This window comes from Terrabacter sp. 2RAF25, from assembly GCF_052115265.1.
Classification (GTDB): domain Bacteria; phylum Actinomycetota; class Actinomycetes; order Actinomycetales; family Dermatophilaceae; genus Terrabacter.
On the sequence record NZ_JBFRGJ010000003.1, the window covers coordinates 456,162 to 513,832 of the forward strand.

General features: G+C 71.1%; 50 protein-coding genes and 1 tRNA gene (2 of these 51 cut by a window edge). 14 read left to right on the forward strand and 37 right to left on the reverse strand.

The window, feature by feature from the left end; genetic code table 11:
- Positions 1 to 921, reverse strand: the 5' portion of a protein-coding gene (murA, locus tag AB4091_RS11080; protein ID WP_442291799.1) for a UDP-N-acetylglucosamine 1-carboxyvinyltransferase. It extends 363 nt beyond the left edge of the window; the window shows 921 of its 1,284 coding nt (coding positions 1–921); the start codon lies at positions 919 to 921; the stop codon falls past the left edge of the window.
- Positions 922 to 996: 75 nt separating this feature from the next.
- Here murA and AB4091_RS11085 point away from each other — a divergent pair, with 75 nt between their 5' ends.
- Positions 997 to 1,641: a cob(I)yrinic acid a,c-diamide adenosyltransferase gene (locus AB4091_RS11085; RefSeq protein ID WP_442291800.1), complete on the forward strand. Its 645-nt coding sequence runs from the start codon at positions 997 to 999 to the stop codon at positions 1,639 to 1,641.
- Between the two features lie 638 nt (positions 1,642 to 2,279).
- Positions 2,280 to 2,873, forward strand: a complete 594-nt coding sequence (locus AB4091_RS11090; protein ID WP_442291801.1) for a hypothetical protein — start codon at positions 2,280 to 2,282, stop codon at positions 2,871 to 2,873.
- 147 nt (positions 2,874 to 3,020) lie between these two features.
- On the opposite strand, the gene AB4091_RS11095 is transcribed toward AB4091_RS11090, so the two are convergent.
- Positions 3,021 to 3,458 (reverse strand): DUF2550 domain-containing protein, encoded by a 438-nt coding sequence (locus AB4091_RS11095; protein WP_442291802.1) that lies wholly within the window; start codon positions 3,456 to 3,458, stop codon positions 3,021 to 3,023.
- 9 nt (positions 3,459 to 3,467) lie between these two features.
- Positions 3,468 to 3,743 carry a F0F1 ATP synthase subunit epsilon gene (locus AB4091_RS11100; RefSeq protein WP_045188430.1) on the reverse strand — a complete coding sequence of 92 codons (276 nt, stop codon included), beginning with the start codon at positions 3,741 to 3,743 and terminating at the stop codon, positions 3,468 to 3,470.
- Positions 3,744 to 3,861: 118 nt separating this feature from the next.
- On the opposite strand from AB4091_RS11100, the gene AB4091_RS11105 reads away from it, so the two are divergent.
- Positions 3,862 to 4,299, forward strand: a complete 438-nt coding sequence (locus AB4091_RS11105; RefSeq protein WP_442291803.1) for a DUF6918 family protein — start codon at positions 3,862 to 3,864, stop codon at positions 4,297 to 4,299.
- An 85-nt stretch (positions 4,300 to 4,384) separates the two neighbouring features.
- On the opposite strand, the gene AB4091_RS11110 is transcribed toward AB4091_RS11105, so the two are convergent.
- From AB4091_RS11110 to AB4091_RS11235, 26 genes are all read right to left on the reverse strand, one after another.
- A complete protein-coding gene (locus AB4091_RS11110) occupies positions 4,385 to 5,782 on the reverse strand; it encodes an NAD(P)/FAD-dependent oxidoreductase (protein WP_442291804.1) in 1,398 nt (465 codons plus the stop codon).
- Between the two features lie 128 nt (positions 5,783 to 5,910).
- Positions 5,911 to 7,371: a F0F1 ATP synthase subunit beta gene (atpD, locus tag AB4091_RS11115; RefSeq protein ID WP_442291805.1), complete on the reverse strand. Its 1,461-nt coding sequence runs from the start codon at positions 7,369 to 7,371 to the stop codon at positions 5,911 to 5,913.
- 27 nt (positions 7,372 to 7,398) lie between these two features.
- Positions 7,399 to 8,337, reverse strand: coding sequence for a F0F1 ATP synthase subunit gamma (locus tag AB4091_RS11120; protein ID WP_442291806.1), 939 nt, complete (start codon positions 8,335 to 8,337; stop codon positions 7,399 to 7,401).
- A 105-nt stretch (positions 8,338 to 8,442) separates the two neighbouring features.
- Positions 8,443 to 10,074 (reverse strand): F0F1 ATP synthase subunit alpha, encoded by a 1,632-nt coding sequence (gene atpA, locus AB4091_RS11125; protein WP_442291807.1) that lies wholly within the window; start codon positions 10,072 to 10,074, stop codon positions 8,443 to 8,445.
- Between the two features lie 87 nt (positions 10,075 to 10,161).
- Entirely contained in the window at positions 10,162 to 10,974 is an 813-nt protein-coding gene (locus tag AB4091_RS11130) for a F0F1 ATP synthase subunit delta (protein ID WP_442291808.1), read from the reverse strand.
- On the reverse strand, positions 10,974 to 11,576 hold the full coding sequence (locus AB4091_RS11135) for a F0F1 ATP synthase subunit B (RefSeq protein WP_442291809.1): 603 nt from the start codon (positions 11,574 to 11,576) through the stop codon (positions 10,974 to 10,976). Before AB4091_RS11135 ends, AB4091_RS11130 begins: the two co-directional genes overlap by 1 nt.
- Positions 11,577 to 11,630: 54 nt before the next feature.
- Positions 11,631 to 11,840: an ATP synthase F0 subunit C gene (gene atpE / locus AB4091_RS11140; RefSeq protein WP_020142944.1), complete on the reverse strand. Its 210-nt coding sequence runs from the start codon at positions 11,838 to 11,840 to the stop codon at positions 11,631 to 11,633.
- 94 nt (positions 11,841 to 11,934) lie between these two features.
- Positions 11,935 to 12,714, reverse strand: coding sequence for a F0F1 ATP synthase subunit A (gene atpB, locus AB4091_RS11145; RefSeq protein ID WP_442291810.1), 780 nt, complete (start codon positions 12,712 to 12,714; stop codon positions 11,935 to 11,937).
- Positions 12,715 to 12,862: 148 nt separating this feature from the next.
- Entirely contained in the window at positions 12,863 to 13,114 is a 252-nt protein-coding gene (locus AB4091_RS11150; protein ID WP_442291811.1) for an AtpZ/AtpI family protein, read from the reverse strand.
- Between the two features lie 14 nt (positions 13,115 to 13,128).
- Complete coding sequence (locus AB4091_RS11155; protein ID WP_442291812.1) at positions 13,129 to 13,602, reverse strand: hypothetical protein; 474 nt, start codon at positions 13,600 to 13,602, stop codon at positions 13,129 to 13,131.
- A gap of 147 nt (positions 13,603 to 13,749) precedes the next feature.
- On the reverse strand, positions 13,750 to 14,847 hold the full coding sequence (locus AB4091_RS11160; RefSeq protein WP_442291813.1) for a glycosyltransferase family 4 protein: 1,098 nt from the start codon (positions 14,845 to 14,847) through the stop codon (positions 13,750 to 13,752).
- Between the two features lie 45 nt (positions 14,848 to 14,892).
- Entirely contained in the window at positions 14,893 to 16,170 is a 1,278-nt protein-coding gene (gene glyA, locus AB4091_RS11165; RefSeq protein ID WP_442291814.1) for a serine hydroxymethyltransferase, read from the reverse strand.
- A gap of 48 nt (positions 16,171 to 16,218) precedes the next feature.
- Complete coding sequence (locus AB4091_RS11170; protein WP_442291815.1) at positions 16,219 to 17,100, reverse strand: L-threonylcarbamoyladenylate synthase; 882 nt, start codon at positions 17,098 to 17,100, stop codon at positions 16,219 to 16,221.
- An 84-nt stretch (positions 17,101 to 17,184) separates the two neighbouring features.
- On the reverse strand, positions 17,185 to 18,051 hold the full coding sequence (prmC, locus tag AB4091_RS11175) for a peptide chain release factor N(5)-glutamine methyltransferase (protein ID WP_442291816.1): 867 nt from the start codon (positions 18,049 to 18,051) through the stop codon (positions 17,185 to 17,187).
- Entirely contained in the window at positions 18,048 to 19,139 is a 1,092-nt protein-coding gene (gene prfA / locus AB4091_RS11180; protein ID WP_442291817.1) for a peptide chain release factor 1, read from the reverse strand. The genes prmC and prfA overlap by 4 nt, the downstream gene beginning before the upstream one ends.
- Before the next feature lie 90 nt (positions 19,140 to 19,229).
- The gene (gene rpmE, locus AB4091_RS11185; protein WP_442291945.1) at positions 19,230 to 19,445 is read right to left on the reverse strand and encodes a 50S ribosomal protein L31; all 216 of its coding nucleotides are present in this window, start codon (positions 19,443 to 19,445) and stop codon (positions 19,230 to 19,232) included.
- Between the two features lie 216 nt (positions 19,446 to 19,661).
- Positions 19,662 to 21,764, reverse strand: a complete 2,103-nt coding sequence (locus tag AB4091_RS11190; protein WP_442291818.1) for a sensor histidine kinase — start codon at positions 21,762 to 21,764, stop codon at positions 19,662 to 19,664.
- On the reverse strand, positions 21,761 to 23,209 hold the full coding sequence (locus AB4091_RS11195; RefSeq protein WP_442291819.1) for a glycosyltransferase family 2 protein: 1,449 nt from the start codon (positions 23,207 to 23,209) through the stop codon (positions 21,761 to 21,763). Before AB4091_RS11195 ends, AB4091_RS11190 begins: the two co-directional genes overlap by 4 nt.
- Entirely contained in the window at positions 23,206 to 24,264 is a 1,059-nt protein-coding gene (locus AB4091_RS11200; RefSeq protein ID WP_442291820.1) for a HEAT repeat domain-containing protein, read from the reverse strand. The genes AB4091_RS11195 and AB4091_RS11200 overlap by 4 nt, the downstream gene beginning before the upstream one ends.
- A gap of 85 nt (positions 24,265 to 24,349) precedes the next feature.
- Positions 24,350 to 24,751, reverse strand: coding sequence for a response regulator transcription factor (locus AB4091_RS11205; RefSeq protein WP_442291821.1), 402 nt, complete (start codon positions 24,749 to 24,751; stop codon positions 24,350 to 24,352).
- A 134-nt stretch (positions 24,752 to 24,885) separates the two neighbouring features.
- Complete coding sequence (rho, locus tag AB4091_RS11210) at positions 24,886 to 27,123, reverse strand: transcription termination factor Rho (protein WP_442291822.1); 2,238 nt, start codon at positions 27,121 to 27,123, stop codon at positions 24,886 to 24,888.
- Positions 27,124 to 27,351: 228 nt separating this feature from the next.
- Positions 27,352 to 28,338 (reverse strand): homoserine kinase, encoded by a 987-nt coding sequence (locus AB4091_RS11215; protein WP_442291823.1) that lies wholly within the window; start codon positions 28,336 to 28,338, stop codon positions 27,352 to 27,354.
- A 4-nt stretch (positions 28,339 to 28,342) separates the two neighbouring features.
- Complete coding sequence (gene thrC, locus AB4091_RS11220) at positions 28,343 to 29,437, reverse strand: threonine synthase (protein ID WP_442291824.1); 1,095 nt, start codon at positions 29,435 to 29,437, stop codon at positions 28,343 to 28,345.
- On the reverse strand, positions 29,437 to 30,753 hold the full coding sequence (locus AB4091_RS11225; RefSeq protein WP_442291825.1) for a homoserine dehydrogenase: 1,317 nt from the start codon (positions 30,751 to 30,753) through the stop codon (positions 29,437 to 29,439). Before AB4091_RS11225 ends, thrC begins: the two co-directional genes overlap by 1 nt.
- Before the next feature lie 84 nt (positions 30,754 to 30,837).
- Complete coding sequence (gene lysA / locus AB4091_RS11230) at positions 30,838 to 32,256, reverse strand: diaminopimelate decarboxylase (RefSeq protein ID WP_442291826.1); 1,419 nt, start codon at positions 32,254 to 32,256, stop codon at positions 30,838 to 30,840.
- Between the two features lie 2 nt (positions 32,257 to 32,258).
- Positions 32,259 to 33,053 carry a DALR anticodon-binding domain-containing protein gene (locus tag AB4091_RS11235; RefSeq protein ID WP_442291827.1) on the reverse strand — a complete coding sequence of 265 codons (795 nt, stop codon included), beginning with the start codon at positions 33,051 to 33,053 and terminating at the stop codon, positions 32,259 to 32,261.
- A 191-nt stretch (positions 33,054 to 33,244) separates the two neighbouring features.
- Between AB4091_RS11235 and AB4091_RS11240 the strand changes: the two genes are divergently transcribed.
- Both AB4091_RS11240 and AB4091_RS11245 read left to right on the forward strand, forming a co-directional pair.
- Positions 33,245 to 33,316: transfer RNA gene (locus tag AB4091_RS11240), tRNA-Arg, on the forward strand.
- A gap of 96 nt (positions 33,317 to 33,412) precedes the next feature.
- Entirely contained in the window at positions 33,413 to 34,066 is a 654-nt protein-coding gene (locus AB4091_RS11245) for an ASCH domain-containing protein (protein WP_442291828.1), read from the forward strand.
- Here the strand turns inward: AB4091_RS11245 and AB4091_RS11250 are convergent.
- From AB4091_RS11250 to AB4091_RS11265, 4 genes are all read right to left on the reverse strand, one after another.
- Positions 33,963 to 35,441, reverse strand: a complete 1,479-nt coding sequence (locus tag AB4091_RS11250) for a sensor histidine kinase (RefSeq protein ID WP_442291829.1) — start codon at positions 35,439 to 35,441, stop codon at positions 33,963 to 33,965. The genes AB4091_RS11245 and AB4091_RS11250 overlap by 104 nt on opposite strands.
- A gap of 1 nt (position 35,442) precedes the next feature.
- On the reverse strand, positions 35,443 to 36,171 hold the full coding sequence (locus AB4091_RS11255) for a response regulator (protein ID WP_442291830.1): 729 nt from the start codon (positions 36,169 to 36,171) through the stop codon (positions 35,443 to 35,445).
- Between the two features lie 307 nt (positions 36,172 to 36,478).
- On the reverse strand, positions 36,479 to 37,516 hold the full coding sequence (locus tag AB4091_RS11260) for a hemolysin family protein (RefSeq protein ID WP_442291831.1): 1,038 nt from the start codon (positions 37,514 to 37,516) through the stop codon (positions 36,479 to 36,481).
- Positions 37,513 to 38,934 (reverse strand): hemolysin family protein, encoded by a 1,422-nt coding sequence (locus tag AB4091_RS11265; RefSeq protein ID WP_442291832.1) that lies wholly within the window; start codon positions 38,932 to 38,934, stop codon positions 37,513 to 37,515. Before AB4091_RS11265 ends, AB4091_RS11260 begins: the two co-directional genes overlap by 4 nt.
- Positions 38,935 to 39,163: 229 nt before the next feature.
- Here AB4091_RS11265 and AB4091_RS11270 point away from each other — a divergent pair, with 229 nt between their 5' ends.
- The 5 genes from AB4091_RS11270 to AB4091_RS11290 all read left to right on the forward strand — a co-directional run bounded on the left by AB4091_RS11270 (position 39,164) and on the right by AB4091_RS11290 (position 46,502).
- Positions 39,164 to 40,312: an ABC transporter ATP-binding protein gene (locus AB4091_RS11270; RefSeq protein WP_442291833.1), complete on the forward strand. Its 1,149-nt coding sequence runs from the start codon at positions 39,164 to 39,166 to the stop codon at positions 40,310 to 40,312.
- On the forward strand, positions 40,309 to 41,109 hold the full coding sequence (locus tag AB4091_RS11275) for an ABC transporter permease (protein ID WP_442291834.1): 801 nt from the start codon (positions 40,309 to 40,311) through the stop codon (positions 41,107 to 41,109). Before AB4091_RS11270 ends, AB4091_RS11275 begins: the two co-directional genes overlap by 4 nt.
- Positions 41,110 to 41,299: 190 nt before the next feature.
- Positions 41,300 to 45,235 (forward strand): multifunctional oxoglutarate decarboxylase/oxoglutarate dehydrogenase thiamine pyrophosphate-binding subunit/dihydrolipoyllysine-residue succinyltransferase subunit, encoded by a 3,936-nt coding sequence (locus tag AB4091_RS11280; RefSeq protein WP_442291835.1) that lies wholly within the window; start codon positions 41,300 to 41,302, stop codon positions 45,233 to 45,235.
- Positions 45,236 to 45,449: 214 nt separating this feature from the next.
- Positions 45,450 to 45,626 (forward strand): DUF6104 family protein, encoded by a 177-nt coding sequence (locus AB4091_RS11285; protein WP_442291836.1) that lies wholly within the window; start codon positions 45,450 to 45,452, stop codon positions 45,624 to 45,626.
- Between the two features lie 3 nt (positions 45,627 to 45,629).
- Positions 45,630 to 46,502 (forward strand): GDSL-type esterase/lipase family protein, encoded by an 873-nt coding sequence (locus AB4091_RS11290; protein WP_442291837.1) that lies wholly within the window; start codon positions 45,630 to 45,632, stop codon positions 46,500 to 46,502.
- Here AB4091_RS11290 and AB4091_RS11295 read toward each other — a convergent pair.
- The gene (locus AB4091_RS11295; protein ID WP_442291838.1) at positions 46,495 to 46,917 is read right to left on the reverse strand and encodes a hypothetical protein; all 423 of its coding nucleotides are present in this window, start codon (positions 46,915 to 46,917) and stop codon (positions 46,495 to 46,497) included. The two genes, AB4091_RS11290 and AB4091_RS11295, sit on opposite strands and share 8 nt — an antisense overlap.
- 355 nt (positions 46,918 to 47,272) lie before the next feature.
- Here AB4091_RS11295 and AB4091_RS11300 point away from each other — a divergent pair, with 355 nt between their 5' ends.
- The gene (locus tag AB4091_RS11300) at positions 47,273 to 47,521 is read left to right on the forward strand and encodes a WhiB family transcriptional regulator (RefSeq protein ID WP_045188353.1); all 249 of its coding nucleotides are present in this window, start codon (positions 47,273 to 47,275) and stop codon (positions 47,519 to 47,521) included.
- A 113-nt stretch (positions 47,522 to 47,634) separates the two neighbouring features.
- Here AB4091_RS11300 and AB4091_RS11305 read toward each other — a convergent pair whose 3' ends face one another.
- Both AB4091_RS11305 and AB4091_RS11310 read right to left on the reverse strand, forming a co-directional pair.
- Positions 47,635 to 49,122: a sensor histidine kinase gene (locus AB4091_RS11305; protein WP_442291839.1), complete on the reverse strand. Its 1,488-nt coding sequence runs from the start codon at positions 49,120 to 49,122 to the stop codon at positions 47,635 to 47,637.
- A gap of 197 nt (positions 49,123 to 49,319) precedes the next feature.
- Positions 49,320 to 54,485, reverse strand: a complete 5,166-nt coding sequence (locus tag AB4091_RS11310; RefSeq protein ID WP_442291840.1) for an NAD-glutamate dehydrogenase — start codon at positions 54,483 to 54,485, stop codon at positions 49,320 to 49,322.
- A 191-nt stretch (positions 54,486 to 54,676) separates the two neighbouring features.
- Here AB4091_RS11310 and AB4091_RS11315 point away from each other — a divergent pair, with 191 nt between their 5' ends.
- The 3 genes from AB4091_RS11315 (at position 54,677) to AB4091_RS11325 (ending at position 56,005) form a co-directional block, all read left to right on the forward strand.
- Positions 54,677 to 54,955 carry a hypothetical protein gene (locus tag AB4091_RS11315; RefSeq protein ID WP_442291841.1) on the forward strand — a complete coding sequence of 93 codons (279 nt, stop codon included), beginning with the start codon at positions 54,677 to 54,679 and terminating at the stop codon, positions 54,953 to 54,955.
- Positions 54,952 to 55,443: a hypothetical protein gene (locus AB4091_RS11320; RefSeq protein WP_442291842.1), complete on the forward strand. Its 492-nt coding sequence runs from the start codon at positions 54,952 to 54,954 to the stop codon at positions 55,441 to 55,443. The genes AB4091_RS11315 and AB4091_RS11320 overlap by 4 nt, the downstream gene beginning before the upstream one ends.
- 64 nt (positions 55,444 to 55,507) lie before the next feature.
- Positions 55,508 to 56,005, forward strand: coding sequence for a DUF2505 domain-containing protein (locus AB4091_RS11325; protein WP_442291843.1), 498 nt, complete (start codon positions 55,508 to 55,510; stop codon positions 56,003 to 56,005).
- Positions 56,006 to 56,090: 85 nt separating this feature from the next.
- On the opposite strand, the gene pruA is transcribed toward AB4091_RS11325, so the two are convergent.
- Positions 56,091 to 57,671, reverse strand: partial view of an L-glutamate gamma-semialdehyde dehydrogenase gene (pruA, locus tag AB4091_RS11330; protein ID WP_442291844.1) — the 3' portion only. Its footprint extends 48 nt past the window's final position; 1,581 of the gene's 1,629 nt are visible here — the last part of the coding sequence; the start codon falls outside the window, past its right edge — the gene reads right to left on this strand; the stop codon is at positions 56,091 to 56,093.

The window sequence follows — 57,671 nt, forward strand, 5'->3', positions numbered from 1 at the left end:
GGGGAAGCCCGGGTAGGGCAGGGTCGCCACGTCGAACGCCCGCACGCTGCGGCCCGTGGCCGAGACGCGGAACCCCCGGTCGGTGGACTCGACGTCGCAGCCGGCCCGCTCGAGGGCACCGAGTGGCGCCCGCAGGTGATCGGCGACGCCGCCGACCACCTCGATGTCGCCACGGGTCGTTGCCGCGGCGAAGGCCCACGTGCCGGCCGCGATGCGGTCGGGCACGACGGCGTGCTCGCACGGAGAGAGCGAGTCGACCCCGGAGACGGTGATGCGCGAGGTGCCCGCGCCCTCGAGCCGCGCGCCCATCGAGGTGAGCATCTCGGCGATGTCGACGATCTCGGGCTCCTTGGCGACGTTGTCGATCGTCGTCGTGCCGCGGGCCAGGACCGCGGCGGTGAGGATGTTCTCGGTGGCCCCGACGCTCGGGAAGTCCAGCCGGATCTCGGCGCCGTGCAAGCCGTTCGGGGCGGTCGCGACGAGGTAGCCGTGCGTGACGTGGACCTCGGCGCCGAGTGCCTCGAGACCTGCCGCGTGCAGGTCGAGGCCGCGAGAGCCGATGGCGTCGCCACCGGGCACGGCGACGTCGGCCTCGCCCACGCGCGCGACGAGAGGTCCCAGCACCGAGATCGATGCCCGCAGCGCGCGCACGAGCTCGTAGTCGGCGCGGTGGCCGATGCGCTCGGGCACGTCGAGCACGACGGTCCCGGCGGCCGCGTCGTAGTCGACACCCACGCCGAGCCGACGCAGCAGCTCGGCCATGATCGTCACGTCGGCGATGGCCGGGACGTTCGTGAGGGTGGTGCGGCCCACCGCGAGCAGGGCCACCGCCATGAGCTTCAGGGCGCTGTTCTTGGCCCCCACGACGGCCACCTCGCCGACGAGGTGCGCGCCGCCGACGACCCGGAATCGCTCTCTCACCCACCGAACCCTATCGGCCACCGGCCGCCGCCGACCGCCGCTCACCCGCGCTCCGGCGGGTGAGAGAGTGTGCCCATGGTCAACCTGACGCGGATCTACACGCGCACCGGCGACGACGGCACGACGAGCCTCGGCGACTTCTCGAGAGTCAGCAAGAACGACGCCCGGCTGCACGCGTACGCCGACTCGAACGAGGCCAACGCCGCCATCGGGATCGCGGTCGCCTGCGGCGAGCTGCCGGACGACGTCAAGGCGACCCTGCAGCGCGTGCAGAACGAGCTCTTCGACGTCGGGGCCGACCTGTCGACCCCCCTGCGCCAGACCTACGACTACCCGCCCCTGCGGGTGGAGCAGCCGTGGATCGACGACCTCGAGGCCGACTGCGACCACTACCTCGAGTCGGTCGAGAAGCTGCGGTCGTTCATCCTGCCCGGCGGCACCGCCGGATCGGCGCACCTGCACCTGGCGACCACGATCGTGCGCCGCGCAGAGCGCTCGGTGTGGGCGGCGGTCGACCAGCACGGCACCGAACCGGCTCCCGAGGGCACCGATGTGCGCGGGGTCGGCGGCGTCAACGTGCTGACGGCGAAGTACCTCAACCGGCTCTCCGACCTGCTCTTCATCCTCGCCAGGGTCGCCAACAAGCCCATCGGTGGCGACATCCTGTGGCAGCCGGGCGGCGGCCGCGTCGAGAAGCCCGAGCGCCACAAGAAGCACTGACCCAGCGACCCGGCATACGCCCGGGGCTGGCTCTACCCGGCGTCTGCTCGGGCGCGAGATCGCGCAGCCAGTGTCGCCAGAGCGCAGCAATGGCGCGATGACGCGCAGGACCAGGCCCCGAAACTGGCGTTCGTCCACATCCCCCGGCCACTCCCCTGCGTGGTCCACAACCGAAGCCGCGCGGCTCGCCGTGGCTGCTCATCACGCGCACCGTGGGCGGATGGACCGATCCCTCCCGCCCGACCTGCGCGACCTGGCGCAACACCAGCTCGGTGTCCTGACCCGGCGCCAGCTCCTCGACGGCGGGGTCACGCCGGCACGGCTTCGCACCCGCCTCGGCCGCGAGTGGCGGCTTGTGCTGCGGGGTGTCGTCCTGCTCTCCAACGCCCTGCCGAACGAGCAGCAGCGGCTGATGGCGGCGCAGCTGTTCGCCGGACCCCGCAGCTGGCTGGCAGGTCCCACCGCGGCAGCGCTCCACGGCATCGGCGACCTCACGGTGACCAACCCGATCCACGTTCTCGTGCCGGCACCTCTCCGGTCGCGCCGTCACGCCTGGGTCGTCGTGCGCAACACGACCCTGCTCGACGAGCCGCTCCACGCGCGAGCCTCTCAGGGTCTCGTGCCCGGCACGCGCCGCGGTGGACGCTGCCGCGGCCGCCCCCTCCGACGAGCAGGCCCGGGCCGTCCTCGTCTCGGCGGCGCGCTCACGAACCGCCCGGACGAGCGACCTGCTGCACTGGGCCCTCGCGCGCGGCCAGGTCGGCTCGCGCCGACTCCACGACGGACTCGCGCTCGCGGCGACGGGCGCGTGGTCGCTGGCCGAGTCGGACCTGTTGCTCCTGCTGTCCACCTCGAAGGTGCTGCCCGAGGTGTGGGCCAACCCCGAGCTCCGGGACGCCCAGGGGATTCGCCTGACCACCCCCGACATCTGGGTCGACGACGTGGCGATGGCGGTCATGGTGCACAGCCGGAAGTGGCACGCCGGCGAACGGGAGTGGGAGTCGACGGTCGAGCACGACACGGACCTGCAGGCCGTACGCGTCGTGGTCCTCGGCGTCACCCCTCACTCGATCCGCGCGCGACCGCGGTGGGTGCTGGAACGCGTCGAGACGGCATACGTCCGGGCCCGGGCGTCGGGCGAGCGCGCCGACGTGGTCGCGACGCCCAGGGATCCGTGGCAGAACGGCCGGCTGCTGCCGCCGGGAGCCGTCCGGGCCGGACGAGGCGCCTGATACTGCGCCTGATCGTGCGGCTGATCGCGCAGGCGGTGTCACCCTGCAGCACCTGCTGCGCGATCTCGCGCCGGGTCAGGCGCAACGACGAGGTGCGAAACCCGCCTGGGCGCAGCTTCGGGACCTGACGCCCGGGGCCGGAGACGGTCAGGCGACGTTGACGTTGTAGCCGGGGGGTGCGGCCTCCTGCCACGACCGCAGCGCGGTGTAGGCCGGGCCCTGCAGGGCGAGCTCGAAGGCGGTGTCGCCGTCGGTGCACGGGACGCGGCTCGCGTCGGGCAGCAAAGGGATCGAGTCGCGCCCGACGAGCAGCTCAGGGGCGTCGAGGATGAGTCTCTGGCGCAGCCAGCGGTGCTTCGGGCGCACGGAGACGCCCCCGAGCGCGTGCCACTCGAGGGCGTTGTCGCCGAACCGGATGAGCCCGAGGCGCCAGCGGTCGGACTGCGTGCGGCGCAGCCCGCAGAGCGTCAGGGGCAGACCCTTCGCGATGTAGCGGCGGCGCAGGTAGGTCGTCGCGAGGACGACCACCGCGACCACCAGGAGCGTGCCGATCACGATCTCGGTCGAGACGAGAACGGACGGCACGCGGTGGCCTCAGTTCGCCTGTAGCGACGACGCGTCGACGTGCTCGGCCACGATCGTGACCACGTCGGAGTCGACGGACAGGAAGCCCCCGTCGACGGTCACCGTGCGTCGGTCGCCCTCGAGCGACTCGATCGCGACCTCGCCCTCGACGAGGACGCCGAGCAGCGGGGTGTGGCCGGGCAGGATGCCCAGCTCGCCCGAGATGGACCGGGCGCGTACGAACTTGGCCTCGCCCTCCCAGACCTTCCGGTCGGCGGCAACCATCTCAACCTTGAGCGAACTCACGTTTCCTCCGGATCGTGGGGGTGTGCTCTGCAGTTTAGTGCCTCTGGGAGGATGCTCCGTACGCGAGGTGGCATGGGCCGCCCGCTCCGATTCCCCACCTCCACAGGAGTCATGACCGATGAGCACTGCCGTGTCCGATGCCCTTCTCGAGCCGACCCGCCGCCCGGTGGCCGTCGCCACCCTCACCGATGTGATCGACGCCGAGGTCGCCGACAAGTCCGGCCTCGGGGGCGCCGCCGTCAAGGCCGGCTATGCCGCCGCGAAGAAGCTCGGCGGCAACTTCGTCACGAGCGCCACCGACCGCCTGCTGCCCCAGTTCGCGACGGCGCTCGACCCGTTCTGGGCCACCAAGGGCGAGCAGTCGTTCGGCGCCCACCTCGCCGCGCAGCCCGAGGCCGCCGCTGACGCTCTCCTCGCGGTCACCGACGCGAAGGCCGCGAGCACCTCGCACGGCGCGGCGGCGAAGGTGTACGGGTCGCTGCGCGGCAAGGCCAGGGAGCACGTCGTCGCGGCGCTCCCCCGCCTCGGCGCTGCCGTCGAGCGCCTCGTCCCCTGAGTCGTCCCGAGCACGTATGCCGCTGGGTCGGCTCCCCGGGTGGGAGCCGACCCAGCGGCGGACCGACTGCGGTCGGGTGGGTGCCTCAGTCGCTCTGCTCCTCGTGCGGCCGGTCCTTGACCAGCCGTGGGAGCTCGGGGCTGTAGCCGGACCCGAGGTCGGCGATCGCCTGTCGCGCGAACACCTGCTGCTCGGTGACGACCCGCTCGGAGCGGCCGCGTCCGATGAAGGTGACGACCCAGTGCAGCAGCGTCGTGATGCGGTGCTTGAAGCCGATGATGTAGACGAGGTGCACGGCCAGCCAGAGGACCCAGGCGATGAACCCGCTGAACTGCGCCTTGCCCACTGACGCGACGGCCGAGAAGCGCGAGATCGTCGCCATCGAGCCCTTGTCGAAGTACTCGAACCGGCCCTTCGGCGGCTGGCCCTCGAGCCGGCGCTCGATCTGCTCGGCGGCGTAGCGCCCGCCCTGGATCGCGACCTGCGCGACGCCCGGGAGCCCGCGCAGCGACATCATGTCGCCCACGACGAAGACCTCCGGGTGGCCCGGCAGGGTCAGGTCGTCGTTCACCTCCACACGGCCCGCACGGTCGATCCCGGCACCGGACTGCTCGGCGAGCTGGCGCCCGAGCGGTGAGGCGCTGACGCCGGCTGCCCACACCTTGCAGACCGACTCGATGCGCTCGCGGGAGCCGTCGCCCAGCTCGACCTCGATGCCCGTCGAGTCGACGTCCACCACCTTGGCTCCGAGGCGGACCTCGACGCCCATCTCGGTGAGGCGCTTGACGGCCCGGTCGCCGAGCTTCTCGCCGAACGAGCCGAGCACGGCGGGTGCGGCGTCGAGCAGGATGACCCGTGCCTTCGTCGGGTCGATGCGGCGGAAGTCCCGTCGCAGGGTGCGCTTGGCCAGCTCCGAGATCTGTCCGGCCATCTCGACGCCTGTGGGCCCCGCGCCGACGACGACGAAGGTCATGAGGCGCTCGATCTCGGCGGGGGTCGAGGCCAGCTCGGCGAGCTCGAACGAGCCGAAGATGCGCCCGCGCAGCTCGAGGGCGTCGTCGATCGACTTCATGCCCGGGGCGTGCCGGGCGAACTGGTCGTTGCCGAACCACGACTGGCCGGCGCCGGCGGCGACGATCAGCGAGTCGTAGGGGGTGACGGTCTCGCGTCCGACGGCGGTGTGCGTCACCGTGCGCGTGGCGAGGTCGATGTCGGTCACGTCACCGAGCAGCACCTTGGCGTTGCGCTGTCGGTGCAGCACCTCGCGCGTCGACGGGGCGATCTCGCCCTCGGAGAGGATGCCGGTCGCGACCTGGTAGAGCAGCGGCTGGAACAGGTGGTGCGTGGTGCGGGCGATGAGGGTGACGTCGACGTCGGCGCCCTTCAGCTTCTGCGTGCTGAACAGTCCTCCGAAGCCCGATCCGATGACGACGACGCGGTGGCGCGCTGCGTCGGGTCGGGTGGGCTGGGTGGGCAGGCTCATGAGGTTGGCTCCTTGCTGCTCGACGTGACTCGTCAGTTGCTACAACGACGCAGCGCCGGCATCCCTTTCGGGACACCGGCGCTGGCGCGTGTCTGCTCGGTCACACCTGGTCACCGAGCGATGCGGCATCAGAGGTTCTTCTGGATCTCCGACCACTGGCGCTCGACGTCGTCGAGGCCACCGCACATGAAGAACGCCTGCTCGGCGACGTGGTCGTACTCGCCGTCGGCGATCTTGGTGAAGCCCTCGATCGAGTCGGCGAGCGACACGGTCGAACCCTCGATGCCGGTGAACTGCTTGGCGACGTAGGTGTTCTGCGACAGGAAGCGCTGGATGCGACGGGCCCGGTTGACGAGGATCTTGTCCTCTTCGGAGAGCTCGTCGATGCCGAGGATCGCGATGATGTCCTGCAGCTCCTTGTTGCGCTGGAGGATCGACTTGATGCGCACGGCCGTGTTGTAGTGGTCGGCCGTGATGTAGCGCGGGTCGAGGATTCGCGAGGTCGACGACAGCGGGTCGACGGCGGGGTAGATACCCATCGACGCGATGTCACGCGAGAGCTCGGTCGTCGCGTCGAGGTGCGCGAACGTCGTGGCCGGGGCCGGGTCGGTGTAGTCGTCGGCCGGAACGTAGATCGCCTGCATCGAGGTGATCGAGTGACCGCGCGTCGAGGTGATCCGCTCCTGGAGCGTGCCCATCTCGTCGGCGAGGTTGGGCTGGTAGCCCACGGCGGACGGCATACGGCCGAGGAGGGTCGAGACCTCCGAGCCGGCCTGCGTGAAGCGGAAGATGTTGTCGATGAAGAGGAGCACGTCCTGCTTCTGGACGTCGCGGAAGTACTCCGCCATCGTCAGCGCCGACAGGGCGACGCGCAGACGCGTGCCCGGCGGCTCGTCCATCTGGCCGAACACGAGGGCCGTCTGTCCGAGGACGCCGGCCTCCTCCATCTCGACCATGAGGTCGTTGCCCTCACGGGTGCGCTCGCCGACACCGGCGAACACCGACACACCGCCGTGGTCGCGGGCGACTCGCGCGATCATCTCCTGGATGAGCACGGTCTTGCCGACACCGGCACCACCGAACAGGCCGATCTTGCCGCCCTGGACGTACGGGGTGAGCAGGTCGATGACCTTGATGCCCGTCTCGAACATCGTGGTCTTGGACTCGAGCTGGTCGAAGGCAGGCGCCTTGCGGTGGATGCCCCAGCGCTCCTTGACCTCGAGCGTCTCGCCCTCGGCGAGGTTCATGCACTCGCCGGTCGTGTTGAACACGTGGCCGAGCGTGACGTCGCCGACGGGCACCGTGATCGGGCCGCCGGTGTCCTGCACGGACGAGCCGCGCACGAGGCCGTCGGTCGGCTGGAGCGAGATGGCGCGGACCATGTTGTCGCCGATGTGCTGGGCGACCTCGAGGTTGAGGTTCTTCGTCTCGCCGGCGAGGGTCACCTCGGTCGTGAGCAGGTTGTACTGCTCGGGCATCGCGTCGGAGGGGAACTCGACGTCGACGACCGGGCCGATGATGCGGGAGATGCGTCCGACGCCGCCCGCGGGCGGGGCCGTCCACGTGGTGTCGCTGACAGTTGCAGTCATGGTGGTCTGCTTCCTTACCTGTGGGCGTTACTTCTTGGCGTCGGCGAGGGCGTTGGCGCCGCCCACGATTTCGCTGATCTCTTGGGTGATGCCGGCCTGGCGGGCCTGGTTGGCGAGGCGCTGGTAGGTCTTGATCAGCTCCGTCGCGTTGTCGGTGGCCGACTTCATCGCCCGCTGACGGGCGGCGAGCTCGGAAGCCGCCGAGCTGAGCAGAGCGGTGAAGATCCGGTTGCGGACGTACTTCGGCAGGAGCAGGTCCAGCACCTCGGCGGCGCTCGGCTCGAAGGAGTACTCGGGCGGGATCTGCCCCTCCTCGTAGCGGTTCACCGACAGGTCGAGGTCGGTGTCCTCACCGGCGTCGTCGGCCTCGACGACCTCGAGCGGCAGCAGGCGCAGCACGTGCGGGTCCTGGCGGACCATGGAGCGGAAGCGCGTGAAGACGATGTGGATCTCGTCGTGGCCCCCCTCCGCCGTGTCCTTGAGGAAGTCGGCCGTGATGCGGTCGGCGATCTCCTTGGCGTGCTCGAACGTCGGGGCGTCCGTGAAGCCGGTCCACTCGGCGGCATAGTCGCGCTTGCGGAACTTGTAGTAGCTCACGGCCTTGCGACCGACGAGGTAGGGCACGACCTCCTTGCCCTCGGCGGTCAGCTTGGAGATAAGCTCCGCGCTCTCCTTGATCGCCGCGACGGAGTAGGCACCGGCAAGTCCGCGGTCCGCCGTGATGATGACGACGCCGGCCCGGGTGGCCGTCTCCTTCGCCGTCGTCAACGGGTGGTCCTCGTTCGTGTTGGTCGCCACCGCGGACACGGCGCGCGTCAGCGCGGTCGTGTAGGGCGTCGCCTCGGTGGCCCGCTGGCGGGCCTTGACGACGCGCGCGGCCGCGATCAGCTCCATCGCGTTGGTGATCTTCTTGATGGAGTTGACGGACTTGATGCGCTGGCGGTAGATCCGCATCTGCGCTCCCATGTGCTCCGCCTCTCTTGGTCTCGAAAAGTCTGTGGTTGCCTGCAGGGTGGGCTCACGCCCGCTCCCGTATGCCGCCCGGCCGGGCCGGGCGGCATACGGGACTGGTCACTTCTGCTTGACGATCTTCGCCTGGGTGATCTGGTCGTCGGCGATCTCGTCGAACTCCTCGTTGCCGGCCTCGAGGCCGTCCTTGCCGGTGCCCCGGAAGGTGAACTTGACCTCGTCGACGACCTTGCCGAGAGCGGTCTCGGTGTCGTCGTCGAGCTTGGCCGTCTCGCGGATGGTCTGCAGGATCGAACCGTCACGACGCAGCGTCTCGAGCAGCTCGGTCTCGAAGGCGCGGACGTCCTCGACCGCGACGTCGTCGAGCTTGCCCGTCGTGCCGGCCCACACCGAGACGACCTGCTCCTCGACGGGGTACGGGTTGCTCTGCGGCTGCTTGAGCAGCTCGACGAGGCGCGCACCACGGGCGAGCTGCGCTCGCGAGGCGGGGTCGAGGTCGGAGGCGAACATCGCGAACGCCTCCATCGCACGGAACTGCGCGAGGTCGAGCTTGAGTCGACCGGCGACGGACTTCATCGCCTTGATCTGCGCGGCACCGCCGACTCGGGAGACCGAGACACCCACGTCGATGGCCGGACGCACGTTGGCGTTGAAGAGGTCGGCCTGCAGGTAGATCTGGCCGTCGGTGATCGAGATGACGTTGGTCGGGATGTACGCCGAGACGTCGCCCGCCTTGGTCTCGATGATCGGCAGACCGGTCATCGAGCCGTGGCCGAGGTCGTCGGAGAGCTTGGCGCAACGCTCGAGGAGCCGGCTGTGCAGGTAGAAGACGTCACCCGGGTAGGCCTCGCGGCCCGGCGGACGGCGCAGCAGCAGCGACACGGCGCGGTAGGCCTCGGCCTGCTTGCTCAGGTCGTCGAAGACGATGAGGACGTGCTTGCCCTGGTACATCCAGTGCTGGCCGATGGCCGAGCCGGTGTAGGGCGCGAGGTACTTGAAGCCGGCCGAGTCGGACGCGGGGGCCGCGACGATCGTGGTGTACTCCAGGGCGCCGGCCTCTTCGAGCGTGCCGCGGACCGACGCGATGGTCGAGCCCTTCTGGCCGATCGCGACGTAGATGCAGCGGACCTGGGCGTCGGGGTCGCCCGACTCCCAGTTGCGCTTCTGGTTGATGATCGTGTCGATCGCGACCGTCGTCTTGCCGGTCTGGCGGTCGCCGATGATGAGCTGGCGCTGGCCGCGGCCGATCGGCGTCATCGCGTCGATCGACTTGATGCCGGTCTGGAGCGGCTCGTGGACCGACTTGCGCTGGACGACGTTGGGCGCCTGGAGCTCGAGGGCGCGACGCTCCTCGGTCTTGATGTAGCCGAGGCCGTCGATCGGGTTGCCGAGCGGGTCGACGACACGGCCGAGGAAGTCGTCACCGACCGGGACCGAGAGGACCTCGCCCGTGCGCTTGACGGTCTGGCCCTCCTCGATGCCGGCGAAGTCACCGAGGACGACGACACCGATCTCGTGGACGTCGAGGTTCAGCGCGAGGCCGAGCGTGCCGTCCTCGAACTGGAGCAGCTCGTTGGTCATGGCCGAGGGCAGACCCTCGACGTGAGCGATGCCGTCACCGGCGTCGGTGACGCGGCCGACCTCTTCGCGGGAGGCCGCGCCCGGCTCGTAGGACTGGACGAACGAGTCCAGTGCGTCCCGGATCTCATCCGGACGGATCGAAAGCTCCGTCATGTCAGATCTTCTCCTCGGTTTCGGCTCGCGGTGCGGGCCGGTGGTTGTTCACAGCTGGTGGTGGGCGGTGCGGTGCGGTGCGGTGCCTCAGGCACCCATGGCGCGGCGCGCCGCGTCGATCTTGCGGATGACGGTGCCGTCGATGACCTCGTCACCGATCTCGACCTTGACCCCGCCCATGACCCGGGGGTCGACGACGGTGTTGACGTGGACCGTGCCGCCGTAGACGGCGGCGAGCCCCGCGGCGAGGCGGGTGCGGTCGTCGTCGCTGAGGGGCACGGCCGAGGTGACCGTGGCCGTCTGCTGCTCGCGACGGCTGGCGGCCGCATCGAGGTAGCGCTGGATGGCACGGTCGAAGCGATCGCCGCGCGGCGCGACGACGGCCTGGCGGGCCAGGACCAGCGTCTCGGGTGCGACCTTGCCCTCGAGGAGCGTGGCGACGAGGGTCGCCCGCGTCTCGGGCGGGGCCTGGGCGTCGGTCACGGCGGTGCGCAGGGCCGGGTCGGCTGCCACGATCCGCTCGAAGCGGAAGAGCTGGTCCTCCACGGCGTCGGCGCGGTTGCCCGTCTCGGCCTGCGCGATGACGGCCTCGACGGCATACGCCTCGACGGTGTCGGTCAGGTCTCGCTCCGAGCTCCACCGCTGGCTGACGACGCCCTTGAGCACGACCAGCGACTCGGCGCTGACCTTGCCGGCGAAGAGGCGTTCGGCGAGCTGGGCCTTGTCAGCGCCCTCGCGGGACGGGTCGGCCACGGCGCGACGCAGGGTCGCGCTGCCGTCGAGGACGGCGACGACGCCGAAGAGCTCCTCGGCCAACCGCGAACGGTCGGCACCGGCCGCGAGGGCGCCGGTGAACGCGTCGCGGCTTGCGGCCGCTGCTGCGCGTGAGGGTCCCTGCATCAGGCGTCTCCGCCCTGGCTGCCGGCGGGACCGCCGACCTTCTCACGCACGACGTCGCCCGACTCGAGCTCGGCCAGGAAGCGCTCGACGATGCCCTTCTGGCGGGTCTCGTCGTGCAGCGACTCGCCGACGATGCGGCTCGCGAGGTCGGTCGAGATGCGGCCCACGTCACCGCGGAGCGAGACCACGGCCTGCTGGCGCTCGGCCTCGATCTGCTTGTGCGCCGTGTCGGTGATCCGCGCGGCCTCGGAGGCTGCGTGCTCACGCATCTCGGCGATGATCTGCGCGCCCTGGGCCTTGGCGTCCTCACGGATGCGGGCGGCTTCGGAGCGGGCCTCGACGAGCTGCGCCTGGTACTGCTCGAGCGCGGCCTGGGCCTGCGCCTGGGCCTCCTCGGCCTTGTTCATGCCGCCCTCGATGGCCGCGGTGCGCTCGGCGTAGATCTGCTCGAGGCGCGGCACGACCTTCGTCTTGACGACGTAGTAGAGGATCGCGAAGCACGCCAGACCGAAGAAGAACTCGAGCGGGTGCGGGATGATCGGTGCCGCGGTGGCCCAGAAGCCGCCTTCGCCGCCCTCGGCGGTCACGGTCACTGCTTGCATGAGGTGCTCCTAGTGAGAATCGAACGATGTCTCGGGATGCCCCGGGAAGGGGCGTCAGCCCTTGAAGACGAAGGCGAGCGCGATACCGAAGATGGCGAGCGCCTCGGTGATGGCCATGCCGAGGAAGGCGATCGGCTGGAGCATGCCGCGGGCCTCGGGCTGACGGGCGACGCCGTTGATGTACGCGGCGAAGATCAGACCGACACCGATACCGGGGCCGATGGCGGAGAGGCCGTAACCGAGGATGGCGATGTTGCCAGTCATGTTTGTTCCATTCCTTCGTGTGTTGTCCGGCTGGCGGTTGTCAGCCGGGCTGGGCGGAGCTCGGGGTCGTGCAGGTGGTGCAGTCTGTGGGCACTCAGTGCTCGTCGGCGACCGCGCCGGCGATGTAGAGGGCGGCGAGCAGGGTGAAGACGTAGGCCTGCAGGAACTCGACCAGCAGCTCGAAGAGCGTCATGACGAAGGCGAAGACCCACGTGACGCCGCCGGCGGCGATGAGGATGCCGCCAGAGGTGAGCATGTACCAGCCACCGGTGATGAACAGGACCATGAGGATGTGGCCGGCGAACATGTTGCCGAAAAGTCGCAGCGCCAGGGTCACCGGGCGCGTGAAGAGGTCGGTGATCAGCTCGAGGATGAAGATCGGGAGGATCATGCCCTTGGGCAGGCCGGCCGGGACGAGCGACTTCCAGTAGCCGAAGAAGCCGTGCTTCTTCATGCCGACGACGTGGAAGACGACCCAGACGATGAGGGCCAGGGCAATCGGGAAGCCGATGCGGCTCATCGTCGGGTAGCTCATCGGCGGGATGACGCCGAAGAAGTTGTTGACGAGGATCAGCACGAACATCGAGAAGAGCAGCGGCACGAACCTCATGAACTCGTGGCTGCCGATGAGGTCCTTGGCGACGCCGTTGCGGACCAGGCCGTAGACGGCCTCGGTGCCCATCTGTCCGCGGCTCGGCACGAGGGCCTTCTTCTTCGTGGTGGCGAGCAGCCACCAGATGATCAGGCCGGTCGCGAAGACCATCAGGAAGATCGGACGCGTGATCGCCCACGGACCGTCGCCGATGAGGGGCTGCCAGAACTCCTCGATACCGGGGGCGGTGTAGTCCGTCGGGGCGGCGGCCACGATGCTCACGGGTTGCTCCTTCGTAGGTTCTGGGCACTTCGGGTGACGCTCTGCGTCAGCGGTGCTGGATCAACGCCCGGGTTCGTGCTCCCGGCGGGATCCCAGGTCGGCGTGCTGGCTCGGGGCGCGCTGTGCGACAGCACGGGGGCCACTGGGCTCAATGGGTACCGTATCGGAACCAGATCAGGTAGAGCGACAGGGCCATCCCACCCACGATCCCGGCTCCGACGAGCCACGACGTGCCCAGCCAGTGGTCGGCGAGGGCACCCAGGCCGCCGTAGACCAGGGGTCCTGACAGCAGGTAGGCGACAGCCCGCCAGGCGGAGTCCTGCTCGCGGGTGTTGAACGCCCGCAGCTCCTCGTCCGCGTCTCGCTCGGGTGTCGGGTCGTCGTTCGGTGACGTGGTCATGGTGACCTCCCGTGTCACGGCTCATCACGCGGCTCCCGGGTGGGGGGCTCGTCGAGGGACGCCTCGCCGTCGGGGTCGTAGGCGAAGATGCGCAGCCGCTTGTAGGCGCGCATCTCGAAGAACAGCCAGACGACGGCGCACACGGTGACTGACAAGCCGATGGCATAGCCCGACGCCCACGTGACGTCACGCAGGGCGAACATCACGACGCCGAGCACGATCACCTTGAACGTGTAGGTCGCCATCACGATCATCATCGTCGTGGTGGGCGCGAGGTCGGCCGTGCGCTTCATGACCAGCAGCGTGAGGCTGAAGAAGAAGATCACGATCGCGGCCCCGAGCGCGGCCGACCAGGCGGCCTTGGGGCTGGAGACCAGCCCGACGACGATGCACACGAGACCCGCGGCGGCGGTCGGCAGCAGGGACCCCCGGAGGAGCTGCGCGAACGCATCGGACTGTGATGCGCTCGGGGCCGGTGTGGCGCTCAAGAAAACCTGCCTGGGTGCGTCGTGAGGCGTAGTGCGGGCGGGGCTCGGGCTGAGTCACGGGTGTGGCCCGTGATCGACTGTGCGTGAAGCGATTTCAGCGCCTCGGAGAGACCTTCTCAGACTCCCCTCAGGTGCTTGTGAATGCTATCACAAGCGTTCGGAGGGCCTCCACCGCGGAAGCCAGACGGTGAGCACGACACCCATCGCAGCGGCGGCGCCGACCACCGCGAGCGGGCGAGGGCCGTCCCAGATGACGAAGGACACCGACCCCAGGGCGACGATCGCCGCCCAGAGGTAGAGGATCAGCACGGCCCGGCGGTGGCCGTGGCCGATGCGCAGCATGCGGTGGTGCAGGTGCATCGCGTCAGGATGCCAGGGGCGTCTGCCGGCCCGGGTGCGCCGCACGACGGCGAGGAGCATGTCGAGCAACGGCAGGAGCAGGACCGCGAGGGGGACGAGCATCGGCAGGAACGCCGCCGACACGTCGTTGGTGCTGACCTGGCCCGGGTCGACGTTGCCCGTCAGGGTGATCGTCGCGGCTGACAGGAGCAGCCCCAGGGTGAGCGCGCCCGAGTCGCCCATGAAGAGCCGGGCCGGGTGGAAGTTGTGCGGCAGGAAGCCGGCGCAGCACCCGACGAGGGCGGCGGAGATCAGCGTCGCCGTCGAGAACACGTTGGCCGGCTCGAACGCCTTGGACACCGAGTAGCTGTAGACGAAGAACGCGAACGACGCGATGCCGACGACCCCCGCGGCCAGCCCGTCGAGGCCGTCGATGAAGTTGACCGCGTTGGTCGAGGCGATGACGACCACGACCGTGACGAGCACGAGCACCGGCGTGGGCAGGATCGTCGTGCCGAAGATCGGCAGCGAGAGCAGCTGGACCCCGGTGTACGCCATCAGCCCGGCCGCGAGCATCTGCCCCGCGAGCTTCGTCAGCCAGTCCAGCTCGCGGATGTCGTCGAAGGCACCGAGGAGGCACACGATGCCGCCGGCGACGAGCACGCCCCACAGCTGTCGGTTGGAGAAGAGCCCGCCGAGGTAGGGCAGGGCCCGGGCCACGAGCACCGCAGCGACGAAGCCGAGGTAGATCCCCACTCCCCCGAGCCTCGGGATCGGCGTCTTGTGGACGTCGCGCTCACGAACGGCCGTGAAGGCACCGGTCGCGACGGCGACGCTGCGCACGAAGGGTGTGGCGAGGTACGTGACCGCCGCGGCCACGATGAGGACGAGGACGTACTCGTGCACCTACCGACCTTCGTTCGTGCCCTGACGCGCGCGGGTGGACCCCACTCAGCGAGGGTATGCCGGGAACCGCGTCACGAGGTCGGTGACCTCCGAGCGGACCTGCTTGCTCACGGCGTGGTCGGGGTCGGCATCGCCCGTGGTGACGGCCGTGTGGATCAGCGAGGCGATGGTCTTCATCTCCTCCAGGCCCATCCCCTGGGTCGTGACCGACGGCGTGCCGACGCGGATGCCCGAGGCGATGTTCGGCTTCTGCGGGTCGAACGGGATGGCGTTCTTGTTGAGCACGATGCCGGCGGCGTCGGCGCGCTCCTCGGCCTCCTTGCCGGTGACGCCCACGCCCTGGAGGTCGAGCAGCGACAGGTGCGTGTCGGTGCCGCCGGTCGTCGGGCGGATGCCGACCTCGAGCAGGCTGGCCGCGAGCTGCTTGCTGTTGGCGATGACGTCGGTGGCGTACTGGGCGTACTCGGGGCTCGCGGCCTCCTTGAAGTTGACCGCCTTGGCCGCGATGGTGTGCATCTGCGGGCCGCCCTGCATCATCGGGAACACGGCCTTGTCGAGTGCCGGCTGGTGCTCGGCCTTGCAGACGAGCGCGCCGGAGCGGGGGCCGCGGAGCACCTTGTGCGTCGTGAAGGTGACGACGTCGGCGTACGGGACCGGGGAGGGGATCGCCTTGCCGGCGACGAGGCCGATGAAGTGGGCGGCGTCGACCCAGAGGATCGCGCCGACCTCGTCGGCGATGGCCCGGAAGCGTTCGAAGTCGATGAGCCGCGGGATGGCGGAGCCGCCGGCGCAGATCACCTTGGGCCGGTGCTCCTTGGCGAGCGCCTCGACCTGGTCGTAGTCGATGTCCTCGGTCTGCTTGTCGACGCCGTAGTGGACGGCGTTGAACCACTTGCCGGAGAAGGAGACCTTCGTGCCGTGGGTGAGGTGTCCGCCCATCGGCAGCGCCATCGCGAGGATCGTGTCGCCGGGCGCCATGAAGGCGCCGTAGACGGCCTGGTTGGCGCTCGCGCCGGAGTGCGGCTGGACGTTGGCGTGGTCGGCGCCGAAGAGCTCCTTGGCGCGGTCGATCGCGATCTGCTCGGCCTTGTCGACCTCCGCACAGCCGCCGTAGTAGCGGCGACCGGGGTAACCCTCGGCGTACTTGTTCGACAGGGTCGACCCCAGGGCCGTCAGCACCGCGGGCGAGCTGATGTTCTCGCTGGCGATGAGCTGCAGCCCACCGCGGATGCGGTCGAGCTCGGACAGCAGCACCCCCGCGATGTCGGGGTCGAAGGACTGCAGGGCGCCGAAGTCGGAGCCGTAGAACGTGTCGTCAGCCATGGGGGATCTCCGGGTGGGTCGGGAGTGGGGCGCGAGCGCTAGCCAACTCTATGCCGTCGGGGGACGCTCGCCCGAGGGGCTCTCGGGCGTCGGCAGGTCGCCCTCGACGATGACCGCCGAGGGAAAGCCCGAGGACTCCGCGGGCGGCACCTCGTCGGCGGTGGTGCCGGAGCCGTAGGGGTTGGTCTCGGGCACGTAGTCGAGGTCGGGTTCTCCGTCGGGTCGGCCTGATGGCTCGGACCCGTGCTCGCCCTGCGCGGAGTCGGCCTCGGCGTCGGCCGCCGCGGGCTCGACCGGCTCGGGCTCGAGCGCGGCATCGATGTCGTCCTGCGAGAGGGCACCGAGGCGGAGCGTCACCGGGGTCTCGCCCGTGCAGTCGATGATCGTCGACGGCTGCCCCTCACCGGCCGGGCCGCCGTCGAGGTAGACGCCGACCGACTCACCGAGCATGGCCACCGCCTCGTCGGCGGTGCGGGCGGCGGGGTCGCCGGTCGTGTTGGCGCTCGTGACCGCCATGGGCCCGATGTCGCCGAGCAGCTCGAGGGCGAGCTCGTGGTCGGGGACGCGCAGCGCGACGGTGCCGTTCGTCTCGCCGAGGTCCCAGTGCAGCGACGTCTGCGCCTTGAGCACGAGCGTCAGCGGACCCGGCCAGAAGCGCTCCATGAGGCGCTGGGCGTAGTCGGGCACCTGCGTCGCCAGGCCCTGGGCCGTGCGGGCCGTGGGGATGAGCACCGGCGGCGGCATGTCGCGCCCGCGCCCCTTGGCCGCGAGCACCGACGCGACGGCGTTGGCGTCGAAGGCGTCACACCCGATGCCGTAGACGGTGTCGGTCGGAAGGACCACGATCTCGCCGCGCCGGACGGCAGCTCCGGCCGCCGGGATTCCCTCGGCACGCTGCTCGGGGTCGGTGCAGTCGTAGCGCTCGCTCACGGGGGCGAGCCTACTTGGGGCCTTCCGCCGTGAGCGGCCCGGTCCGGCATTCGCCGCCGACCCGGCATTCGCCGCCTGCCCGGGTCAGCCCGCACGGCGCGCGGTCGTGACCCGCGGACGGCCGGAGAGGTCGGGGTGGTCGACCACGTCGACCCACAGGCCGGTGGACACGAGACGACGGGGCAGGCTCTCGCCCTGCGAGTCCGCGTGCTCGACGAGCACGAGCGCGCCCGGACGCAGCAGGCGTGCGGCCACGCGTACGACGGCGAGCGGGATCGCCAGGCCGTCCTCGCTGCCGCCGTAGAGCGCCACCTCGGGGTCGTGGTCGCGGACCTCGGGGTCCAGCGGCACGGCCCCCACGGGGATGTAGGGCGGGTTGACGGTGACGAGGTCGACGGTGCCGGCCCAGTCGGGGAAGCACTCAGCCGTCGCGTCTCCGTTGACGAGCGTGACGTCGAGCCCCAGGCGGTCGCGGTTGGCCACCGCCCAGGCGTACGCGTCGGGTGACAGCTCGACGCCGCGCACCTCGGCATCAGGCCACTCGTGCTTGACCGCCAGGGCGATGGCCCCCGAGCCCGAGCAGAGGTCGACGACCCGCGGGTCACGTTCTTCCGACGGGAGCTGTCCGAGCTCGGCGAGGGCCAGCTCGACGAGGACCTCCGTCTCGGGGCGGGGCACGAAGACGCCCGGGCCGACCGCGAGCGTGAGCCGGCGGAAGTGCGCTCGACCCGTGAGGTGCTGCAGCGGGACCCGGCGCGCGCGCTCGTCGACGAGGACGGCATACGTCGGCGGCAGCGAGCGGCCCCCGAGAACCATGAGCCGCCGCACCTCGGAGGCGTCGGCGCCCAGCACGTGCGCGGCCAGCTCGACCGCGTCGACGTCGGCGGACGCGACGCCGGCGGCACGCAGCTGCCCGGCCGCAGCCCGTATGCCGTCACGCAGGTCGGTCACGCCGACGACCCCGCGCCGTCGGCCAGCGCCGCGAGCTTCGCGGCCTCGTCGGCGTCGAGCGCGGATTGGACCACCGGGTCGAGGTCACCGTCGAGCACCGAGTCGAGGTTGTAGGACTTGTAGCCGGTGCGGTGGTCGGAGATGCGGTTCTCGGGGAAGTTGTAGGTGCGGATGCGCTCGGAGCGGTCGACGGTGCGCACCTGCGAGCGGCGGGCCGCGGATGCCTCGGCATCGGCCTCGTCTTGGGCGACCTGGTGCAGCCGGGCGCGGAGGACGCGCATCGCGGCCTCCTTGTTCTGCAGCTGTGACTTCTCGTTCTGGCACGAGACGACCAGGCCCGTCGGCACGTGGGTGATGCGCACGGCCGAGTCGGTCGTGTTGACGCTCTGGCCGCCGGGACCGCTGGACCGGTAGACGTCGATGCGCAGGTCGTTGGGGTCGATGGTCACCTCGACCTCCTCGGCCTCGGGCATGACGAGCACGCCCGCGGCGGAGGTGTGGATGCGGCCCTGGCTCTCGGTGACCGGCACGCGCTGCACACGGTGCACGCCGCCCTCGTACTTCAGACGCGCCCACGGCGCCTCGCCGAGACCCGGCGTGCCCTTGGCCCTGATCGAGACCCGGACGTCCTTGTAGCCGCCGAGGTCGCTCTCGGTGGCGTCCTCGACCGCCGTCTTCCAGCCGCGCTGCTCGGCGTAGCGCAGGTACATCCGCAGCAGGTCGCCGGCGAACAGCGCCGACTCGTCTCCCCCCTCCCCTGCCTTGACCTCGAGGATGACGTCGCGGTCGTCGTCGGGGTCGCGTGGCACGAGCATCCGACGCAGGTGCTCCTCCGCCTCGGCGAGGCGGGCCTCGAGCGCGGGCAGCTCCTCGGCGAACGACGCATCCTCGGCAACGAGCTCGCGGGCAGCCGTCACGTCATCGCCCGCTGACGTCCACTCACGCGCAGCGGCCACGGTGGGGGCCAGGGCCGCATACCGCTTGTTCAGGGTGCGCACGAGGTCCTGGTCGCTGTGGACTGCCGGGTCGGCGAGCCGGGACTCCAGCCCGGCGTACTCATCGAGGATCGACTGCACGGAGTCCAGCACGGTGGGGTCCTTCGGTCGGCGTCAGCGGGGGTGGAAACACGAACGCCGGCCCCCGACGACCGAAGTCGTGGGAGCCGGCGAGCGGGAGACCTACTTGGCGGCCTTCTTGCCGTAACGGGCCTCGAACCGGGCGACGCGGCCGCCGGTGTCGAGGATCTTCTGCTTGCCCGTGTAGAACGGGTGGCACTGCGAGCACACGTCGGCGGCGATCTTGCCGGACGGCTCGGTGCTGTGGGTGGTGAACGTGTTGCCACAGGTACAGGTGACCGTGGTCTCCACGTAGGCGGGGTGAAGGTCCTTCTTCAACGTCGTCTCCTCGAGGTAGTCGGCCGGGTCGGTGTCGTCGCTCGCCACCCTGGTGGGTCGCTCGACCGTGAACCGGTCCAAAGGAAGAGTGTGCCAGAAAGGCGCACCTCCTCCCAAACGCGCAGGAGGGACGGGGCATTCCCCCGGCATCCCCCGGCGTTTCCCCGGGATCGGCGCCGGTCGGGGGCGGCCCACGGGGTGCCCGAGACCGGCGCGCTACGCCGGGACGCTCGCCGGCTGGGCCACCGGGAGCACGACCTGCATCGTCGACCCCTCACCCTCGACGGAGGCGATGACGAGCTCGCCACCGTGCCCCTCGACGATGGCCCGGACGATCGCGAGGCCGAGCCCCGTGCCCGGGATCGCAGCAGCCGTGGCGTTGCCGGCGCGGAAGAAGCGCTCGGACAGCCGGGCCAGGTCGGCGGCCGGGATGCCGATGCCGGTGTCGTGGACGGAGATGATGGTCGACCCGCCCGACCGCTCTGCGGTGAGCACGACCTCACCGCCCTCGGGGGTGAACTTCACGGCGTTGGAGCCGAGGTTGATGAGGGCACGCTCGACCTGGCCGCGGTCCACCTTGACGACGAGGTCGTCGGGGACGGCCGGGCAGATGAGCTGCACCCCGGAGGCGGCCGCGACCGGCTCCATCGTCTCGGTGACGGTGCGCAGCAGGTCGCGCACGGCCACCTCCTCGGCGATCGCCTGCAGTCCGCTGATCTCGATCTTGTTGAGCACGAGGAGGTCCTCGATGAGGCCGCGCAGCCGGGTCGCGTTGCGTCCGATGATGTCGAGGGCGACGTGCTGGCCGTCGGACACCTCGCCGAAGTCGCCGTCGACGAGCAGCTCGAGGTAGCCGCTGATGGAGGTGAGCGGGGTGCGCAGCTCGTGGCTGACCGTGGCCATGAAGTCGGTCTTCTGACGGTCGAGCTCGGTGAGCCGCTGGACCTGCTCGTCCTGCATCTGCGACAGGCGCAGCGACACGATCGACTGGGCGGCGATGGCCGCGCACTGCTGCGCGGCCTGGATCTCGTGCCGGTGCCACCGCCGCGGCGCGTTGACCATGAGCACCGCCATGATGCCGAGTCCACGACCGCCGGTGCCGACGGGCAGCATGAGCAGCGAGAGCGCGCCCGTGGCCCGGTGGAAGGCGCGGACCCGCTCATCGGCGTACGCCTTGTGCGCGAGCAGGTCACCGAGGTCGAAGAAACCGGCGTCGCGACGCAGCTCGTCGTTGACGGCACCCACCTGCTGCGCGAGCGAGCGCGGCAGCGGTGGCAGGTCGGGCAGGTCGTCGGTGTGCCACTGGAGGCGATCCCCCACGGACTGACCGTCGTCGGCGAGCGTGTAGAGCAGCACTCGGTCGGCGCCGAGGCCGGCGCCGAGCCTGGAGGTGACGCGCTGCAGCGCCTCGCGCACGTCGGCTGCCCCACGGGCCCCTCGGCCGACGTCGAGGACGAGCTCCTGCATCTCGAGCACTGCCGCCTGCTGGTCGACGAGGCGGGCGTTGGCACGGGTGAGGTCGTTGAAGTCGCGGGCCAGCATGCGCACCTCGAGGGCCCCCTCCTCCTGGTTGGCCATCGCGATGACGTCCTCCTCGGCCTGGCGCCGCACGACCTCGCGCAGCCTGGCCAGGGGGCGGCCGACGGCGCGGTCCATGCCGAAGCCGGCCGCGACGAGCACGATGAGCACGAGGGTGGCGGCGGCGATGATCACGCCGGACGTGATGTCGGTGGCCTCGCGGGAGTCCACGCGGGCGGCGTTGCGGTGCGCACGGATGGTGTCGCCGAGGGTGCCGCTGGCCGTGCTGAAGCTCGCGTATGCCGTCTCGACGCGCGCACGTGCGGCGGGGTCGACGGCCGGTCCCGATGTCGTCGCCGGGGGTGCCGTCGGGGCAGCCGCGATCGAGGCCCGCGCCGCCGCGAACCACTCGGCGACGGTCGCTCGCTCGGCGGCGAGGAGCGTCGCGAAGCGCGCCCGGTCGGCCGCGGCGAGCTCGCCGCTCTGGGTGCCTTGTTCGACGCGGTCGAGCTGCTGCTCGATGCCGGGCTGGAGCGAGAGCGGGTCAACGGGCGCGGGCGCGCCGACCACGGCCTCGCGCCAGGCCCCCTCGGCGCGGGTCATGTCGAGCAGCACGGTGTTGTTGGCCTCGGACGCGGGCCCCAGGGCGAGCGTGAGCGCACGCACGGCAGCGCTCTGGGAGTGGATCGTGGCGACCGACACGATGGCCCCCAGCGGCACGAGGACGACCAGGATCCCGATGAGCACCCGGATCTGGCTGCCCACCGACCGCCTCGAGACGGCCGGCAGGCCGCCGCTCACGCGGCGTCCTCGTCGAAGCCGGTGCGGGTCATGACGCCCCACACGTGCTTCTTGCCGCGCAGGCTCGACCACCATCCCTCCAGGCGCCACCACACAGTCAGCTGCCGGTAGCCGATGTTCTCGAGCACCGAGGCGGCGATGGTCTGCCAGATGGCGCGCCACCGGTCGTGCTTGTGGAAGGCCCACTCGTCGACGACCATCGCCGACAGCGTCACGAGCACGGCATACCCGTAGGCCAGGACGAGGAAGAGGATCGCGAACGGCACGTTGACCACGCCGAGCAGCAGCGCCAGCGGCACGATGAGGATGCCGAAGAGCTCGAGGAGCGGGGCGATGAGCTCGAAGAGCCAGTAGTACGGCAGGGCGAGCCAACCGACGCGGCCGTACTTCCGCCGGAAGAGCATGCCGCGGTAGGCCCACAGGGTCTCCCAGAGACCCCGGTGCCAACGGCGGCGCTGGTTGCGCAGCACCGTGGCCGTGACCGGGACCTCGGTCCACGAGACCGGCTCGGGCACGAACTCGACCCTGTAGTCGCGGCCCTGGTCGCGCATGCGCTTGTGGATGCGCATGACCAGCTCGAAGTCCTCGCCGATGCTGTCGGGGTCGAGGCCGCCGACCTCGACGACGACGTCACGACGGAAGAGCCCGAAGGCGCCGCTGATGAGGATCAGGCCGCCCAGGCGCGACCATCCGGTGCGGCCCAGCAGGAAGGCTCGGAGGTACTCGACGAGCTGGATGCGCGGGATCCAGGTCTGCGGCATCTCGACGCGCACGATGCGCCCTGAGACCACACGGCTGCCGTTGACCGGGCGGATCGCGCCGCCGGTGGCGACCATGCGGGTCGGGTCGTCGGCGAAGGGACGCGTGACGTGCAGCAGGCCGTCGGGCTCGAGGATCGAGTCGCCGTCGATCATGGCGACGAGGGGCTCGCTGGCGGCGTTGATCGCGACGTTGATCGCCTCGGACCGGCCGGAGTTCTCCTTGCGCACGACGACGAGCCGGGTGCGCCCGTCGCGCGGCACCCAGATGCCGAGCACCTTCGCCCGGATCGGCACCTCGCTGGGCAGCTCGCGAGGCACGTGGACGAGGTCGAACGCCTCCTCGAGCCGCGCGAAGGTCTGGTCGGCGCTGCCGTCGTCGACGACGACGACCTCGTGCCTGGGGTAGCGCAGGGTGAGGAAGGACTTGACGGCCGTGACGATGCCGGCCTCCTCGTTGTAGGCCGGCACGAGCAGCGAGACGCCCGGCGCCATCCCGGCCCCCTGCCAGGTGAGCGCCGTGGCCCGCCGCCGCTGCTGCGCACGGAACTCGAGGTACGCGAGCCCGATGAGCAGGAGCAACGAGGAGTTGATGAGCACGAAGTAGACGATGATCGGGACGCTCGAGACGTCCATCACCCACACGACGAAGGAGCGCAGCCCCTCCACGAAGCCCGGCCAGCTCATGCGCTCGCCTTCTGCAGGCTCACCATGAGTCGCGCCGTGCGCACGGCAGGGTCGTCCTCGTGGCCCGAGAGGGCGTCGGTGCCGTCGGCTCCGAGCGCGAGGAGCGCGCCCGCGGCGAGCTCGGCCAGGCGCGGGTCGGGGTCGTCGAGCAGGGTCGACAGGGTCGGGATCGCGGCGTCCTCGCCCAGCTCACCGAGGGCCTGGACGCAGGCGCGACGCAATGACAGCGGCTCCTCCGGGGCCGTGTGGCGGCCCAGGACGACGGCGTCCTCGCCGCGGCCGAGCCGGCCGATGGCGACTGCTGCGGTCTCACGGACCGTGAGGTCGGTGTCGTGGTCGAGTAGCCTGCGCAGCTCGGGGAGACCACGGGTGAAGCTGCGCTCGCCGCTGAGGTGGGCCGCGACCATGCGGGTGCGGGCGTTGGCGTCGCCCATGCCCTCGCGCAGCACCTCGGAGATTCCGACGCCCATCGACTGGAGGGCCCCGGCAGCGGTGGCCGCCGGCAGGCCGCGGTCGGGGACGCCGATGGCGTCCAGCACGGCGCCGGCCGCGGTCGGGTCGCCGATGAGACCCAGCGCGTAGGCGGCGCTGTTGCGCACTTCGACGGACTCGTCGCGCAGCGCCTGGACCAGCCGCGGGACGGTGTGGTCGGCCCGCGCCAGCCCCAGCAGCTGGGCGGCCCGGGCCCGTCGGACCGAGGAGCGGTGGCCCAGGTCGTCGACGGCCGCCTCGACGGCCCCGTGGACCTCGAGGACCCGGACGAGCTGGTCGCCGGGCACGCCACGGATCTTCGTCAGGAGCTCGACGATGTTGCGGTCGAGGACGGTGCGGGTGACGCCGGTGGCCCAGGTCAGCTGCTCTGCCGCGGACCCGTCGTCGTCCTCGCCCGAGGCCACCGTGATCAGCGGCCCGCGCAGCGGGGACAGCAGCATCTGGTCACGCTGGGTGCGGCTGTGACGCCTCGCGCGAACTGCGACCACGGCAAGGATGAGGAGCAGGCAGCCGCCGAGCACGGCGATCGTCGCGCCGAGCAGCAGGGCTCCGCCGATGATCACGACATGGCGCCCTTCGCCTCGCCCTTCGCAGCGCCCGTCACCGCACCGGTCGTCGCGCAGGCCATCACCGCAGCCCTTCCGGTCGTCATCTGGCCCGGGCGAGCATGCCGTTGACCCGGTGCAGGAGCTCGCGCGGGCTGAACGGCTTGATAACGTAGTCGTCGGCGCCGACGGCGAAGCCGGTGTCGACGTCGGAGTCACGGGACTTCGCGCTGAGCAGCAGGACGGGCACCGACGGGTTGTCGCTCTCGCGGATCTTGCGCAGCACGTCGATCCCCGACAGGCCGGGCATCATGACGTCGAGCACGGCCAGCTGCGGCGGGTTGGCGGCGAACGCCTCCCAGGCACTGAGGCCGTCGGGAACCGCCTCGACGGCATAGCCGGCCTGGGTCAGCTTGAACTCGACGAGGTCACGGATGTCGGCGTCGTCGTCGGCCACGAGGACACGGACGGGACTGGCATCGGGGTCGCCGGCGGGCGCAGACATGGCACTCCATGGGGATGTTCGAGTGTGAAGCACCATTTTAGGAACAAATCACCCGAATGGGCTACGAAACGCCGAAGGGGAGCAGTGTCGTGAGACACCACTCCCCTTCTGTCGCGACTCGTGCGAGCGCTACGTCAGGACTCGTCGAGCTTCGAGCCGCTCGTCTGCTGCACCTGCGTGAGGAACTCGTAGTTCGTCCGCGTCTTCTTGAGCCGGTCGATGAGCAGCTCGATGGCCTGCTGCGGGTCGAGCGCGGCGAGCACCCGGCGCAGCTTCCACATGATCTTCAGCTCCTCGCTCGCCAGGAGGATCTCCTCACGACGTGTGCCGGAGCTGTTGATGTCGACCGCCGGGAAGATGCGGCGGTTCGCGAGCTCGCGGTTGAGCCGGAGCTCCATGTTGCCGGTGCCCTTGAACTCCTCGAAGATCACCTCGTCCATCTTCGAGCCCGTCTCGACGAGAGCGGTCGCGAGGATGGTCAGGGAGCCGCCGTTCTCGATGTTGCGCGCGGCACCGAAGAACTTCTTCGGCGGGTAGAGCGCAGCCGAGTCGACACCGCCGGACAGGATGCGCCCGCTCGCCGGCGCGGCGAGGTTGTAGGCGCGACCGAGCTTGGTGATCGAGTCGAGCAGCACGACGACGTCGTGACCGAGCTCGACGAGACGCTTGGCCCGCTCGATGGCGAGCTCGGCGACCGTCGTGTGGTCCTCCGCCGGCCGGTCGAAGGTCGAGGAGATGACCTCGCCCTTGACGGCGCGCTGCATGTCGGTCACCTCTTCGGGGCGCTCGTCGACGAGGACGACCATGAGGTGGCACTCGGGGTTGTTCGTCGTGATGGCGTTCGCGAGCGTCTGCATGATCATCGTCTTGCCGGCCTTGGCCGGCGCGACGATGAGGCCGCGCTGGCCCTTGCCGATCGGGGCGACGAGGTCGATGATGCGCGTCGTCAGGACGTTCGGCTCGGTCTCGAGCCGCAGGCGCTGCTGGGGGTAGAGCGGCGTCAGCTTGCCGAACTCGACCCGCTTCGCCGCCTCCTCGGGCGTCGTGCCGTTGACGGTGTCGAGGCGCACGAGGGCGTTGAACTTCTGGCGTCCGACGTTGCCCGACGGCTGCTCGCCGTCGCGCAGCGCCTTGACCGCGCCGGTGACGGCGTCGCCCTTGCGCAGACCGTTCTTCTTGACCATGCCGAGCGGCACGTAGACGTCGTTGGGGCCGGCGAGGTAGCCGGACGTGCGCACGAACGCGTAGTTGTCGAGCACGTCGAGGATGCCGCCGACCGGCACGAGGACGTCGTCGTCACCCACCTGGATGTCGGTGTCGTTCCAGTCCTGGCCGCCCTCACGACCGCGGCCCCGCTTGCGGTCGCGGCTGCGCTGGCGGTTGCGGCTGCGGCGGCTGCCCCCGTCGTCGTCGAAGTGCGACTGCTGCTGGCCGCGGACGTCGCCCTGGCGGTTGTCATGGTCCTGCTGCCGGTTGTCCTGCTGCCGGTTGTCCTGCTGGCGGCTGTCCTGCTGACGGTTGTCGTGCTGGCGGCTGTCGTGCTGGCGGCTGTCCTGCTGCCGGTTGTCCTGCTGGCGGTTGTCCTGCTGGCGGCTGTCCTGCTGACGGTTGTCCTGCTGCCGGTTGTCCTGCTGACGCGCCTGCTGGCGGTCGCCACGGTCGGTCTGGCGGTCCGACTGCTGGGCCCGGTCGTTCTGGCGCTCCGCGCGGCTGCCCTGCTGACGGTCGGACTGCTGGCGGTCGGACGGCTGCCGGTCGTCCTGCTGACGGTCGGACTGCTGACGAGCCGAACGGTCGTCGCGGCGGTCGGACTGGCGCTCCTGCTGACCACGGCTGCGCTGACGCCTGCCGTCGTCGTCGCCATCGGCGGCCTGAGTGGTGTCCGCGGTGCCGGCGGTGCCGGCGGCATCGTCACGCGAGACGCGCGCGCCCCGGGAGGACCGCCCGGCGCTGGTGGTGTCGGCAGTGTCGGCGATGTCGGCCGTGCCGGCGGAGACGGACGACGCGGTCGAAGCCCGCTCGCCCGCGGCGCCGGACTGGTCGGCGGCGGCCTCGGCGGAGCCCGCCTGCTCGACGTTCTTCTCGGCCTGCTCGTTGCCGGCCGAGCCCGCCGGGCGGCTGGCGCGGCGCGACGTGCGGGCCGGAGAGGCGCCGTCGGACGTGTCGCTCTTCGCTCCCCCAGAGGCAGGGGGCGGGGTCGATGTGGCGGCGGCGGACGAGCCGCCCGCCTGCCGGGCCTTGATGGCCTCGACGAGGTCGCTCTTGCGCATCTTCGTCGTTCCGGTGATGCCCATCGACGACGCGACGCCCTTGAGCTCGTCCAGCTTCATGGCCGACAGGCCGGACACCGGACGGGTGGTTGTTTCTGACACGAAGGATCCTTCCCCCTCGTTTGCGGCCCGGGAGGTCCAGCGGGCCGGAGTTGGACCAGGTGACCTGGCCGTCTGAGATCCACTTCGGCGCAGAACGCGCCCAGAGGCAGGTGACTTCGCCTCAATGTGGGGGTGATGCACCGTCCTGCGAATGTCGCGGCTGTGGTGCGCGGCCAGAATACCACCCGGGCGCCTCCGCGCCGGGGCGGATCGCACGTGTGTCGACGGTCAGCCGGCCGTGACCCTCGCTCCACGGGCCGGCACCCCCGGGGTCAGCCGCTCCCAGTGCGCCGCGAGACGACCCGCCTGGACGCTCGAGGCCGCCGCACGCGTGGTGAGGACGAGCACGCTGGGTCCCGCACCCGAGACCACCGCCGCGTGACCCTGCGAGCGCAGCAGGTCCACGAGCTCCATGGTGTCGGGGTAGGACGGGCGTCGAGCCTCTTGGTGCAGCCAGTCACGGGTCGCCGCGTGGAGGTGCGACGGGTCGGCCGTCAGCGCGTGCACGAGCAGGGCGGCCCGCCCAGCACCGGCGGCGGCCGCCGCGAGCGGCACCGTCGCGGGCAGGACGGCGCGGGCCGTGCGGGTGGCCAGCTGCGTCTCGGGGACGAAGACCACGACCTCGACGTCGGGGTGCGGCTCGATGCGAGCCGTCACGGTGCGCTCGCCGTGATCGTGGCCGCTGTCGTCGGGCATCCAGCTCACCGTGAGGCCGCCGAGGGCGCTGGCCGACGCGTTGTCGGGGTGCCCCTCGAGCTCGCTCGACAGGTGCGTCGCCAGCCCGAGGTCGACGGGCACGTCGTCACCGCCGGCCGGCCAGGCGGCATACGGCTCGGGCGTCGAAGGTGCGACACCGAGTGAGAGTGCTTGTGCGGCAACGACCCCGGCGACGATCGCGGTGGCCGACGATCCGAGACCGCGACTGTGCGGCACGCCGTTGGTGGCGACGATGCGCAGCCCGACCGGGGGGCGAACGCCCAGGGACTGCCAGGTGTGCTGCATCGTCGCGTGCACCAGGTGCCGCTCGTCGGTGGGCACGTCGGCAGCGCCCTCGCCGGTCACCTCGATGACGAGACCGAACTCGTCGGAGGTCGTCACGGCGTAGTCGTCCCAGAGCCCGAGGGCCAGGCCGATGGAGTCGAAGCCGGGGCCGAGGTTGGCGCTGCTCGCCGGCACGCGCACGTGAACGGACCGCCCTGCGGGCACCCGGCTCACGCGGTCAGCCCTCGAGCCCGAGCGCCTGCGCCGCGCTGAAGGCGTCGATGCTGACGCGCGTGGGCACGACGTCGCTGCCGTCGGCGGTGCGCAGGGCCCACTGTGGGTCCTTGAGTCCGTGGCCGGTGACGGTGCAGACGATGCGCGCGCCGGAGGGCACGAGACCGGCCGCGTGGCTCGCGAGCAGACCGGCCACCGAGGCGGCCGAGCCGGGCTCGACGAAGACGCCCTCCTCGGAGGAGAGGTAGCGGTGCGCGTCGAGGATCTGCTCGTCGGTGACCGCGTCGATGCGCCCACCGGACTCGTCGCGCGCTGCGACCGCCTGCTCCCACGAGGCCGGGTTGCCGATGCGGATCGCTGTCGCGATGGTCTCGGGGTGGTCGACGGGGTGCCCGAGGACGATGGGCGCAGCACCCGCGGCCTGGAAGCCCCACATCCTCGGCAGGTGGGTGGCCGGCCCTGCTGGCGCGTCGGTGACCGGCGAGGCGAGGTACTCGCGGTAGCCGCGCCAGTACGCGGTGATGTTGCCGGCGTTGCCGACCGGCAGGCAGTGGATGTCGGGGGCGTCGCCGAGGGCGTCGACGACCTCGAACGAGGCGGTCTTCTGGCCCTCGATGCGGGCGGGGTTGACCGAGTTGACCAGCTCGACCGGGTAGGCCTCGGCGAGCTTGCGTGCGAGCGTCAGGCAGTCGTCGAAGTTGCCGTCGACCTGGAGCAGGGTCGCGCCGTGCGCGATGGCCTGGCTCAGCTTGCCCATCGCGATCTTGCCGTCGGGCACCAGCACGCCGCACGTCATGCCGGCCTTCGTCGCGTAGGCCGCTGCCGACGCCGACGTGTTGCCCGTGCTGGCGCAGATGACCGCGCGCGCGCCCTTGGCCGCGGCGACGCTGATGGCGGTCGTCATGCCGCGGTCCTTGAAGGAGCCGGTCGGGTTGAGGCCTTCGTACTTGAGGTGGACCTCGGCGCCGACCCGCTCGGACAGCTTCTCGGCGTGGATGAGGGGCGTGCCGCCCTCGTGGAGCGTGACGACGGGCGCGCCCTCGAGCATCGGGAGGCGGTCGGCGTACTCGCGGATGACTCCGCGCCACTGGTGGGCCATCACGAACCTTCCACGCGCATGACGGAGTTGACGCCACGGACGACGTCGAGCGTGCGCAGGCGCTCGACCGTGGACGAAAGGGCCGCGTCGGTGGCGGTGTGGGTCACGATGATGAGGTTGGCCCGTGCGGACTCACCGTCGGCGGCCGCGACGAGCTGCTGGCGCACGGTCTCGATGGAGACGTCGTGGTCGGCGAACGCGGCGGCGACCTGCGCGAGCACGCCCGAGCGGTCCTCGACGTCGAGGCTGATGTGGTACCTCGTCTCGGCGTCGCCCATCGTGAGGACCGGCAGGTCGGCATAGCTCGACTCCCCAGGTCCGAGCCCTCCGCCGACGCGGTGACGCGCGACGGCGACGAGGTCACCGAGCACGGCGGAAGCGGTGGGGTCGCCGCCGGCTCCCTTGCCGTAGAACATCAGCTCGCCGGCCGCGTCGGCCTCGACGAAGACGGCGTTGAAGGCCTCGCGCACGCCGGCGAGCGGGTGCGAGCGCGGGATCATCGCCGGGTGCACGCGTACGCTCACGCCTCGCTCGCTGCGCTCGCAGATCGCGAGCAGCTTGACGACCGCGTCCATCTCGCGAGCGGCGGCGACGTCGGATGCCGACACCTCGGTGATGCCCTCGCGGTAGACGTCGGTGCCTGAGACGCGGGTGTGGAAGGCGAGGGAGGCGAGGATCGCCGCCTTGGCGGCGGCGTCGAAGCCCTCGACGTCGGCGGTCGGGTCGGCCTCGGCGTAGCCCAGGGCCTGGGCCTGCTCGACGGCGTCGGAGAAACCGGCGCCGGTGGTGTCCATCTTGTCGAGGACGTAGTTCGTCGTGCCGTTGACGATGCCGAGGACCTTGCGCACCTCGTCGCCGGCGAGGGACTCGCGCAGCGGTCGCAGCAGCGGGATCGCGCCGGCGACGGCCGCCTCGTAGTAGAGGTCGACCCCCTTCTCGGCGGCCGCCGTGTAGAGAGCCGGGCCGTCCTCGGCGAGGAGGGCCTTGTTGGCCGTGACCACGGAGGCCCCGTGGTCCATGGCGCGCAGGATGAGCGAGCGGGCCGGCTCGATGCCGCCGATCACCTCGACGACGACGTCGGCGCGCGTCACGAGCTCGTCGGCGTCGGTGGTGAACAGCGACGGGTCGACCCCGAGCTCCGAGCGGTCGCGCCCGGCGCGTCGCACCGCGATGCCGACGATCTCGAGCGGGGCACCGACACGGGCCGCCATGTCGTCGGCGTGCTCGGTGAGGAGGCGGGCCACGGCTCCGCCCACGACACCCGCTCCGAGCAGGGCGACGCGCAACGGCCGGGGGTCACTCACTGCACTGTCCACGGTGCGAATCCTGCCGTCTGTCCGGGATCTGGACGCCCATTGTTTCGCGATCCGGACATGCGCGGCGCAGGATCTGCAGATCCATCAGACGTCGAGCGCGAGCAGGTCGTCGACCGTCTCGCGCCGGACGATGACGCGAGCCACCCCGTCGCGCACCGCGACGACGGGGGGTCGAGGCGTGTGGTTGTACTGGCTGGACAGGGAGCGGCAGTAGGCCCCGGTGCCGGGCACGGCGACGAGGTCACCGGCCGTCACGTCGGCGGGCAGGAACTCGTCCTTGACGACGATGTCTCCACTCTCGCAGTGCTTTCCGACGACGCGGGCGAGCACCGGGTCGGCCGTGGAGGCCCGGTTGGCGAGCGTGCACGAGTAGTTGGCGTCGTAGAGGGCGGTGCGCACGTTGTCGCTCATGCCGCCGTCGACGGAGACGTAGACGCGCTGGGCCCCGCCGTCGAGGTCGACCGGCTTGACCGTGCCCACCTCGTAGAGCGTGAACGTGCTGGGTCCGGCGATGGCGCGGCCCGGCTCGACCGAGATGCGCGGCACGGCGACTCCGTCAGCGCGGCACTCACGTTCGATGATCTCCGCCATGCCGGCAGCGAGGTTCTTCGGCGGCAGGGGGTCGTGCTCGGTCGTGTAGGCGATGCCGAACCCGCCGCCCAGGTCGAGCTCGGGCAGCTCGGTGCCGAGCTCGCGGGCGACCTGCGTGTGCAGGGCGACGATGCGCCGCGCCGAGACCTCGAATCCTGACGTGTCGAAGATCTGCGAGCCGATGTGGCTGTGGAGACCGAGCAGCCGCAGCGACTCCGGCTGGGCGAGGATGCGGCCCGCCGCCTCGAACGCGTGACCGCCCGAGAGCGACAGGCCGAACTTCTGGTCCTCGTGGGCCGTGGCGATGAACTCGTGCGTGTGCGCCTCGACGCCGACCGTGACACGGATCAGGACGGGTGCCACCACCCCGAGCTCGGCCGCGACCGCGGCCACCCGGTCGATCTCGTCGAACGAGTCGACGACGATGCGCCCGACGCCGTACTCGAGCGCGGTGCGGATCTCGCCGATGCTCTTGTTGTTGCCGTGCAGGCCGATTCGCTCACCGGGCACGCCGGCACGGATCGCGACGGCCAGCTCGCCGCCGGTGCAGACGTCGAGGCTCAGCCCCTCGTCGCGGATCCAGCGCGCGACCTCGGTGCAGAGGAACGCCTTGCCGGCGTAGAACACGTCGGCGCCACCTGACAGGCTGTCGAACACCTCGGCATACGTCTGCTTGAAATCCCTTGCGCGCGAACGGAAGTCGTCCTCATCGATGATGTATGCCGGCGTGCCGAACTCACGCGCGAGCTCGGCCACGCTAACCCCGCCGACGGTGAGGGCTCCGTCGGCGCCACGTCCGACGGAGGTCGCCCAGAGCGAGGGGACGAGGGCGTTGACGTCGACGGGGGTCTGGAGCCACGCGGGGCCGCGATAGCCCTCGGCGTGCAGCGCTCCTGCTTCGTGTGCGCGCATGCCTACATCCTCTCCGGGGCCGACGCGCCCAGGCGCGCGAGTCCATTGCGCAAGACGACTCGGACGGCGTCGGCGAGCAGCAGCCGCGCGGCGTGGACGGCCCGCACCGGCTCGTCCGCGACGGCCGGGCGCAGGGGGTGGTCCCAGGCCCCGACGAGGTCGGCCAGGTCGGTGACGGCGCGCCGCTGCTGTGAGACGTCGCCCGAGTGGGTGTCCAGCCGTTGAGGCAGGTCGGCGAGGGCCACGAGGAGGTGCCGCTCGATCACGTGGGTGAGCCGCTCGACCCGTGCCGACTCGCGCCGCTCGACACCGGCCGCCTCCGCGTTGCGGATGAGACGGCAGAGCCGCGCATGGGCCAGCTGCCCCCCGAGGAGCGGGTCGCCGGCCGGCCTGCTGCCGGGCAGCTCCGCGGGGACGGGCCCGACGGCTCCCCCGCCGAGGGCGTACGCGTCCTGGTGCCCGAGGACGTGCGCGACGATCGCCGACCGCGCGGCGTCCTCGAGCGTCACCGCGATGAGGCCACTCGGCGCGACCTCGACTGCGGCCACGGGCTTCTGGAGGGTGAGGCCCTGCGCGAGGACGCGCGCCAGGTCACGAGCCCCCATGCCGAGCCGCGGCGCCCAACGCTGCGCGACGGGTGTCACCCAGTCGGCCACCACCCCCGCCGCGCGGGTGTCGGTGGGGCGGAAGATGGCCCCGCCGGGCGCCCCTGTGGCGGCCCCACCGGGCAGCTCGCCACTGCGTGCGGCTTCCGCGGCCACCTCCTCGAGGAGGGCGCGCAGCTGCTCCGGCGTCATGGCGGCGAGTCTACGAGGAGGCCCCGGACGGCCGCCGGAGCACCGGCTCGCGGGAGGTCCGACACCGATCGCGCATGCCGCTGCGACCGTGTCCGCGGACCTGCCGTCCCGGGGCACCCCGCCGGATGGGGGTGCATTCAGCGTTCGGCCGTCCCGGCTGCTAATCTCACCGGGCGCACGAAAGTGCGCACGCCCCCGTAGCTCAGGGGATAGAGCACCGCCCTCCGGAGGCGGGAGCGCAGGTTCGAATCCTGCCGGGGGCACCGAACGACGAGAGGTCGACCTGAAGGCGCGGAGCGCCACTCAGGTCGACCTCTCGTCACGTCGGCGACGGACCGGGCCAGGTGTCACGATGGGGCGTGCTCATCTCCAAGCCTGTCGCCGAGGCCATCCGAGCGGGAACCGTGACCCAGGCCTTCCGACGCTGGGACACTCCGAGGGTCAAGGTCGGGGGCGTCCAGCTGACGCCCGCCGGCCTCGTCCGCTTCGACGCCGTGAGCCAGGTGCGCGACCCGGACAAGCTGACCGAGCGGGACGCACGCAAGGCGGGGGTCAAGGACCTCGCGGCGCTGCAGAAGTTCCTGAGCCCCACGGCGCGCAAGCCGTCTGCGCGCGGCGGCCGCGGCGGCCGCGGCGGCGACAAGGTCTATCGCATCCGACTGAGCTGGGCCGGAGAGGACCCGCGAATCGCCTTGCGCCAGAACGTGCCCGACGACGCGACTCTGCCGGACATCGCGGCCCGACTGGCTCGGCTCGACGCGCGACAGAGCGGTCCCTGGACACGCGACATCCTCGAGTGGATCCGGGACAACCCCCGGGTGGTCTCCAAGGAGCTCGCCGCGCTGCGCGGCTGCGAGCTGCTGCCGATGAAGGTCGACATCCGCAAGCTCAAGGCCCTCGGGCTGACCATCAGCCACGAGGTCGGATACGAGATCTCGCCGCGCGGCGCGGCGTACCTCGACTGGGCCGACCGGCGAGACCTGCCCGACGAGCCCGACCAGCCCGACCGCTGACAGCGGCTCGGCCGACCCAGGCGTCCGCAAACGCCCTGGGGACCGTGACGGTGAGGAGCGCGCCCCCGTCGGCCGGCGCCTCGAGGACCAGATCTCCTCCGAGGTCGCGCACCGTGTCCCGCAGCAGGTGCAGGCCCACGTGCCCCTGCCCGGAGCCCACGGGCCCCACCCTGGGCGCGAGGCCCCTGGGGTCGCGCGGGCCGACGCCGTCGTCGCGCACGCTGATGACCACCTGGTGCCCGACGACCCTGGCGCGAAGGACCACGGACGAGGCCTCGGCGTGCTTGACGACGTTGCGCAGCCCCTCGCGGATCGAGCGGTACACCACCTGGGCCATCGGCAGGCCGGACCGGGCGATGGCCGGGTCGAGGTCGACCTCGACGTCGAGGCCCGAGGACCGCGCCTGCTCCGCGAGCCACTCGACGGCCGGCACGAGGCCGCCCTCGGCGAGGTCGGCCGGGTAGATGTCGGTCATGAGCGAGCGGAGGCCCTCGGCGTCGCGCTTGAGCCCCGTCGACAGCTCGCCGACGATCGTGCGGGCGCGGGTCGCCTCGGGGGGCAGGTCGTCCACGAGGGCGCCCATGAGGTAGCCGAACCCGGCGAGGTTCTGCAGGACCCCGTCGTGCAGGTCGTCGGCGATGCGACGTCGCTCGAGGTCCGACGCGGACAGCGCGTGGCGCAGCATCCTGCTGCGGTCGGCCTCCCCGCGTTCGACGCGGCGCGCCAGGGACACGGCGAGCGGCAGCACCATCACGGCGAAGAGCAGCAGCGACCCCAGGCCCAGCAGCGCCAGCCGCCCGAGGAGGGCTGACTCGTCCTCGTGCATCGGATCGGCCGTCCAGTAGGACTCGAAGACGAGCGGCACGCCGTCCGCGTCGTGCAGGCCGGCATACACCTCGAGGAGCTCTCCGCTGGCCCGCTCGTCGGCGTTCTCCGCCTTGGACAGGTCCGACACGGCCGAGGTGACGTTCTCGGAGCCGAAGAGCTCGGCGACGTCGGCATCGAGGGCGAAGGTGTGCCCGATGAGCTGCTTCTCGTCGGACCACAGCACCCGGCCGTCCTCGGTCCAGATCTTCACGTGCACGATGGACCCGTCGCGCATCCGGTTCTGCAGCAGGTAGGCGAGGGTGGAGGTGGGCCCGGGGTCGCCGGCACGCACCCGGCGGTCGACGAGGGGCGCCACGACGTACCGCGCGAGCCCGGAGCCTCGCACCGTCGCATCGCGCAGGGCGATCTGTGACGCGAGAGGGCGGGCGAGCAGCACGGTGCCCACCCCCACGAGCGCCAGAGCAGCGAGCGTCCAGAGCAGGAAGCGGCGCAGTGCCGAACGCGTCACCCCTCCGGCCAGGGGGTCCGCAGCACGGAGCAGCGCCACGTCAACCAGTCCCTCGGAGGCTCACCATCCCCAGCCTGCTGGCGGTCACCACGGCCTCGAGCTGCGAGTGCGCCCCCAGCTTCGCGAGCACGCTCTTGATGTGGCCGCGGCTGGTGAGCACCGAGATGCCGAGGCTCCGTGCGATCTCGGTGGCGTCGCGCCCCTCGGCGAGCAGGCCGAGCACCTCGGCCTCGCGCGAGGTCAGGTCGACGGGCGGCAGACCGCGAGCGGGCTGAGAGCCCACGAGCCCGCGCAGCAGCTTCGGGTGCACGTGGAAGCCGTCTCTCGCGGCGCTGTGGATCGCCGCGATGACGTCCTCCCACGAGCCGTCCTTGGGCAGCAGCGCACACGCACCGGCGTCCGCGGCGCGACTGAGCAAGCCCTGGTCGAGGTGGGCGGTGAGCACGATGACGCGCAGGTGCGGCAGCCGCTTCGTCAGCTCCGCCGTGAGGTCGATGCCGTCGTCGTGGCCGAGTCGCACGTCCATGAGCACGGCGTCGGGGGCCTCACGCTGCAGCAGCTCGAGTGCCGCCCCGGCCGAGTAGGCGACCCCGGCGCAGGTGAGGCCGTCCTCGCGGTCGACCGCGAAGGCCATCGCGTCGGCGACAGCCCGGTGGTCGTCGACGACGGCCACCGCCAGCAGCTCGACCGGCTCGACGTGCGCTTCGACGCGCTCTTCGACGTGTTTCAGGTGCCCCACGGGCAGGCCACGAACCATCTGATCCCCCATACGTTCCAGTGCGGGCCACCCCTCCCGTGCCGCAATTATCACAAGGCCGGGGCGAGGTGGGAGGCGTTTCCCCCAAATCTTGGGGAGGGGTTCTGCCGACGATGGGTGTTGCCGGTGTCAGCGCCACCGCCCACCCTTGGACATACCGGGTGCAGAGGGCAGAACCCGGCCGAGGGCGTCCGTCACCCCCATCCCCACCGACTCCCCCGAACGGTGACCCGGTCGTTCCGCCCTCCCCGGACCGGCGTCATCACCACGGTGGCCGCGTGCCACCGGTTGACGCCCGCCGAGCCGCCCTCGGCGGGCGTCAGCGCTGCGTGGTGTCCGTGACCTCGCCGACGAGCTCCTCGAGGACGTCCTCCAGGAAGACGACGCCGGTCACCGCGGCATCGGCGTCGATGACCCGCGCGAGGTGCGCGCCGCTCAGCTGCATGGTGGCGAGGACGTCCTCGATGTCGTCGCCGTCGCGCACCGTGGCCAGGCGGCGGATGCGCTTGGGTGGGATGGGCTGCTCGTGACGCTCGTCGTCGGCGTAGAGCACGTCCTTGAGGTGGATGTAGCCGGCGATCTCACCGGCCGCGTCGCACACGGGGTAGCGCGAGAAGCCCTGCTTGGCGACGAGCCGCTCGATGTCGGCGGGCGTCGCGCCCAGCTGCACCGTCGTCAGTTCGGTGACGCCGACGGCCACGTCGTGGGCCAGCTTGTCGGAGAACTCGAGGGTCTTGGCGACGAGCCCGTGGCGCTCCTCCTCGATGAGCCCCTCGCGGCGTGACTCACCGACGATGTGGGCGACCTCCTCGACGGTGAAGGCCGAGGTGATCTCGTCCTTGGGCTCGACCCGGAAGAGCCGGACGAGGGCCTTCGCGACGGTCTCCATCGCGTGCACGATCGGGCGCAGGGCGCGTGAGATGAAGAAGAGCGGCGGCACCAGCACGAGCGCTGCGCGGTCGGGCCCGGCGATGGCGAGGTTCTTCGGGATCATCTCGCCGACGACGACGTGCAGGTAGCTGACGATGAGCAGGGCGAGGGCCAGCGCGACCCCACCGGCCCAGGCCTCGGAGAGTCCCCAGGCGTGGAAGACGGGCTCGAGCAGGTGGTGCAGCGCCGCCTCTGCGAGGGCACCGAGACCGACGGAGCACACCGTGATTCCGAGCTGGGCCGTCGCGAGCATCGAGCCGAGCCGTTCGAGCGCGAGCAGGCACGCCACCGCCCGTTTGCTGCCGGCGTCGGCGAGCGGCTCGAGCGTCGACCGGCGTACGGCCATGGCGGCGAACTCCGCGCCCACGAAGAACGCGTTGCCCAGAAGCAGGAAGAGCGAGATGACGTAGACCCACGGCCCGTTCACGACCGCTCCCCCTCGTCGCCCGAGGACGTATGCCGTCCGCCCGGGTGTTCTCCGGCGGCTCGGTCGCGCTGCCCGTCGGCACCCGGGTGCCCGCCCTCGGCGTCGCCCGCGGAGGGCAGGGAGTCGGGATCGGGCACGAAGCGGAGCCGGTCGACCCGGCGCCCTTCCATGCCGACGACGTTGATGCGCCACCCGGGCAGGCCGACCACGTCTCCGACCACGGGAACCCGGCCGAGCACGTGCATCACGTAGCCGCCCATCGTCTCGTAGGTGTGCCCGTCGGGCACGTCGGCGTCGAAGGCGTCGCGCACCTCGTCAGGGCGCCACAGCCCCGGGACCGTCCACGAGCCGTCGATGAGCTCGCGGCCGCCCTGCCTGCTGCGGTCGTGCTCGTCGGAGACCTCGCCGACGATCTCCTCGACCACGTCCTCGAGTGTGACGATCCCCGAGGTGCCGCCGTACTCGTCCACGACGACGGCCATCTGGAAGCCGCCCTCGCGCAGCTGCCGCAGGAGCGGGTCGAGCCGGATGGTCTCGGGTACGACGAGTCGGTCGGACATCAGGGCCGAGACCGGCACGTCCTTGCGGCGCTCGTGCGGCACGGCCATCGCCTTCTTGACGTGGACCACGCCGTCGACGTCGTCCCAGTCGTCGCCGAGCACGGGGAACCGTGAGTGGCCGGTGCGCCGCGACAGGCGGAGCACGTCGTCGGCGGACTCGTCACGGTGGATGCCGGTGCAGCGCACCCGCGGTGTCATGACGTCGTCGGCGGTGCGCTCGCCGAAGCCGAGCGAGCGGGTCAGCATGCGTGCGGTGGTGACGTCGAGCGTGCCGGCCTCCGCCGAGCGCTGCACGAGGCTCGCGAGCTCCTGCGGGGTGCGGGCACCGGACAGCTCCTCCTGCGGCTCGATGCCGAGCGAGCGGAGGAATCCGTTGGCCGACCCGTTGAGCACGACGATGAGTGGCTTCGCGATGGTGGCGAACACACGCACGGGGAGCGCCACCACCTTGGCGGTCGCGAGGGGTGCCGAGATACCGAGGAACTGCGGCAGCAGCTCGCCGAAGACCATCGAGAAGACCGTGGCGAGCAGCAGGGCGAGCGCACTCGAGGCCGCCTCGACCGCCGCGTCCCCCAGGCCGAGGCTGGTGAGCGGCCCGGCGACGAGCACACCGATCGAGGGCTGCGCGAGGTAGCCGACGACGAGCGTCGTGATGGTGATGCCCACCTGCGCTGCGGACAGCTGGGTCGAGAGCTGCTTCAGCGACTGGAGCACGACGCGCGCGCGCGAGTCGCCCTCGTCGATGGCGCGCTGCACCGTCGGCCGGTCGAGCGCGACCAGCGAGAACTCGGCGGCCACGAAGACGGCCGTCCCCGCCGTCAGCAGCACGGCGCCGAGGACGAGAAGCCACTCGGTCACGGTCGCGCCGCCAGTCGGGTCGGGACGGAGCGCACCTGGGCTCGGATGGACGTCATGGTGGGCCCACTATAGGGAGCGGGAGCAGCGGCGCGGCGACCCGAGCCCTCGGTCATCGGCACACCCGGCCCACGCCGATCCGGGTGTGCCGGTCTGCCTGTGGCCGCTGTGCGCCGTGTGGTTGAGTTGGGCGCATCAGGGTGACTCGGCGGGGCGAGCGAAAGAGGGCACGGTGGCAGGCGCACGACCTGAGTTCGGCGGTCGCATCGAGGTGCGCGGCCTGACCAAGCGCTTCGGCTCGTTCACCGCGGTCGACCACCTCGACTTCGACGTCGAGCCGGGACGCGTCACCGGCTTCCTCGGGCCCAACGGCAGCGGCAAGACGACGACGCTGCGCATGCTGCTCGGCCTCGTGCGCGCCACCGCCGGCACCGCGACGATCGACGGTCACCGCTACCGCGACATCCCCAACCCGCTCACGGTGGTCGGTTCGGCCCTCGAGGCCACGAACTTCCACCCCGGCCGCACCGGGCGCAACCACCTGCGCGTGCAGGCCGCGGTCGCGGGTGTGTCCGACCGGCGCGTCGACGAGCTGCTCGAGCTCGTCGGCATCCCCGCAGCGGCCCGCAAGCGTGCCGGCGGCTACTCGATGGGGATGCGCCAGCGGCTCGGCCTCGCGGCCGCACTGCTCGGCGACCCCCGCGTCATCATCCTCGACGAGCCGGCCAACGGCCTCGACCCCGAGGGCATCCGCTGGCTGCGTGGCTTCCTGCGCCACCTCGCCGACCAGGGGCGAACCCTGCTCATCTCGAGCCACATGCTCTCGGAGGTCGAGCAGACCGTCGACGACGTCGTCATCATCGCCAACGGCAAGAGGGTCGCCCAGGGCACGGTCACCGAGCTGCGCGGCAACCCCACGGCATACGTCCGCACGTCCGACCCCGACCGGCTGGCCGAGGGGCTGCGCCGTCGCGGGCTCACGGTGACTCCCGCGGGTCCCGGCCTCCGGGTCACGACCGAAGATCTCGCGACCGTCGGCGACGTCGCCCACGCCAGCGACGTCGCGATCCACGAGCTGCGGTCCGAGCAGACCCACCTGGAGGAGCTCTTCTTCAACCTCACCGAGAGCGAGGAGTTCCGCAACCGCAACCTGCTCACCCAACCCGGAACGGGCGACGTGCCTCCAGCCGGTACCCCTGCCGGGACTCCGACCGGGACGCCGGCCGGGACGCCGACCGACCTTCCTCCACCGAGCGGGCCGCCGATCGACCCCGCCCTGCTGGCCGAGCCCGGCGCCGCCGCCAGCACCGACCACGACCTCGACCTCGACCACGACCACGACCCCAGCCACCACGGCGGGCGAGACGGAGGCGCACGATGACCGCCGTGCGCGCCGAGCTGCGCAAGTTCTTCACGACGCGCCTCTGGTGGGGCATGGCGATCGCCGTGCTGCTCAGCGGGGCAGCCTTCGCGGTGCTCTTCGCGTTCGTGTTCACCAGTGACGCCGTGCAAGGGCCCCAGGGTGCGGTCGCGCCGCGCACCGACGCCGCCATCGCCAAGGCCGTCTTCACCGGGGGCCTGCAGGTCGGCTACCTGCTGACGCTGGCCATCGGGGTGCTGACCATCGGCTCCGAGTACCGCCACCAGACCGTCACCGCGACCTTCCTGGCCATCCCGCGGCGCGGTCGGGTCATGGCCGCCAAGGTGGCCGCGCTCCTCGTCGTCGGTGCCTTCTACGGGGTGCTCTCGCTGGCCGGCGCCGTCGGTGCCGGGTCGCTGGTGCTCAGCTCGAAGGGCATCGCGCCCTTTGCCGACACGTCGATCTGGCGCACCCTGGCCCTCTGCCTGCTCGTCCTCGGCCTCTGGGCCCTGATCGGACTGGGCGCCGGCATCCTCATCCCCAACCAGATCGCTGCACTGCTCATCTCCGTCGCCGTGGCCTGGATCGTCGAGCCGGTGCTGAGCCTGGTCCTCGCCCTCACCGAATGGGGCAAGAGCATCTCGCCATACCTCCCGAGCCGGGCGACGAGCGCCATGGTCGAGGCGACGAGCGGCGGGTTCGACGGACGGCCCATCCAGCAGCTGTCGTGGTGGGCCGGTGCGCTCGTGCTCATCGCGTATGCCGTCGTGATGGCCGGTCTCGGCACGTGGCGCACGCTGCGCAGCGACATCAGCTGAGGCCGGTCGAGCGGCTGGCCGGGCGTCCGGCGGGCGTCCGGCGGCACTGCTCGTGTCAACGTGACAAAGCCCTCGCCGACGCCCCGGCTCGACATCCGAGCCGCCGTCGGGTATCAGGGCGTTCAGGGCTAGGCTTGACCCCTGTATACGCAACGTCGCTCCCAAGCCAAACGAAAGAGGCGCATTCGCCGTGTCCGATCAGTCCACGTCCGGTGACCCGATTGCAGCGTTCGGGCCGAACGAATGGCTCGTCGACGAGCTCTACCAGCAGTTCCTGACCGACAAGTCGTCGGTCGACAAGGCCTGGTGGGGGTTCTTCGAGGACTACCGGCCCGGTGAGGCCGACACGAGCCAGACCACCACGGCGGCCCCGACCCGCACGGCGACCGCGACCAAGCCCGAGCCCGCGAGCGCTCCCGCGCCGGCAGCGCCCTCGACCAACGGCTCGACGAACGGCAGCCCCGCCAAGACGCCGGCGACCATCGACTCCAAGGCCGCCGCCCAGCCCACGGCCGCCGCCCAGCCCACGGCCGCTGCCCAGCCCAAGGCCGCTGCCCAGCCTCCGGCCACCGCTGCGCCCACGGCAGCCCGCACCGAGGTCAAGACCGAGCCCAAGAGCGAGCCCAAGAGCGAGCCGAAGGGCGAGCCCGGCGCCGAGGCACCGAAGCCGCGCGACATCCCGGCCGTCAAGGGCACCGGCCCGGTCAACGAGGACGTCGTGACGCCCCTGCGCGGGGCCCCCTCGCGGGTCGTGTCGAACATGGAGGTCTCGCTGTCGGTGCCGACCGCGACGAGCGTGCGCGCCGTCCCGGCCAAGCTGCTCATCGACAACCGTGTCGTCATCAACAACCACCTGGCCAGGTCGCGCGGCGGCAAGGTCAGCTTCACCCACATCATCGGCTACGCCATGGTCAAGGCCCTGGCGATCATGCCCGAGATGAACAACGGCTTCACCGAGGTGAACGGCAAGCCGGCCCTCGTGCAGCCCGCCCACGTCAACTTCGGGCTCGCCATCGACCTGCAGAAGCCCGACGGCAGCCGCACCCTCGTCGTCCCGTCGGTCAAGTCGGCGGAGGAGATGGACTTCGTCCACTTCTGGACCGCCTACGAGGACATCGTCCGCAAGGCGCGCGCCAACAAGCTCACCGTCGAGGACTTCCAGGGCACGACGATCTCGCTGACCAACCCCGGCGGCATCGGCACCGTCCACTCGGTGCCGCGCCTCATGGCCGGGCAGGGCGCGATCATCGGTGTCGGCGCCCTCGACTACCCCGCCGAGTGGCAGGGCGCGAGCACCGAGACGCTCAACCGCAACGCCGTGAGCAAGATCCTGACGCTCACCTCGACCTACGACCACCGCATCATCCAGGGCGCCCAGAGCGGCGACTACCTGCGGATCATGCACGACCTGCTCCTCGGCAAGAACAACTTCTACGACGAGATCTTCGAGTCGCTGCGCCTGCCCTACGAGCCGGTGCGCTGGATCCAGGACATCGACAGCTCGCACGACGACGACATCAACAAGGTCGCCCGCGTCCAGGAGCTGATCCACGCCTACCGCGTGCGCGGTCACCTGATGGCCGACACCGACCCGCTCGAGTACAAGCAGCGCCGGCACCACGACCTCGACATCACCACGCACGGCCTGACGCTCTGGGACCTCGACCGCACGTTCGCCACCGGCGGTTTCGGCGGCTACCCGTTCCTCAAGCTGCGCAAGATCCTCGGCATCCTGCGCGACTCGTACTGCCGCACCGTCGGCATCGAGTACATGCACATCCAGGACCCCGAGCAGCGCAAGTGGATCCAGGACAAGGTCGAGCGGCCCTACGAGAAGGCCAACCGCGACGAGCAGATGCGCATCATGCGCCGCCTCAACGCCGCCGAGGCCTTCGAGACCTTCCTGCAGACCAAGTTCGTCGGTCAGAAGCGCTTCTCGCTCGAGGGCGGCGAGTCGGTCATCGCCCTGCTCGACCGTGTCCTGTGCCGCGCGGCCAGCGAGAACCTCGACGAGGTCTGCATCGGCATGCCGCACCGAGGCCGTCTCAACGTGCTCGCCAACATCGCGGGCAAGTCCTACGGCCAGATCTTCCGTGAGTTCGAGGGCACCCAGGACCCCAAGTCCGTCCAGGGCTCCGGCGACGTGAAGTACCACCTCGGCACCGAGGGCGAGTTCGTCTCCGAGGACGGCAGCAAGACCAAGGTCTACCTCGCCGCGAACCCGTCGCACCTCGAGGCCGTCAACCCGGTGCTCGAGGGCATCGTCCGCGCCAAGCAGGACCGCCTCAACCTCGCCGGCGAGTCGTTCACCGTGCTCCCCGTGCTGCTGCACGGCGACGCGGCGTTCGCCGGCCAGGGTGTCGTGGCCGAGACGCTCAACCTCTCGCAGCTGCGCGGCTACCGCACCGGCGGCACGATCCACGTGGTGATCAACAACCAGGTCGGCTTCACCACCTCGCCGAGCAGCTCGCGCTCGTCGGTCTACTCGACCGACGTGGCGCGGATGATCCAGGCGCCGATCTTCCACGTGAACGGCGACGACCCCGAGGCGTGCGTGCGCGTGGCCGAGCTCGCCTACGAGTTCCGCCAGGAGTTCAACAAGGACGTCGTCGTCGACATGGTGTGCTACCGCCGCCGTGGTCACAACGAGGGCGACGACCCGTCGATGACGCAGCCGCTGATGTACAACCTCATCGAGGCCAAGCGTTCGGTGCGCAAGCTCTACACCGAGTCGCTCATCGGCCGCGGTGACATCAGCGTCGAGGACGCCGAGGCCGCACTGCGCGACTACCAGCAGCAGCTCGAGCGCGTCTTCGTCGAGACCCGTGAGGCCAAGAAGGCGCAGGCCGCCGGCGGTCCGGCGCCCGCCGATCGTCGCGACTCCGACGCCCCCGACAACGCCGGTCTCGAGCGCCCGACGGCCCAGGTGCTCGACGACGAGGCCCCTGTGCGCTCGGCCACCGAGACGGGCGTCCCGGCCAGCGAGATCGTCCACATCGGCGAGACGTTCGCCAACCCGCCGCAGGGCTTCACGATCCACCCGAAGCTCAAGCAGCTCATGGACAAGCGCGCCCAGATGGTGCACGACGGCGGCATCGACTGGCCGATGGCCGAGCTGCTCGCCTTCGGCACGCTGCTCAAGGAGGGCACGCCGATCCGGCTCGCCGGCCAGGACAGCCGCCGCGGCACCTTCGTCCAGCGCCACGCCGTGCTCATCGACAAGGACACCGCGGAGGAGTGGACGCCGCTGCTGTACCTCGGCGAGGGGCAGGCCCGGTTCTGGGTCTACGACTCGCTGCTGTCCGAGTACGCCGCGATGGGCTTCGAGTACGGCTACTCGGTCGAGCGGCCCGATGCCCTCGTGCTGTGGGAGGCGCAGTTCGGCGACTTCGGCAACGGCGCGCAGACCATCGTCGACGAGTTCATCTCCAGCTCCGAGCAGAAGTGGGGCCAGCGCAGCTCGGTCGTGCTCCTCCTTCCCCACGGCTACGAGGGCCAGGGTCCCGACCACAGCTCGGCGCGCATCGAGCGCTACCTGCAGCTGTGCGCGGAGAACAACATGACCGTGGCCTACCCGTCGACGGCCGCGAGCTACTTCCACCTGCTGCGCCGTCAGGCGTACGCCCGGCCCCGCACGCCGCTCGTCGTCTTCACCCCGAAGTCGATGCTCCGCAGCAAGGCGGCGGCGAGCTCGGTCGAGGCGTTCACGCAGGGCGGCTTCCAGCCCGTGCTGGCCGACCACGAGGGCGTCACCAAGGACGTCACGCGCGTGCTCCTCGCGAGCGGCAAGATCGTGCACGAGCTCGACGCCGAGCGTGAGAAGCGCGGCGACACCTCAACCGCGATCGTGCGCGTCGAGCAGCTCTACCCGATCCCCGAGCAGGAGATCGTCGACGCCGTCGCGAAGTACCCCGGCGCCGAGCTGGTCTGGGTCCAGGACGAGCCGCGCAACCAGGGTGCGTGGCCGCTCATGGCCCAGTGGCTCCACGAGGACCTCTGCGGCATGGGCGAGACCCGTCCATGGCGCGTCGTCGCGCGCAAGGCCGCGGCATCGCCGGCCACCGGCTCGTCGAAGAAGCACGCCCTCGAGCAGGCCGAGCTGATGGAGCGCGCGTTCGGGCGCTGACCCGACGACGCCCGGGCAGCGGGCACGACCTGGCAAGGACCGGGCAATGACACGGGCAATGACACGGGCAATGACACGAGGGACCCCGCCACCACGGCGGGGTCCCTCCGTCGTTCCCGGCGCAGGCATCTCCCGGTGAGCGGTCGACCACCCGTGCGACCGCTCACCGGCCCGCCTCCGCCAGGGCACCCGCCACTCGCGATAACCTCCCAACGTGTACTTCACCGACAGGGGCATCGAGGAGCTGGCGGCCCGTCGCGGCGAGGAGGAGGTCACCATCGAGTGGCTGGCCGAGCAGCTGCGCGCGTTCGTCGACCTCAACCCCGAGTTCGAGGTGCCCATCGAGCGACTCGCGACATGGCTCGCGCGGCTGGACGACGACGAGGACTGAGCAGTGAGAGACCGCACCACCGGGCCGCAGGCCACCCAGTCTCCCGAGGCCCCGCGGGAGCCCTACGGCGTGGGCCCTGCCTACCCCTCGTCCCACACCCAGTTCACCGACGAGGCACCGGGCAGGTATGCCGCCGCGCCGGCCACCGACGACACCGCGCCGTCCGAGCCCCACGACGTGTCATCGGCCACCTCGACACCGGCGGCGGCGAGCTCGTCGGCGGCCCCGCCCGTCGCCGACGACCCCTACTACACACCGAGCGCCGAGTTCACCGTCGCCGAGGGCCTGCGCGACGTGGGCATGGTCTTCGTCGGCGCGTCGATGACAGCCGGCTACGGCGACCCGAAGGGCCTGGGCTGGGTCGGCCGCGTCGTGGCGCGCACGCAGCACCCGGAGCTCGACCTCACGGCATACAACCTCGGGGTGCGTGGAAACACCTCCGGCGACGTCGTTGCTCGCTGGGGCTCCGAGTGCCACCCCCGCTGGAAGGGCCGCAGCGAGCGTCGGCTCGTGCTGTCCGTGGGCATCAACGACGTGCTGTCCGGCATGACGATGGCCCGCTCCAGGCTCAACCTCGCCAACGTGCTCGACGAGGCCACCAACGCCGGCATCGGCGTCTTCGTGGTCGGCCTGACGCCGACCCTCGACGACGACCTCAACCGCCGCATCGAGTCCCTCGCCGAGGCCCAGGCCGACGTCTGCGCACGCCGCGGCATCACCTACGTCGACTGCTACCGGCCACTCGCCACGCACGACCAGTGGATGGCCGACCTCGCGGCGAGCCCCGACCGCTCACACCCGGGACAGGCCGGCTACGGCCTCATCGCGTGGCTCGTGCTCCACAACGGCTGGAACGACTGGCTCTCGATCAGCTGACGACGTCGGAGTCGTCGCCCGCGCCGTCCTGATCGCGCCTGGCGGGGCTCGACAGTGCGGCCACGATGCTCGCGACGGCGACGGCTGCGACGCCCAGCGCGACCCCGTCGCGGTCGGACTCGTGCAGCGACCACGCGACGGGCAGCAGCAGGACGTTCCAGAGCACCGTGGGGGTGCGGGCCCACGGTGAGGCGCGGCCCCAGGCGCGGGCCAGGGCCAGCAGGGCCAGCCCGAAGACGAGGATGAGGGCTCCTGACGTGGCCGCCCGCGTCAGGTCGTCTGTGGCACCCGTCACCATCTCGTAGACGTAGAACCCCGCGAAGCCGAGGACGACCAGCGCCTCGACGAACGTGAGCACGGCTGCGGCACGGTGGGATCGGCCCACCTGACGACTCGGAGTCATCGATTCGGTCACCGTCGCAGCCTAACGACAGGGGGCCCACCACCCGCCGTCGCTCCCCTGCGACGCCCGGTTGGGCCGCCCGAGGTATGGAACTGGGAGCCGTCTGCCGATAGACTCAATCCTTGGTGTGACCAGCGCCCACGGCGTTGAACACGGACACGGTTGCCGGTCACACTGGTACATGGTCCACGACGCGTACGGAACAACTTCGTGCGCGTTTCCGTTGGTCAGGGGGTCATCCCCCGATGACCACCCCCCGACACCATGACCAGGCTCCGACAACGACGCTGGCGCCCGAGGACATGCACCGCGACCGACAACCCGGGCGCTAGGTGCCGAACACGACACATGAAGGAGCACGATCCACATGGATTGGCGCGACCGCGCTGCCTGCCTGGATGCCGACCCGGAGCTGTTCTTCCCCATCGGGAACACCGGACCGGCCATCCTGCAGATCGAGGAGGCGAAGGCCGTGTGCCGGACCTGTCCGGTCATCGACACGTGCCTCAAGTGGGCCCTTGAGTCCGGCCAGGACGCCGGCGTCTGGGGAGGCCTCTCCGAGGACGAGCGCCGCGCCCTGAAGCGTCGCAACGCACGGGCCCGCCGCGCCGGCTGAGCCCACACGACCCTCGTGCGCAAGCCCGGTGGCCGTCACGGTCGCCGGGCTTTTGGCTGCCCGTGATGCTGCCCGTGATGCTCCCGGTCGCGCGCGGTCGGTCGTGACGGAGCTCAGCTGATCGGGCGCAGGCTCGCCGTGAACCGCGCGCGCGTGCCGTGCGGCGTCACGGGCTCCCAGGTGATGCGACCCTGCAGGTCACCGACGAGCGACTGCACGATCTGGGTGCCGAGCCCCGAGCCGGGACGCCGTTCGGGGTCGATGCCCTTGCCGTCGTCCTCGACGGACACCACGAGCATCGGCTGGCCCCGCTCGTCGGCGTGCCGCTCGATCGCGATGCGCACCTCTCCCCCGGCGTCACCCAGACCGTGCTCGATGGAGTTCTGCACGAGCTCGCTCATGATCATCGCGAGCGACGTGGCGTCCTCGGCCCGCAGGCGGCCGAACGACCCCTGCGTCACCGTGTGCACCGGTGCGCCGTTGGCCGAGACCTCGACGACGGCGTTGAGGCCGCGCTGCGCGATGCCGTCGAAGTCGACGGTCTCGTCGAAACCCTGGCTCAGCTGGTCGTGGACCATGGCGATGGTGCCGACGCGTCGCTCCGCCTCGGCCAGGGCCACCTTCGCCTCGCCGTCGGGAAGGCGCCGCGCCTGCAGGCGCAGCAGGGCGGCGACCGACTGCAGGTTGTTCTTCACGCGGTGGTGGATCTCGCGGATCGTCGCGTCCTTGGTCATCAGCTCGCGCTCACGCCGGCGCAGCTCGCCGACGTCGCGCATCAGCACGATCGCTCCGAACCGCTGGCCGGCCTCGGTCAGCGGGATGGCCCGCATCGACACCGTGGTGCCCCCGGCCACGACCTCGGTGCGCCACGGCTGACGGCCGGTGACGACGAGCGGCAGGCCCTCGTCGACGGGGTAGGACTCGCGCACGTTGTCGGTGACGATCTGCGCCAGGCTCGCGCCCACGACCTCGCCGAGGTGCCCGAGCCGGTGCAGCGCCGAGACGGCGTTGGGGCTGGCGTAGGTGACGACGCCGTCGACGTCGAGACGGATGACCCCGTCGCCGACGCGCGGGGCGCCGCGTCGCAGGCCGGTCGGGGCGCCGCTGTGCGGGAACTCGCCGCCGGTCACCATGCGGCAGAGGGCATCGGCCGTGGCCAGGTAGGTCAGCTCGAGGCGGCTGGGCGTGCGGGTGGTCCAGAGGTTCGTGTGGCGCGTCATCACGGCCACGACGTGCCCGCCGCGGACGACGGGGATGTATTCCTCGCGTACGGCCTGGTCGGGTCCGGGGTCGTGCGGCACGACCACCTGGCGCACCCGCAGGATCCGCTGCTCGGCGGCCGCCTCGTCGAGCAGGTCGCGGGTGCGTCCCGGGTCGGCGACCCGACCGACCTGGTCCTCGACGAAGACGAGCTGGCCGGTGGTGGGGCGCACGTGCGCGACGGCCTCCCACCGGTCACTCAGCGAGCGGACCCAGAGCACGAGGTCGGCGAAGGAGAGGTCGGCGACGAGCTGCCAGTCCCCCACGAGCAGCTGCAGCCACTCGACGTCGTGGTCGGGCAGGTCGGTCCGCCCGCGCAGGAGCTCGCTCAGGGTTGCCACGGGACGAGCCTAGTGAGCCGGGTGCAGTTGCCCGTCGACGGTGTCGGGATCGGGAGCGGGGCATGGCGATGCTCGCGGCGTGGAGCGTCGGCGGGAGTATGCCCTGACGCCCACTCCCAGCGCTCGGCTCCCGCCGCCGACGCCGCTCGCACCACCACGCCCCGCTCCCTCAGACCCGCCTGAGCAGCGGGCTCGAGTCAGGTGCGGGCTGCCGCGGCCACCTTCTTCGCTGCGGCCTTCGTGGTGGAGGGCGCCGCCTTCTTGGTCGAGGACGCAGCCTTCTTGGCGGCGGCCTTCGAGGCCGGCTTCTTGGTCGCTGCCTTCTTGGTCGCTGCCTTCTTGACGACGGACTTCGACGCCGACTTCGCCACGCCCGTCTTCGTGGCCGCCGCCTTCCTGGCCCCCGTCTTCTTGGCGGAGGCGCCCTTGGTCGGTGCGGCCCCGTTCGGGGACGGTTCAGCGACCGGGGCGGGCTGGCCCGAGGCGGCCGGCTTGGTCACCGTGCGTAGGGTGCGCAGCGCGACCGAGAGCGCGGCGATGCCGGCGTGGCTCATCCGCTCGATGCCGCCGAGGGCAGCACGTGCCCGGCCCAGCGCGTCGGCGTTGAGCTCGGACCACTCCGCGAGCCGGGCCTGGGCGTCGTTGCGGGGGTTGCTCACCTCGAGCACTGAACGGGTCAGGCTCTCGAGCACCGCGTAGAGGTCGTCGCGCAGGGCTCCACGCGCCATCGCGTCCCAACGGTCGTCGCGCGGCAGCATGGTCACTCGGGTCAGCATGGCGTCGATCGAGAACGTCTCGGACGTGAGGAAGTAGCACGGCACGACGTCGTCGAGCTTCTCGTCCGTCTCCTCGGCGATCTCGATGCAGTCGAGCAGGGAGTACGCGTCGAGCAGGCACGCGGCCGAGACTGCGAGCTCCTCCGGGACGCCCTTGCCCTCGAGCTCGCGTGCCCGGCGCTGCAGGCGGGTGCGCTCGCTGCCCTGGAGCAGCTCGCCGATGCGACCGCTGAAGGCCTGGATGCCGGGGCGGAACCGGGCCACCTCGGCCGCGATGTCGAGCTCTGCCGGCCGCGACGAGAGGAACCATCGCACGGAGCGGTCGACGAGCCGCCGGAACTCGAGGTAGAGCGCCGTCTGTGCAGCGGTGCTGACGACGTTGTCGGTGGCCTCGACACGGCGCACGAAGCCCGCCAGGTCGAAGATCTCGCGACAGACGACGTACGCGCGCGCGACCTGCTCGGGAGACGCGCCGGTCTCCTCCCCAGCCCGGTAGGCGAAGGTGATGCCACCGCGGTTGACCATCGAGTTGGCGACGGCGTTCGTGATGATCTCGCGGCGCAGGGGGTGCTCGGCGATCTGCTCGGCGTACTTGGCGCGCAACGGCTTCGGGAAGTACTCGGCCAGCGTCGCCGCGAACCAGGGGTCGTCGGGCAGCGAGGTCGAGATGAGCTGGTTCTTGAGGTAGAGCTTGGCGTAGGCGACGAGCACCGAGAACTCCGGCGAGGCCAGACCCAGCCCGTCCTTCTGCCGGCGCGCGATCTCGGCGTCGCTCGGCAGGAACTCGAGGGACCGGTCGAGGTCGCCCTTCTCCTCGAGGAACTGGATGAGCCGCTCGTGCACGCCGAGCATCGCGTGCTGCTGCGCGCGGGCGTTGCCGAGCAGCACGTTCTGCTCGTAGTTGTCGCGCAGCACCTGCTCGGCGACCTCGTCGGTCATCGAGGCCAGCAGGGTGTTGCGGCGCTTCATCGTGAGCTCGCCCGACCGGGTCAGCTCGGTGAGCAGGATCTTGATGTTGACCTCGTGGTCGGAGGTGTCGACACCGGCGCTGTTGTCGATGGCGTCGGTGTTCACGCGCACCCCGGCGAGCGCCGCCTCGATGCGGCCGAGCTGGCTGGCGCCGAGGTTGCCGCCCTCACCGACGACCTTGCACCGCAGGTCGGCGCCGTTGACGCGGATCGCGTCGTTCGCACGGTCGCCGATCTCGGAGTTCGTCTCGGCGGTCGCCTTCACGTAGGTGCCGATGCCGCCGTTCCACAGCAGGTCGACCGGAGCCAGCAGGATCGCCTTCATGAGGTCGGCGGGCGTCATCGACTTCGTGTTGGACCTGAGGCCGAGGGCGGCCACCATCTGCGGCGACACGGGCACCGACTTGGCCGAGCGGGGGAAGACCCCGCCGCCCTTGCTGATCAGCTTCTCGTCGTAGTCGGCCCACGACGAGCCCGGGAGGTCGAACATGCGCCGGCGCTCGGCGTACGACGTAGCGGCATCGGGGTCGGGGTCGACGAAGATGTGCCGGTGGTCGAAGGCCGCGACGAGCCGGATGTGCTCGGACAGCAGCATGCCGTTGCCGAAGACGTCGCCGCTCATGTCGCCGACGCCGACGACGGTGAACTCCTCGGACTGGGTGTCGACTCCGAGCTCGCGGAAGTGCCGCTTGACCGACTCCCACGCGCCGCGGGCGGTGATGCCCATGCCCTTGTGGTCGTAGCCGGCCGAGCCGCCGGACGCGAACGCGTCGTCGAGCCAGAAGCCGTAGTCGGAGGAGAGACCGTTGGCGATGTCGGAGAACTTCGCGGTGCCCTTGTCGGCGGCGACGACGAGGTAGGTGTCGTCCTCGTCGTGCCGGACGACGCGCTCGGGGGCGACCGCCCGACCCGAGACGAGGTTGTCGGTGACGTCGAGCAGCCCCGAGATGAACAGCTTGTAGGAGGCGATGCCCTCGTCCATCCAGGCCGCCCGGTCGACGGTGGGGTCGGGCAGCTGCTTGGCGTAGAAGCCGCCCTTGCTGCCGGTCGGCACGATGACGGCGTTCTTCACCATCTGGGCCTTGACCAGGCCGAGGACCTCGGTGCGGAAGTCCTCGCGACGGTCGGACCAGCGCAGGCCGCCGCGGGCGACCTTGCCGAACCGCAGGTGCACGCCCTCGACGCGGGGGCTGTAGACCCAGATCTCGAACATCGGGCGCGGCGCCGGCAGGTCGGGCACCTTCTTGGGGTTGAGCTTGAGCGACACGTACGGCTTGTCGTGGCCGTGCTCGTCGGGCTGGTAGAAGTTCGTGCGCAGGCTCGCCTGGATCACGCCGAGCAGCGCCCGGACGATGCGGTCGTGGTCGAGGCTCGCGACGTCGTCGAGCGCCTCGCGCACCGCGGCCACGACGTGCTTCTCGCGGGCCGCGCGCTTGTCGTGGCCGGCCTCGGTGGCGGGGAAGGCGTCGGGGTCGAACCGCGCCTCGAACAGCTCGACGAGGCTGCGGGCGATACCGGTGTTGGCGACGAGCGCCGACTCGACGTAGTCCTGCGAGAAGGTCGAGCCCGTCTGGCGGAGGTACTTCGCGACGGTGCGCAGGATGACGACCTGGCGCCAGGTCAGACCGGCTGCGAGCACGAGGGCATTGAAGCCGTCGGACTCGGCGCGGCCGTCCCAGACGGCCCGGAAGGCCTCCTCGAAACGGACCCGGACGTCAGCGGCCAGGGCGGCGTCGCCGGCGCCCCACGTGCGGGCGTCGGCGCAGAGCCCGAAGTCGAAGATGTGCAGGGTGCGCCGGTCGGAGCCCGGGATCTCGTACGGGCGCTCGTCGGTGACCTCGACCCCGAGATGGGTGAAGAGCGGCAGCACCTGCGTCAGCGACAGGTCGGCGCGCCGGTAGAGCTTGAACCGGCGCTCGCGCGGGTCGTCGGACGCCGGGTCGTCGTAGAGGTGCAACCCGGTGGTGCGGTCGCCGTCGCCCAGCGCGTCGATGCGGTCGAGGTCCTCGACGGCGGTCGAGACGTCGAAGTCCTCCTTGTACGCCTCCGGCAGGGCCTTCGCGTAGGCCGCCATGGTGCGGGCGGCGCCGTCGAGCCCCCGGGCCTGGCTGAGAGCCTCGGAGAGGTCCTCGTCCCAGGTGCGGGTGGCGTCGATGACGCGCCGCTCGAGGGCCGCCTCGTCGATGTCGGGGATGTCGGCGCCGGCCGGCATACGGACGACGAAGTGCAGGCGTGCGAGGGTGGACTCGCTGACGCGGGTGGTGTTGTCGATGTTCTCGCCGCCGAACGCCTCGAGCAGGAGCGCCTCGATGCGCAGCCGGACCGTCGTGTTGTAGCGGTCACGCGGGAGGTAGACGAGGCAGGAGACGAAGCGACCGAACTCGTCACGACGCAGGAAGAGCTTGGTCTTGCGACGCTCCTGCAGGTGCAGGACGCTCGTCGCGATGTCGGCGAGCTGCGCCGGGCTGGTCTGGAAGAGCTCGTCGCGCGGGTAGGTCTCGAGGATCTGGAGGATGTCCTTGCCCGAGTGGCTGTCGGCGCTGAGGCCCGTGAGGCGCAGCACCTCCTGCGCGCGGACGTCGATCAGCGGGATGTCGTGGATCGTGTCGTTGTAGGCCGCCGACGCGTAGAGGCCGAGGAAGCGCTGCTCGCCGACGCACTCGCCGCGGGCGTCGAACTTCTTGATCGAGATGTAGTCGAGGTAGACGTCGCGGTGCACGGTGGCCCGCGAGTTGGCCTTGGTGATGATGAGGATGTTGGAGTCGCGCGCGGCGCGGCTGGCAGCCGGTGTCAGCACGAGACCCTGTGCGGCAGAGGGACGGTCGTAGCGCAGCAGACCGAGACCGGTGCCGGGGACCTGCCGGGAGACGTCGTGGCCGTCCTCGTGCGAGAGGGAGTACTCGCGGTAGCCGAGGAAGGTGAAGTTGTTGTGCGCGAGCCACTCGAGGAAGCGGCTCGCCTCGCGCGCGTGGTGGGGGTCGGTGCCGGGAGGCGTGGCCGAGCGCAGCTCGCTCGCGATGGTCAGCGCGTGCGCGCGCATCTTCGGCCAGTCCTCGACCGAGTCGCGGACGTTGTCGAGGACGTGACGCAGCCGGGCCTCGACGTCGGGGAGCGCGTCGGCGGGGAGGCGGTCGATCTCGAGGTGCATCCACGACTCGCGGACGAGCCCGAGGGAAGAGGACTCGAGGGTGGTGGACCCGTCGGTGACGACCGACCGGAGCTCACCCGTGATGGTGCGAGACACGGTCATCTGGGGGTGCACGATGAGGTGCACGCCCCGGTCGAAACCGCCGAGGGCGGCCACGACGGAGTCGACGAGGAAGGGCATGTCGTCGACGACGACCTGGACGACGGTGTGGCCCGTCGACCACCCCTCGTCGTCTGAGCTGGGGTTGAAGGCGCGCACGTTGAAGGTGCCCACCGGTCGGTCCTGGGCGAAGGCGCGGTGCTCGGTCGCGATCGTCGCGAGCTCGCGAGCGGGACGCGCCAACAGGTCCTCGGTGGCCACGAGCCGGTAGTACGCGAGGAGGAACTCCACGAAGTCGGCCTGCGCGGTCCCACCGGACCGGCCGCGACCCCGTCGGCCGGGAGGCGCCACTGCCGCGGCAGCGGCCTTCATGACGTCGATTCGAGACTGTTCGAGTGACGCTGACATGCGGTTGTCGGATTCCTCACCGTGCGGCCGTGACGCGGCACGTCGCTGTGCCGCGCATCTCACGATGTGAGCCTATCCCCGTCCGGGGCCCCACCCGCACCACCCCCGGTGGAGAACCCGCGGGCTCCTCGGCGCGCAGTCCATAGAGTGGTGCCATGAGCGAGGGGAACCGCGGGCCGGGCGTCGCGGACCCTGCGACCCTGCGGGCCCTCACGACCTCCCGTGCCGCGGCACGGTCGATGTCCGATGAGCTGCTCACCCACCTTCCCGACCTCGGCGACCTCCCCACCCAACGAGCGCTCGACGCGTGGGTCGAGCAGGCCGCCGACACGCTCCGGGCCCTGTCGGAGGCACTGGAGGAGCGTCTGCTGGACCTCGGTTCCGCTGCAGCGCATGACTCGTCGGGCCGAGCACGGCACGGGGGCCACGCGTGAGCCTCTCGCCGGGAGACCCGGGGTCAGCGTCCGCGCTGGGGGGCACCCTCCGCACCCAGGCGGGCCGTCTCGCCGACCTCGTCGTCGAGCTCGACGACGCCGCCGCCCGCGTGGCGCGCACCGGTGCGGCCGACCCGTCCGCCCGCGAGCGCGACCTCGTCACCCGGGCCGCGACCGAGCTCGACCGCGTCGGTGGGCTGCTGCAGTCGTGGACGACCACGGCGGTCGAGTCCGCTGCGGGGCTCCGGTCGCTCGAGCCCGCCCTCGCCCACAGCGACCTCGTCGTCCACGGGCAGCTCGTCGTCGAGCGCAGCGGCCCGAGCCGGGTCGAGCCCGAGCGACGGCTCGCCGAGCGCGAGCGTCTCCAGGAGCTGCTCAACCGCGTCACAGCCGTCCGCGCACGCGAGCTGGCCCGGCTGCGCCGCGAGCTCGAGGCCTCGCACGCGTCGCTCGCCGCGCTCTCCGACCGGGCGAGGTCCGGCAGCTGAGCTCCCGGCCACGTGCGTGAGCCGCCGCCGGGAGCGCGGGGCCCGGTGCAATAGCGTGTGCGCCATGAGGATCACCGAGACGATCACGTATGCCGCACCGCCCGAGACCGTCTACGAGATGGTCACCGACCAGGCCTTCCAGGAGCGCAAGTGCGTCGAGGCCGGAGCCCAGCGGCACGAGGCGGCCGTGAGCCCGGCCGGTGACGGCGCACGCGTCGTCACGAAGCGCGACCTGCCCGCCGACGACCTCCCCGACTTCGCGAAGTCGATCGTCGGCCCGACCCTCTCGGTGACGGAGACCTACGAGTGGGCGGCCGCGGGCGGCGACGGCGGGCGTGCCGGCACGCTCACGGTCGAGGTCGCTGGGGCACCCGTCGCGATGCGCTCGAAGATCCGGCTCGCGCCGACCGGCGGCGGCAGCGAGATCACCATCGACGGCGACCTCAAGGCGTCGATCCCGCTGTTCGGCGGCAAGGTCGAGAAGGCCGCCGCCCCGGCCGTCATCGAGGCGATCCGCAGCGAGCAGCGCACGGGCACCGCCTGGCTCTCCGAGCGCGGCTGACCACACACCCCGGCACGCGGACGGGCCCGCCCCCGCATGGGGACGGACCCGACGGCATACCTGCTCGGACGACCGGGCGGACCGCTCAGCCCATGTGCGGGTAGGTGTGGTTCGTCGGCGGGACGAAGGTCTCCTTGATCGAGCGGACGCTGGTCCAGCGCAGCAGGTTCTGCGCGGCACCGGCCTTGTCGTTGGTGCCCGAGGCGCGACCGCCACCGAACGGCTGCTGACCCACGACGGCACCGGTCGGCTTGTCGTTGACGTAGAAGTTGCCGGCGGCGAAGCGCAGGCGCTTCGTGGCGTCGGCGATGGCCCGGCGGTCCTGCGCGATGATCGAGCCGGTGAGGCCGTAGGGCGCGAAGCGCTCCATCTGGTCGAGCACCGTGTCGTACTGCGCGTCGGGGAAGACGTGCACCGACAGGATCGGCCCGAAGTACTCGGTGCGGAACGACTCGTCGGCCGAGTCCTTGATCTCGAGAACCGTGGGGCGCACGAAGTAGCCGACCGAGTCGTCGTAGGTACCGCCCGCGACGACGTCGATGCCCTTGGACGCGTGGGCGCGGTCGATGGCGTCCTTGTGCTTGGCGAAGGCCCGGTCGTCGATGACGGCGCCCATGAAGTTGGACAGGTCGGTGACGTCGCCCTGGCTCAGGCCGTTGGTGATGTCGACGAGGTCGCCCTTGATCTGCTTCCACACCGATGCCGGCACGTAGGCGCGCGAAGCGGCCGAGCACTTCTGGCCCTGGAACTCGAAGGCGCCGCGGATCATGGCGGTGCGCAGCACGGCCGGGTCGGCGCTCGGGTGGGCGAGGATGAAGTCCTTGCCGCCGGTCTCGCCGACGAGGCGCGGGTAGGTGCGGTAGCGCTCGAGGTTGGTGCCGACCTCGTGCCAGAGGTGCTTGAACGTGGGCGTCGAGCCGGTGAAGTGGATGCCGGCGAGGTCCTCGTCGGCGAGAGCGGCCTTGCTCACGTTGATGCCGTCACCGGTCACCAGGTTGATGACGCCCGGCGGCATGCCGGCCTCCTCGAGCAGCTCCATCGTCAGCTGGGCGGCGAGCTGCTGGGTGGGGCTCGGCTTCCAGACGACGGTGTTGCCCATCAGGGCCGGGGCGGTCGGCAGGTTGCCGGCGATCGCCGTGAAGTTGAACGGCGTGATCGCGTAGACGAACCCCTCGAGCGAGCGGTAGTCGGAGCGGTTCCAGATGCCCTTGGCGTTGAGCGGCGGCTGCTGCTCGAGAATCTGCCGCGCGAAGTGGACGTTGATGCGCCAGAAGTCGATGAGCTCGCAGGCGGCGTCGATCTCGGCCTGGTAGGCCGTCTTGCTCTGTCCGAGCATCGTCGCGGCATTGAGGCGAGCGCGCCACGGGCCCGCGAGCAGCTCGGCAGCCTTGAGCAGGATGGCGGCGCGGTCGTCGAACGACAGCTCGCGCCACATCGGAGCGGCGGCCTTGGCGGCGTCGACCGCGGCCTGGCCCTCCTTGACCGTGGCGTTGCGCATCGTGCCGAGCACCTTGCGGTGGGCGTGCGGCTGGCGCACGGCGATCTTGCGGCCGGTCCCGGTGACGCGCTCCCCGTTGATCGTGTGCGGCAGGTCGTGCTCCGTCGACCCCAGCTCGGCAAGGGCGACTTCCAGCGCGGCTCGCTCGGGCGAGCCCGGGGCGTAGTC

Coding starts and splice junctions, on each gene's coding strand:
- AB4091_RS11120 (WP_442291806.1), bottom strand. CDS start 8,337: ATGGGAGCGCAGATGCGGATCTACCGCCAGCGCATCAAGTCCGTCAAC.
- AB4091_RS11105 (WP_442291803.1), top strand. CDS start 3,862: ATGAGCACTGCCGTGTCCGATGCCCTTCTCGAGCCGACCCGCCGCCCG.
- atpE (WP_020142944.1), bottom strand. CDS start 11,840: ATGACTGGCAACATCGCCATCCTCGGTTACGGCCTCTCCGCCATCGGC.
- AB4091_RS11235 (WP_442291827.1), bottom strand. CDS start 33,053: ATGACGCCGGAGCAGCTGCGCGCCCTCCTCGAGGAGGTGGCCGCGGAA.
- AB4091_RS11310 (WP_442291840.1), bottom strand. CDS start 54,485: ATGAAGGCCGCTGCCGCGGCAGTGGCGCCTCCCGGCCGACGGGGTCGC.
- atpD (WP_442291805.1), bottom strand. CDS start 7,371: ATGACTGCAACTGTCAGCGACACCACGTGGACGGCCCCGCCCGCGGGC.
- AB4091_RS11275 (WP_442291834.1), top strand. CDS start 40,309: ATGACCGCCGTGCGCGCCGAGCTGCGCAAGTTCTTCACGACGCGCCTC.
- thrC (WP_442291824.1), bottom strand. CDS start 29,437: ATGGCCCACCAGTGGCGCGGAGTCATCCGCGAGTACGCCGACCGCCTC.
- AB4091_RS11205 (WP_442291821.1), bottom strand. CDS start 24,751: ATGTCTGCGCCCGCCGGCGACCCCGATGCCAGTCCCGTCCGTGTCCTC.
- AB4091_RS11325 (WP_442291843.1), top strand. CDS start 55,508: ATGAGGATCACCGAGACGATCACGTATGCCGCACCGCCCGAGACCGTC.
- glyA (WP_442291814.1), bottom strand. CDS start 16,170: ATGGCTGACGACACGTTCTACGGCTCCGACTTCGGCGCCCTGCAGTCC.
- AB4091_RS11085 (WP_442291800.1), top strand. CDS start 997: ATGGTCAACCTGACGCGGATCTACACGCGCACCGGCGACGACGGCACG.
- AB4091_RS11195 (WP_442291819.1), bottom strand. CDS start 23,209: ATGAGCTGGCCGGGCTTCGTGGAGGGGCTGCGCTCCTTCGTCGTGTGG.
- AB4091_RS11130 (WP_442291808.1), bottom strand. CDS start 10,974: ATGCAGGGACCCTCACGCGCAGCAGCGGCCGCAAGCCGCGACGCGTTC.
- AB4091_RS11150 (WP_442291811.1), bottom strand. CDS start 13,114: ATGACCACGTCACCGAACGACGACCCGACACCCGAGCGAGACGCGGAC.
- atpA (WP_442291807.1), bottom strand. CDS start 10,074: ATGACGGAGCTTTCGATCCGTCCGGATGAGATCCGGGACGCACTGGAC.
- AB4091_RS11110 (WP_442291804.1), bottom strand. CDS start 5,782: ATGAGCCTGCCCACCCAGCCCACCCGACCCGACGCAGCGCGCCACCGC.
- AB4091_RS11315 (WP_442291841.1), top strand. CDS start 54,677: ATGAGCGAGGGGAACCGCGGGCCGGGCGTCGCGGACCCTGCGACCCTG.
- AB4091_RS11255 (WP_442291830.1), bottom strand. CDS start 36,171: ATGGGGGATCAGATGGTTCGTGGCCTGCCCGTGGGGCACCTGAAACAC.
- AB4091_RS11135 (WP_442291809.1), bottom strand. CDS start 11,576: ATGCAAGCAGTGACCGTGACCGCCGAGGGCGGCGAAGGCGGCTTCTGG.
- lysA (WP_442291826.1), bottom strand. CDS start 32,256: ATGCGCGCACACGAAGCAGGAGCGCTGCACGCCGAGGGCTATCGCGGC.
- AB4091_RS11300 (WP_045188353.1), top strand. CDS start 47,273: ATGGATTGGCGCGACCGCGCTGCCTGCCTGGATGCCGACCCGGAGCTG.